The 56,676-nt window shown below is 70.9% G+C and carries 55 protein-coding genes and 1 pseudogene (2 of these 56 running past the window's edge); 41 read left to right on the top strand and 15 right to left on the bottom strand.

Annotated features, from left to right (window positions below; translation table 11 throughout):
• On the top strand, nt 1-570 hold the 3' portion of the coding sequence (locus ACWC2B_RS21370) for an ABC transporter substrate-binding protein (RefSeq protein ID WP_450718931.1). The gene continues 1,023 nt to the left of window position 1, outside the view; 570 of the gene's 1,593 nt are visible here — the last part of the coding sequence; its start codon lies beyond the left edge, outside the window; it ends in the stop codon at nt 568-570.
• A 254-nt stretch (nt 571-824) separates the two neighbouring features.
• On the opposite strand, the gene ACWC2B_RS21365 is transcribed toward ACWC2B_RS21370, so the two are convergent.
• Nucleotides 825-1,496: a response regulator gene (locus tag ACWC2B_RS21365; protein WP_053723497.1), complete on the bottom strand. Its 672-nt coding sequence runs from the start codon at nt 1,494-1,496 to the stop codon at nt 825-827.
• 128 nt (nt 1,497-1,624) lie between these two features.
• A complete protein-coding gene (locus ACWC2B_RS21360) occupies nt 1,625-2,482 on the bottom strand; it encodes a RecB family exonuclease (RefSeq protein ID WP_386041200.1) in 858 nt (285 codons plus the stop codon).
• Between the two features lie 178 nt (nt 2,483-2,660).
• Here ACWC2B_RS21360 and ACWC2B_RS21355 point away from each other — a divergent pair, with 178 nt between their 5' ends.
• From ACWC2B_RS21355 to ACWC2B_RS21345, 3 genes are all read left to right on the top strand, one after another.
• Entirely contained in the window at nt 2,661-3,917 is a 1,257-nt protein-coding gene (locus ACWC2B_RS21355; RefSeq protein WP_450718792.1) for a site-2 protease family protein, read from the top strand.
• Between the two features lie 57 nt (nt 3,918-3,974).
• On the top strand, nt 3,975-4,862 hold the full coding sequence (locus ACWC2B_RS21350) for a tRNA (adenine-N1)-methyltransferase (RefSeq protein ID WP_053723500.1): 888 nt from the start codon (nt 3,975-3,977) through the stop codon (nt 4,860-4,862).
• Between the two features lie 187 nt (nt 4,863-5,049).
• On the top strand, nt 5,050-5,628 hold the full coding sequence (locus ACWC2B_RS21345) for a hypothetical protein (RefSeq protein WP_450718790.1): 579 nt from the start codon (nt 5,050-5,052) through the stop codon (nt 5,626-5,628).
• Nucleotides 5,629-5,693: 65 nt separating this feature from the next.
• Here the strand turns inward: ACWC2B_RS21345 and ACWC2B_RS21340 are convergent, their stop codons facing one another.
• The gene (locus ACWC2B_RS21340) at nt 5,694-5,972 is read right to left on the bottom strand and encodes a ferredoxin (protein WP_450718788.1); all 279 of its coding nucleotides are present in this window, start codon (nt 5,970-5,972) and stop codon (nt 5,694-5,696) included.
• Nucleotides 5,973-6,212: 240 nt separating this feature from the next.
• Between ACWC2B_RS21340 and arc the strand changes: the two genes are divergently transcribed.
• From arc to prcA, 6 genes and pseudogenes are all read left to right on the top strand, one after another.
• On the top strand, nt 6,213-7,979 hold the full coding sequence (arc, locus tag ACWC2B_RS21335) for a proteasome ATPase (RefSeq protein WP_450718786.1): 1,767 nt from the start codon (nt 6,213-6,215) through the stop codon (nt 7,977-7,979).
• 234 nt (nt 7,980-8,213) lie between these two features.
• Nucleotides 8,214-9,725 carry a depupylase/deamidase Dop gene (gene dop, locus ACWC2B_RS21330; protein ID WP_450718784.1) on the top strand — a complete coding sequence of 504 codons (1,512 nt, stop codon included), beginning with the start codon at nt 8,214-8,216 and terminating at the stop codon, nt 9,723-9,725.
• A gap of 120 nt (nt 9,726-9,845) precedes the next feature.
• Nucleotides 9,846-10,064 (top strand): ubiquitin-like protein Pup, encoded by a 219-nt coding sequence (locus ACWC2B_RS21325; RefSeq protein WP_016325855.1) that lies wholly within the window; start codon nt 9,846-9,848, stop codon nt 10,062-10,064.
• Nucleotides 10,065-10,149: 85 nt separating this feature from the next.
• Nucleotides 10,150-10,365 (top strand): annotated as a pseudogene (locus tag ACWC2B_RS21320) (endonuclease domain-containing protein); the annotation flags it as partial.
• Nucleotides 10,317-11,162 carry a proteasome subunit beta gene (gene prcB / locus ACWC2B_RS21315; protein WP_450718782.1) on the top strand — a complete coding sequence of 282 codons (846 nt, stop codon included), beginning with the start codon at nt 10,317-10,319 and terminating at the stop codon, nt 11,160-11,162. The pseudogene ACWC2B_RS21320 and the gene prcB, both read left to right, overlap by 49 nt.
• 55 nt (nt 11,163-11,217) lie before the next feature.
• A complete protein-coding gene (prcA, locus tag ACWC2B_RS21310) occupies nt 11,218-11,976 on the top strand; it encodes a proteasome subunit alpha (RefSeq protein ID WP_450718780.1) in 759 nt (252 codons plus the stop codon).
• Nucleotides 11,977-12,014: 38 nt separating this feature from the next.
• On the opposite strand, the gene ACWC2B_RS21305 is transcribed toward prcA, so the two are convergent.
• A complete protein-coding gene (locus ACWC2B_RS21305) occupies nt 12,015-13,037 on the bottom strand; it encodes a LacI family DNA-binding transcriptional regulator (RefSeq protein WP_450718929.1) in 1,023 nt (340 codons plus the stop codon).
• A gap of 176 nt (nt 13,038-13,213) precedes the next feature.
• On the opposite strand from ACWC2B_RS21305, the gene ACWC2B_RS21300 reads away from it, so the two are divergent.
• The 13 genes from ACWC2B_RS21300 (at nt 13,214) to ACWC2B_RS21240 (ending at nt 26,182) form a co-directional block, all read left to right on the top strand.
• The gene (locus ACWC2B_RS21300) at nt 13,214-14,473 is read left to right on the top strand and encodes an MFS transporter (RefSeq protein WP_450718778.1); all 1,260 of its coding nucleotides are present in this window, start codon (nt 13,214-13,216) and stop codon (nt 14,471-14,473) included.
• 9 nt (nt 14,474-14,482) lie between these two features.
• Entirely contained in the window at nt 14,483-15,844 is a 1,362-nt protein-coding gene (gene pafA, locus ACWC2B_RS21295; protein ID WP_450718776.1) for a Pup--protein ligase, read from the top strand.
• 135 nt (nt 15,845-15,979) lie between these two features.
• Entirely contained in the window at nt 15,980-16,990 is a 1,011-nt protein-coding gene (locus ACWC2B_RS21290) for an FKBP-type peptidyl-prolyl cis-trans isomerase (protein ID WP_450718774.1), read from the top strand.
• 40 nt (nt 16,991-17,030) lie between these two features.
• On the top strand, nt 17,031-17,402 hold the full coding sequence (locus ACWC2B_RS21285; RefSeq protein ID WP_450718772.1) for an FKBP-type peptidyl-prolyl cis-trans isomerase: 372 nt from the start codon (nt 17,031-17,033) through the stop codon (nt 17,400-17,402).
• A gap of 147 nt (nt 17,403-17,549) precedes the next feature.
• Entirely contained in the window at nt 17,550-18,500 is a 951-nt protein-coding gene (locus tag ACWC2B_RS21280; protein WP_450718770.1) for a helix-turn-helix transcriptional regulator, read from the top strand.
• A gap of 16 nt (nt 18,501-18,516) precedes the next feature.
• The gene (locus ACWC2B_RS21275) at nt 18,517-19,491 is read left to right on the top strand and encodes a helix-turn-helix transcriptional regulator (protein WP_450718768.1); all 975 of its coding nucleotides are present in this window, start codon (nt 18,517-18,519) and stop codon (nt 19,489-19,491) included.
• A gap of 15 nt (nt 19,492-19,506) precedes the next feature.
• A complete protein-coding gene (locus ACWC2B_RS21270) occupies nt 19,507-19,761 on the top strand; it encodes a hypothetical protein (protein ID WP_189962092.1) in 255 nt (84 codons plus the stop codon).
• Nucleotides 19,762-19,772: 11 nt separating this feature from the next.
• Nucleotides 19,773-19,970 (top strand): hypothetical protein, encoded by a 198-nt coding sequence (locus tag ACWC2B_RS21265; RefSeq protein WP_450718765.1) that lies wholly within the window; start codon nt 19,773-19,775, stop codon nt 19,968-19,970.
• A gap of 210 nt (nt 19,971-20,180) precedes the next feature.
• A complete protein-coding gene (gene tatA, locus ACWC2B_RS21260) occupies nt 20,181-20,459 on the top strand; it encodes a Sec-independent protein translocase subunit TatA (RefSeq protein WP_053723515.1) in 279 nt (92 codons plus the stop codon).
• A gap of 70 nt (nt 20,460-20,529) precedes the next feature.
• Complete coding sequence (tatC, locus tag ACWC2B_RS21255) at nt 20,530-21,483, top strand: twin-arginine translocase subunit TatC (RefSeq protein ID WP_450718763.1); 954 nt, start codon at nt 20,530-20,532, stop codon at nt 21,481-21,483.
• 38 nt (nt 21,484-21,521) lie between these two features.
• On the top strand, nt 21,522-22,454 hold the full coding sequence (locus tag ACWC2B_RS21250) for a diacylglycerol kinase (RefSeq protein ID WP_450718761.1): 933 nt from the start codon (nt 21,522-21,524) through the stop codon (nt 22,452-22,454).
• A 45-nt stretch (nt 22,455-22,499) separates the two neighbouring features.
• Entirely contained in the window at nt 22,500-25,328 is a 2,829-nt protein-coding gene (locus tag ACWC2B_RS21245; protein WP_450718759.1) for a DEAD/DEAH box helicase, read from the top strand.
• 224 nt (nt 25,329-25,552) lie between these two features.
• Nucleotides 25,553-26,182, top strand: coding sequence for a TetR/AcrR family transcriptional regulator (locus ACWC2B_RS21240; RefSeq protein WP_450718757.1), 630 nt, complete (start codon nt 25,553-25,555; stop codon nt 26,180-26,182).
• 68 nt (nt 26,183-26,250) lie between these two features.
• Here ACWC2B_RS21240 and ACWC2B_RS21235 read toward each other — a convergent pair whose 3' ends face one another.
• Nucleotides 26,251-27,237, bottom strand: a complete 987-nt coding sequence (locus ACWC2B_RS21235; RefSeq protein ID WP_450718755.1) for an ADP-ribosylglycohydrolase family protein — start codon at nt 27,235-27,237, stop codon at nt 26,251-26,253.
• A gap of 150 nt (nt 27,238-27,387) precedes the next feature.
• Between ACWC2B_RS21235 and ACWC2B_RS21230 the strand changes: the two genes are divergently transcribed.
• From ACWC2B_RS21230 to ACWC2B_RS21220, 3 genes are all read left to right on the top strand, one after another.
• Entirely contained in the window at nt 27,388-28,059 is a 672-nt protein-coding gene (locus ACWC2B_RS21230; RefSeq protein WP_450718754.1) for a PadR family transcriptional regulator, read from the top strand.
• Nucleotides 28,060-28,253: 194 nt separating this feature from the next.
• Nucleotides 28,254-29,264 (top strand): ATP-binding cassette domain-containing protein, encoded by a 1,011-nt coding sequence (locus ACWC2B_RS21225; protein WP_450718752.1) that lies wholly within the window; start codon nt 28,254-28,256, stop codon nt 29,262-29,264.
• Complete coding sequence (locus ACWC2B_RS21220; protein ID WP_450718750.1) at nt 29,261-30,070, top strand: ABC transporter permease; 810 nt, start codon at nt 29,261-29,263, stop codon at nt 30,068-30,070. Before ACWC2B_RS21225 ends, ACWC2B_RS21220 begins: the two co-directional genes overlap by 4 nt.
• 101 nt (nt 30,071-30,171) lie before the next feature.
• Here ACWC2B_RS21220 and ACWC2B_RS21215 read toward each other — a convergent pair whose 3' ends face one another.
• Entirely contained in the window at nt 30,172-31,077 is a 906-nt protein-coding gene (locus ACWC2B_RS21215; RefSeq protein WP_450718748.1) for a hypothetical protein, read from the bottom strand.
• Nucleotides 31,078-31,250: 173 nt separating this feature from the next.
• On the opposite strand from ACWC2B_RS21215, the gene ACWC2B_RS21210 reads away from it, so the two are divergent.
• Nucleotides 31,251-31,976 (top strand): MerR family transcriptional regulator, encoded by a 726-nt coding sequence (locus tag ACWC2B_RS21210; RefSeq protein WP_450718746.1) that lies wholly within the window; start codon nt 31,251-31,253, stop codon nt 31,974-31,976.
• A gap of 99 nt (nt 31,977-32,075) precedes the next feature.
• Here the strand turns inward: ACWC2B_RS21210 and ACWC2B_RS21205 are convergent, their stop codons facing one another.
• On the bottom strand, nt 32,076-32,921 hold the full coding sequence (locus tag ACWC2B_RS21205) for a siderophore-interacting protein (protein WP_450718744.1): 846 nt from the start codon (nt 32,919-32,921) through the stop codon (nt 32,076-32,078).
• A gap of 94 nt (nt 32,922-33,015) precedes the next feature.
• On the bottom strand, nt 33,016-33,924 hold the full coding sequence (locus ACWC2B_RS21200; protein WP_450718927.1) for a 5'-3' exonuclease: 909 nt from the start codon (nt 33,922-33,924) through the stop codon (nt 33,016-33,018).
• Nucleotides 33,925-34,289: 365 nt separating this feature from the next.
• Between ACWC2B_RS21200 and ACWC2B_RS21195 the strand changes: the two genes are divergently transcribed.
• From ACWC2B_RS21195 to ACWC2B_RS21180, 4 genes are all read left to right on the top strand, one after another.
• Nucleotides 34,290-35,357, top strand: a complete 1,068-nt coding sequence (locus ACWC2B_RS21195; protein ID WP_450718742.1) for a quaternary amine ABC transporter ATP-binding protein — start codon at nt 34,290-34,292, stop codon at nt 35,355-35,357.
• Complete coding sequence (locus ACWC2B_RS21190; RefSeq protein WP_450718740.1) at nt 35,350-37,152, top strand: ABC transporter permease/substrate binding protein; 1,803 nt, start codon at nt 35,350-35,352, stop codon at nt 37,150-37,152. The genes ACWC2B_RS21195 and ACWC2B_RS21190 overlap by 8 nt, the downstream gene beginning before the upstream one ends.
• 213 nt (nt 37,153-37,365) lie before the next feature.
• Nucleotides 37,366-37,920, top strand: a complete 555-nt coding sequence (locus ACWC2B_RS21185; RefSeq protein WP_450718738.1) for a helix-turn-helix domain-containing protein — start codon at nt 37,366-37,368, stop codon at nt 37,918-37,920.
• Nucleotides 37,920-38,633, top strand: a complete 714-nt coding sequence (locus ACWC2B_RS21180; RefSeq protein ID WP_450718736.1) for a helical backbone metal receptor — start codon at nt 37,920-37,922, stop codon at nt 38,631-38,633. The genes ACWC2B_RS21185 and ACWC2B_RS21180 overlap by 1 nt, the downstream gene beginning before the upstream one ends.
• Nucleotides 38,634-38,639: 6 nt before the next feature.
• Here ACWC2B_RS21180 and ACWC2B_RS21175 read toward each other — a convergent pair whose 3' ends face one another.
• Nucleotides 38,640-39,758 (bottom strand): TDT family transporter, encoded by a 1,119-nt coding sequence (locus ACWC2B_RS21175; protein WP_450718734.1) that lies wholly within the window; start codon nt 39,756-39,758, stop codon nt 38,640-38,642.
• 70 nt (nt 39,759-39,828) lie between these two features.
• Between ACWC2B_RS21175 and ACWC2B_RS21170 the strand changes: the two genes are divergently transcribed.
• Complete coding sequence (locus ACWC2B_RS21170; protein ID WP_450718732.1) at nt 39,829-40,758, top strand: LysR family transcriptional regulator; 930 nt, start codon at nt 39,829-39,831, stop codon at nt 40,756-40,758.
• A gap of 7 nt (nt 40,759-40,765) precedes the next feature.
• On the opposite strand, the gene ACWC2B_RS21165 is transcribed toward ACWC2B_RS21170, so the two are convergent.
• From ACWC2B_RS21165 to ACWC2B_RS21150, 4 genes are all read right to left on the bottom strand, one after another.
• Complete coding sequence (locus ACWC2B_RS21165; RefSeq protein WP_450718730.1) at nt 40,766-41,449, bottom strand: GNAT family N-acetyltransferase; 684 nt, start codon at nt 41,447-41,449, stop codon at nt 40,766-40,768.
• A gap of 312 nt (nt 41,450-41,761) precedes the next feature.
• The gene (locus ACWC2B_RS21160; RefSeq protein ID WP_450718728.1) at nt 41,762-42,448 is read right to left on the bottom strand and encodes a gamma-glutamyl-gamma-aminobutyrate hydrolase family protein; all 687 of its coding nucleotides are present in this window, start codon (nt 42,446-42,448) and stop codon (nt 41,762-41,764) included.
• A gap of 27 nt (nt 42,449-42,475) precedes the next feature.
• Nucleotides 42,476-43,942, bottom strand: coding sequence for an ethanolamine permease (gene eat, locus ACWC2B_RS21155; RefSeq protein ID WP_450718726.1), 1,467 nt, complete (start codon nt 43,940-43,942; stop codon nt 42,476-42,478).
• Between the two features lie 253 nt (nt 43,943-44,195).
• Nucleotides 44,196-44,948, bottom strand: a complete 753-nt coding sequence (locus tag ACWC2B_RS21150) for a FadR/GntR family transcriptional regulator (protein ID WP_450718724.1) — start codon at nt 44,946-44,948, stop codon at nt 44,196-44,198.
• A 77-nt stretch (nt 44,949-45,025) separates the two neighbouring features.
• Between ACWC2B_RS21150 and ACWC2B_RS21145 the strand changes: the two genes are divergently transcribed.
• The 5 genes from ACWC2B_RS21145 (at nt 45,026) to ACWC2B_RS21125 (ending at nt 50,904) form a co-directional block, all read left to right on the top strand.
• Complete coding sequence (locus tag ACWC2B_RS21145; RefSeq protein ID WP_450718722.1) at nt 45,026-46,390, top strand: glutamine synthetase family protein; 1,365 nt, start codon at nt 45,026-45,028, stop codon at nt 46,388-46,390.
• 8 nt (nt 46,391-46,398) lie between these two features.
• The gene (locus tag ACWC2B_RS21140) at nt 46,399-47,769 is read left to right on the top strand and encodes an aldehyde dehydrogenase family protein (RefSeq protein ID WP_450718720.1); all 1,371 of its coding nucleotides are present in this window, start codon (nt 46,399-46,401) and stop codon (nt 47,767-47,769) included.
• Nucleotides 47,770-47,775: 6 nt separating this feature from the next.
• Nucleotides 47,776-48,561 (top strand): 3-oxoacyl-ACP reductase, encoded by a 786-nt coding sequence (locus ACWC2B_RS21135; RefSeq protein ID WP_450718718.1) that lies wholly within the window; start codon nt 47,776-47,778, stop codon nt 48,559-48,561.
• 120 nt (nt 48,562-48,681) lie between these two features.
• Nucleotides 48,682-49,965 (top strand): haloacid dehalogenase-like hydrolase, encoded by a 1,284-nt coding sequence (locus ACWC2B_RS21130; protein WP_450718716.1) that lies wholly within the window; start codon nt 48,682-48,684, stop codon nt 49,963-49,965.
• 21 nt (nt 49,966-49,986) lie between these two features.
• Nucleotides 49,987-50,904, top strand: coding sequence for a DUF2510 domain-containing protein (locus tag ACWC2B_RS21125; RefSeq protein ID WP_450718714.1), 918 nt, complete (start codon nt 49,987-49,989; stop codon nt 50,902-50,904).
• Between the two features lie 45 nt (nt 50,905-50,949).
• Here the strand turns inward: ACWC2B_RS21125 and ACWC2B_RS21120 are convergent, their stop codons facing one another.
• Nucleotides 50,950-52,152 carry an amino acid deaminase/aldolase gene (locus tag ACWC2B_RS21120; protein WP_450718712.1) on the bottom strand — a complete coding sequence of 401 codons (1,203 nt, stop codon included), beginning with the start codon at nt 52,150-52,152 and terminating at the stop codon, nt 50,950-50,952.
• A gap of 373 nt (nt 52,153-52,525) precedes the next feature.
• Between ACWC2B_RS21120 and ACWC2B_RS21115 the strand changes: the two genes are divergently transcribed.
• The 3 genes from ACWC2B_RS21115 to ACWC2B_RS21105 are packed head-to-tail and all read left to right on the top strand — an operon-like array spanning nt 52,526 to nt 55,409.
• The gene (locus ACWC2B_RS21115; RefSeq protein WP_450718925.1) at nt 52,526-53,368 is read left to right on the top strand and encodes a hypothetical protein; all 843 of its coding nucleotides are present in this window, start codon (nt 52,526-52,528) and stop codon (nt 53,366-53,368) included.
• 41 nt (nt 53,369-53,409) lie between these two features.
• On the top strand, nt 53,410-54,630 hold the full coding sequence (gene mycP / locus ACWC2B_RS21110) for a type VII secretion-associated serine protease mycosin (RefSeq protein WP_450718923.1): 1,221 nt from the start codon (nt 53,410-53,412) through the stop codon (nt 54,628-54,630).
• Between the two features lie 50 nt (nt 54,631-54,680).
• Nucleotides 54,681-55,409, top strand: a complete 729-nt coding sequence (locus ACWC2B_RS21105) for an SseB family protein (RefSeq protein ID WP_450718710.1) — start codon at nt 54,681-54,683, stop codon at nt 55,407-55,409.
• Nucleotides 55,410-55,480: 71 nt separating this feature from the next.
• On the opposite strand, the gene ACWC2B_RS21100 is transcribed toward ACWC2B_RS21105, so the two are convergent.
• Complete coding sequence (locus ACWC2B_RS21100) at nt 55,481-55,840, bottom strand: DUF1844 domain-containing protein (protein ID WP_399489534.1); 360 nt, start codon at nt 55,838-55,840, stop codon at nt 55,481-55,483.
• Between the two features lie 347 nt (nt 55,841-56,187).
• Between ACWC2B_RS21100 and infC the strand changes: the two genes are divergently transcribed.
• Nucleotides 56,188-56,676, top strand: the 5' portion of a protein-coding gene (gene infC / locus ACWC2B_RS21095) for a translation initiation factor IF-3 (protein WP_438296929.1). The gene runs 204 nt beyond the window's last position; 489 of the gene's 693 nt are visible here — the first part of the coding sequence; it begins with the start codon at nt 56,188-56,190; its stop codon lies off the right edge, out of view.

Genomic DNA, 56,676 nt, shown 5'->3' with positions numbered 1-56,676 from the left:
GCGCTCTTCGACCTGTACGGCGGCAGCCCCCAGCCGGCCAAGGCGAAGGCGGCCCTGCACTCGGCGGGCATCACCGGCAAGGTGAAGCTGACCCTGTGGTCCACGCCGAGCCGCTACGGCCCGTCCACCGACGACGCGTTGAAGGCGATAGCCGGCCAGCTCAACGCGAGCGGCCTGTTCGACGCCGACGTGAAGTCCGTGGAGTTCAAGCAGTACGAGAAGGACATCCAGGCAGGGAAGTACGGCGTCTACGTGAAGGGCTGGGTCCCCGACTACCCGGACCCGGACAACTTCACCCTTCCGTTCTTCGGCAAGGGCAACGTGCTGGCCAACAACTACGCCAACAAGCAGATCACCGACGAGATCCTCCCGGCGACCGCGGGCACTGCCGACCGCGCGGCCACGGAGGGCGACTTCGCCAAGCTCCAGGACATCGTCGCCGACGAACTCCCCGTCCTCCCGCTGTGGCAGGGCAAGCAGTACGCGGTGGCCCGGACCGGCATCACGGGCCTGGAGTGGACCCTGGACGCGTCAACGGTGTTCCGCTTCTGGGAGATCAAGAAGGGCTAGGGAACCCCCCCGGGGGGCCGCGGGGCCGCGCAATCGCGCGGCCCCGCCAGCGGTACTGGGTGCTTGTAGGGGCGCGAGACCGTGACATTTCGCGGCTCCGCCACGATGGGGGTCCCCCCTGTTCGAGCGAAGCCGAGAACTTGGGGGCGCGACCAGCCACGCACGGCCCGCAGTCGAAGGAGATCGGCCCCTCCGGCGTTTGAGGAGCGGGGGTCCGGGGGCAGAGCCCCCGGTACCTCAGGGAGCCACCCTGCCTACTGGGCCCCGGGCCGCACAAGCCCACTCTCGTACGCGTAGACCGCCGCCTGCACCCGGTCCCGAAGCCCCAGCTTCGTCAGCACATGCCCCACATGCGTCTTCACCGTCGTCTCGCTGACGAACAGATCCGCCGCGATCTCCGCGTTGGACAGCCCCCGGGCAACGAGCTTCAGCACCTCGACCTCGCGGTCGGTCAGCGTGTGCAGCGTGTCCGGCACCGGCTCCTCGCCGGACGGCAGGTGATCGGCGTACTTGTCGAGCAGCCGCCGCGTGATCGACGGCGCCAGCATCGCCTCGCCGGCCGCCACCACCCGGATCGCCTGCACCAGCTCGTTGGCGGGCGCGTCCTTCAGAAGGAAGCCGCTGGCTCCCGCCTTGAGCGCCTCCACCACGTACTCATCCAGGTCGAAGGTGGTCAGGACGAGCACCTTCGCAGGGCCGTCCTTGCCGGGCCCGCTGATCTGCCGGGTCGCCTCGACGCCATCCATCCGCGGCATCCGGATGTCCATGAGGACCACATCGGGCTGCAGCGCCCGGACCTGATCGAGGGCCTGCAGACCGTCACCGGCCTCGCCGACCACCGCGATGTCCTGCTCGGCCTCCAGGATCATCCGGAAGCCGGTGCGCAGCAGCGGCTGGTCGTCGACCAGTAGGACGCGGATCGCCACGGGTACTCCTCATCAGGATTGCTGGACCGGGCCCATTCTGCCCTGCTCACGGGTGGTGGGTGCGGCCGGGCGAGGACCTGGGCGGCAGGCGTCCCGGGAAGCCCCGGGCCACGGACCGCCGCTCGAACTCAGCCTGCCGACTCCGGCGCCGGGGTGATGGACAGCGGATATACCGGGGGAGTCCCACCGAATTCAGGACAGACCGCCTGATGGTCGCACCAGCCGCACAGCTTCGTGGGACGGGGCCGCCAGTCGCCCGTCTCGGTGGCGAGCCGGATCGCCTCCCACAGCGCGAGCAGCTTCCGCTCCACCTGCACGAGGTCCGCCTCGACCGGGTCGTACGTGAGCACATCGCCGCTGCCCAGGTACACCAGCTGAAGCCTGCGCGGCACGACCTGCTTCAGCCGCCACACCACCAGGGCGTAGAACTTCATCTGGAAGAGCGCGCCCTCCGCGTACTCCGGCCGCGGGGCCTTGCCCGTCTTGTAGTCGACGATCCGCACCTCGCCGGTGGGCGCCACGTCGACCCGGTCGATGACCCCGCGAAGCCGCAGCCCCGAATCCAGCTCGGTCTCGACGAAGAACTCCCGCTCCACCGGCTCCAGACGCGTCGGATCCTCCAGCGAGAACCACCGCTCCACCAGACGCTCGGCCTCGCCCAGCCACTTGGCGAGCCGCTCGCCCTCGGCGTCCTCGGCGAACAGCTCGGTCAGCTCCGGCTTCGACTCCAGGAGCCGGTCCCACTGCCCCGGGATCATCGACTTGGCGCGCGGCGCCGTGCGCTCGGCCGCCGGATCGTCGAAGAGCCGCTCAAGGACGGCATGCACCAGCGTGCCGCGCGTGGCCGCCTCACTCGGCTTCTCGGGCAGTCTGTCGATCACCCGGAATCGGTACAGCAAGGGGCACTGCATGAAGTCGTTCGCCCGCGACGGCGACAGCGACGTTGGCTGCTGTGCGGCCGCGGCCCCACCGGTGCTCGTACTCATGACACAGACCCTACGACCCGCCACTGACAGCGAGCGGAATACCATCGACGGCAGGCGCCCTCACCCTGCATGATCGTGGCATCGCACCATGCAGCGAACATTCGGCCGACGAGGCGAGTCCGGCCGGGGCTCCGGGGCAGATTCCCCGGGGCAGGCATCCTACCGACGAAGGGAACCCGTGGAAGACAGCGGCGAGAGCGGCGAGCGCGGACGGCCGCAGTCCGGCGCGGAGGGCAACACCCCCGGCCCGGGACCGGGCAACGGCAAGCAGCCCCGCTCCGGACCCGGCGGCGGACTCCTGATGGGCCGCCCCTTCGGAGTGCCCGTCTACGTCGCCCCCAGCTGGTTCCTGGTCGCCGCCCTCATCACCTGGGTCTTCGGCGGCCAGCTCGACCGGGTCCTGCCCGAACTCGGCGCCGCCCGCTACCTCGTGTCGCTCTTCTTCGCCGTGGCCTTCTACGCCTCCGTACTGGTCCATGAACTCGCCCACACCGTCGCCGCCCTCCGCTTCAAGCTGCCGGTGCGCCGCATCCAGCTCCAGTTCTTCGGCGGTGTCTCCGAGATCGAGAAGGAGACCGAGACGCCGGGCCGCGAGTTCGTCCTCGCCTTCGTCGGCCCGCTGCTCTCGCTGGTCCTGTCCGGCGTGTTCTACCTCGGCATGAAGGCCGTCGAACCCGGCACCGTGCCCGGAGTGCTGCTGGCCGGCCTGATGATCTCCAACCTCATCGTGGCCGGCTTCAACCTGCTGCCCGGCCTGCCCCTGGACGGCGGCCGCATGCTCCGCGCCGTCGTCTGGAAGATCACCGGCAAGCCCATGAGCGGCACGGTCGCCGCCGCCTGGGTCGGCCGCGCACTCGCCGTCACCGTCCTCATCGGCCTGCCGCTGCTCACCCAGACCGGGGTGCTCGGCAACTCGCCCGACGAGGTCAGCGGCATGGACACCGTCACCGACGCGCTGCTCGCCGCCATCCTCGCCGCGATCATCTGGACCGGCGCCGGCAACAGCCTGCGCATGGCCCGGCTGCGCGAACACCTCCCCGAGCTGCGCGCCCGCACCCTCACCCGGCGCGCCGTCCCCGTCGAGTCCACCACCCCGCTCTCCGAGGCGCTGCGCCGCGCGAACGAGGCGGGCGCCCGAGCCCTGGTCGTCGTCGACGGCCACGGCGACCCGACCGCCCTCGTCCGCGAGGCGGCCATCGTCGGCGTCCCCGAACACCGCCGCCCCTGGGTCGCCGTCAGCGGCCTCGCCCAAGACCTCACCGACGGCATGCGCGTCCCGGCCGAACTCGCCGGAGAGCCCCTGCTCGACCTGCTCCGAGCCACCCCCGCGACCGAGTACCTGGTGGTCGAGGAGACCGGCGAGATCTACGGAGTGCTGTCCGCGGCCGACGTGGAAAAGGCCTTCGTGGCGGCCATGGCGCGGCCCGGCTCCTAGGACCGCGGCCCGACTGCCGTGGCGTTCGCGGCCCCGTACGGCCGGTACTCTGGTCGTATGTCCGAACCGACCGGTGCCGCCCGCCGTCGCGGGCCCTTCAAGGTCGGGGACCAGGTCCAGCTCACCGACCCCAAGGGACGCCACTACACGTTCACGCTCGAAGCCGGGAAGAATTTCCACACCCACAAGGGTTCCTTCCCGCACGACGAGCTGATCGGTGCTCCCGAGGGCAGTGTTGTCCGTACCACGGGAAACGTCGCCTACCTCGCGCTGCGCCCCCTGCTCCCCGACTTCGTCCTGTCCATGCCCCGCGGCGCCGCCGTGGTCTACCCCAAGGACGCGGGGCAGATCCTGGCCTTCGCCGACATCTTCGCCGGCGCCCGCGTCGTCGAGGCCGGAGTCGGCTCGGGCTCGCTGAGCGCCTTTCTGCTGCGTGCCATCGGCGACCACGGAATGCTGCACTCCTACGAGCGCCGCGAGGACTTCGCCGAGATCGCCACGCAGAACGTGGAGCGCTACTTCGGCGGCCCGCACCCCGCCTGGCAGCTCACCGTCGGCGACCTCCAGGACAACCTGTCGGACACCGACGTCGACCGCGTGATCCTGGACATGCTCGCTCCCTGGGAGTGCCTGGACGCCGTCTCCAAGGCGCTCGTTCCCGGCGGCATCCTGTGCTGCTACGTGGCCACCACCACCCAGCTCTCGCGCACCGTCGAGTCCATCCGCGAGATCGGCTGCTTCGCCGAGCCGCAGCCCTGGGAATCGATGATCCGCAACTGGCACGTCGAGGGCCTGGCCGTCCGCCCGGACCACCGGATGATCGGCCACACCGGCTTCCTGGTGACCGCCCGCCGCCTCGCGGACGGCGTGGAACCCCCGATGCGCCGCCGCCGCCCCGCCAAGGGCGCGTACGGCGACGACTACGAGGGCCCCAACAAGGACTGACCACGTCCTGAAGCTGGGCCTCGTACAACGAACCGGCGCCGCCGCCGAGTTCCCGGACCGACACGGGAACTCGGCGGCGGCGCCTTTACGTTGAGCCTGTTGCCCCGGTATTCCGCCCACCTGTGACGTGTGGCACGATGCTGGCCACCCCCACCACCCGCACCGCCCTTCACAGGAGACCTCCCGCGTGCAGACTGCCGCCGTCCCTGAGCTCGCGCACACCCACACCCGTCCCGTGCACTGGATCGCCACCGCGACCGCGATGGCCGCCGTGGTCGCGATCGCGGGCTTCCTGCAACCGGACGCGGCCAAGGCCTCCCAGACACCCGGCGAGCGCGGCACCCCCCTCACGACGGCGGCCGCCCCCGACACGGGCGCCGTCACCTTCCCGCTCGACTGCGGGAGCATCGGCTCGCTGGTGGAGAAGAAGGCCTCGGGCGACCTCGACGGCGACGGCGTCCCCGAGACCGTTGCGGTCGTGCACTGCAACGCAGGCGGCGGCACCCCGCCCCGCGGCATCTACGTCCTGACGAAGCCGGTGGTGAAGGGAGCGCCGCCCCGCGTGGTCGCGACACTGGTGGACCCCAAGGAGAAGCAGAACGTCGCCGACTTCGCCGTACGGGACGGAATGGTGGCGGCGACCCTGCTCGGCTACTCGTCGAACGACGTGCCGCGCTTCGAGCCGGACGTGCGCCAGGAGGTCAAGTGGCGCTGGCGGGGCGGGAAGTTCGTCCGCTCGACCGGGCCCGCCGCGATGGGCGTCTGAGCGCCCGCCCGGCGCCGGACCTCCGGTCGATGACCGACCTGACATAGCGCCCGGTCACCCTCCGCTCACTCCGCGTCGGGACCGTACACCTCGACGCTGTCCGAAACCCGACGTACGTGAATGCAGTCGCCCGGGCACTCCTTCGCCGAGTCCACGACGTCCTGGAGCAGCGGCAGCGGCACGGGTGTTGTGGCCCCCGGCGACTGCAGCAACTCGTCCTCGGAACTCTTCACATACGCAAGTCCGTCGATGTCCAGCTCGAAGACCTCGGGGGCGTACTGGACGCAGATGCCGTCGCCCGTGCACAGGTCCTGGTCGATCCAGACTTCGAGAGCCTCGTTCATGTGCCTGCCGTTCCTGCGCGAGTGAATCAATCGGTGCCAGCCCTGACGGGTGTTGACCCCATCGACGATAACAACCGCCCGCTTTCCGATGTTGATGGGTGGGTATTCCCCTGGCGTGAGGGAGAGCGCAAGGGTGAAGATCAGACACACCTCAGAGTCTTTGTGATCTAGGGGTTTCAATCACCACCAGCCCAGGTAGGGTCAGGAAGCGTCCAGCTCCCCTTGGAGGAGGTGAGGACCGTGGCAGCCCACGACGACGACATCAACCGCGGCATCCGGCCCGGGCGGGGGTCTGAGGACCCAGCCGGCCAGGTTGCCTATCTAGAGCAGGAAATCGCCGTCCTGCGACGTAAGCTCGCCGACTCGCCGCGTCATACGAGGATTCTCGAAGAGCGGATCGTCGAGCTGCAGACCAGCCTGGCGGGCGTGTCCGCGCAGAATGAGCGGCTCGCCAACACGCTCCGCGAGGCCCGCGACCAGATCGTGGCCCTCAAGGAGGAAGTCGACCGGCTCGCGCAGCCGCCGGCCGGCTTCGGTGTCTTCCTGCAGTCCAACGAGGACGGCACAGCCGACATCTTCACCGGGGGCCGCAAGCTCCGGGTGAACGTCAGCCCCAGCGTCGAGCTCGACGACCTGAGGCGCGGCCAGGAAGTCATGCTCAACGAAGCGCTCAACGTGGTCGAGGCCATGGAGTTCGAGCGCGCCGGGGACATCGTCACCCTCAAGGAGATCCTTGAGGACGGCGAGCGCGCCCTGGTGATCGGACACACCGACGAGGAACGGGTGGTGAGGCTCGCCGAGCCGCTCCTGGACATCACCATCCGCCCCGGCGATGCGCTCCTGCTGGAACCCAGGTCCGGCTACGTATACGAAGTGGTGCCGAAGAGCGAGGTCGAGGAACTCGTCCTCGAAGAGGTCCCGGACGTCGACTACGACAAGATCGGCGGTCTGGGCAACCAGATCGAGCTGATCCGCGACGCGGTCGAACTCCCCTACCTCTACCCCGACCTCTTCAAGGAGCACGAACTTCGGCCACCGAAGGGCATCCTGCTCTACGGCCCGCCGGGATGCGGCAAGACGCTGATCGCGAAGGCGGTCGCCAACTCCCTTGCCAAGAAGGTCGCCGAGGTGACCGGCCAGCCCGCGGGGAAGAGCTACTTCCTCAACATCAAGGGCCCCGAGCTCCTCAACAAGTACGTCGGCGAGACCGAGCGGCACATTCGCCTCGTCTTCCAGCGGGCCCGGGAGAAGGCGAGCGAGGGCACCCCCGTCATCGTCTTCTTCGACGAGATGGAATCCCTCTTCCGCACCCGCGGATCCGGAGTCAGCTCGGACGTGGAGAACACCATCGTCCCGCAGCTGCTCGCCGAGATCGACGGTGTGGAGGGCCTGGAGAACGTCATCGTCATCGGCGCCTCCAACCGCGAGGACATGATCGACCCCGCCATCCTGCGGCCCGGCCGGCTCGACGTGAAGATCAAGATCGAGCGTCCGGACGCGGAGGCGGCGAAGGACATCTTCGCCAAGTACCTCCGCTCCTCCCTGCCGCTGCACGCCGACGACCTCGCCGAACACGGCGGGGACAAGGACGGCACCACCCACGCGATGATCCAGTCCGTGGTGGAGCAGATGTACGCGGAGACGGAAGAGAACCGCTTCCTGGAAGTCACGTACGCCAACGGCGACAAGGAAGTCCTGTACTTCAAGGACTTCAACTCCGGCGCCATGATCCAGAACATCGTGGACCGGGCCAAGAAGATGGCCATCAAGGCCTTCCTCGACCAGAACCAGAAGGGCCTTCGGATCTCCCACCTCCTCCAGGCTTGCGTGGACGAGTTCAAGGAGAACGAGGACCTGCCGAACACCACCAACCCGGACGACTGGGCCAGGATTTCCGGAAAGAAGGGCGAGCGGATCGTATTCATCCGCACCCTTGTCACCGGAAAGCAGGGCGCGGACACCGGACGCTCCATCGACACGGTGGCCAACACCGGTCAGTACCTGTAAAAGGCAGGCCGGCTGCGGGTGCCCGGGCGGGCATCCGCAGCCGACTGCTTTTCAGGCCACAAACAGGGCAAGAGCAATGACGGAATTGATCTCCCCACCAGCGCAAAGGCGTTCTAGGCTCTTCGGTACCGCCGAGTCGCGCAGTGCGGGGACGGGCACCGCACACGCACCGGAGAACCAGCGGTACTTGAGCGGCGCTCCCGCGGGGGAGCGCCGCCGGGCAAGGAGGGCCGCATGACCGTACGGCGAGTAATGGGCATCGAGACGGAGTACGGGATCTCCGTCCCCGGCCACCCCAACGCCAATGCCATGCTCACCTCGTCCCAGATCGTCAACGCCTACGCGGCGGCGATGCACCGGGCGCGCCGCGCCCGCTGGGACTTCGAGGAGGAGAACCCGCTGCGGGACGCCCGCGGCTTCGACCTCGCCCGCGAGGCCGCGGACTCAAGCCAGTTGACCGACGAGGACATCGGCCTCGCCAACGTCATCCTCACCAACGGGGCGCGGCTCTACGTCGACCACGCGCACCCCGAGTACAGCTCACCCGAGGTCACCAACCCGCGCGACGCCGTCCTGTGGGACAAGGCCGGCGAGCGCATCATGGCCGAGGCGGCCGAGCGCGCGGCCCAACTCCCAGGCGCCCAGCCGATCCACCTGTACAAGAACAACACCGACAACAAGGGCGCCTCGTACGGCACGCACGAGAACTACCTGATGAAGCGGGAGACCGCCTTCTCGGACATCGTGCGCCACCTGACACCGTTCTTCGTCTCGCGCCAGGTCATCACCGGCGCCGGACGCGTGGGCATCGGCCAGGACGGCCACGAGCACGGCTTCCAGATCAGCCAGCGAGCCGACTACTTCGAGGTCGAGGTCGGCCTGGAGACGACCCTCAAGCGCCCGATCATCAACACCCGCGACGAACCCCACGCGGACGCCGAGAAGTACCGCCGCCTGCACGTCATCATCGGCGACGCGAACCTCTCGGAGATCTCGACGTACCTCAAGCTGGGCACGACCTCCCTGGTCCTCTCCATGATCGAGGAAGGGTTCATCAACGTCGACCTGGCCGTGGACCAGCCGGTCCGCACCCTCCACCAGGTCTCGCACGACCCCAGCCTGCAACGCCTGGTCACGCTCCGCAGCGGCCGCACGCTGACGGCCGTCCAGCTCCAGATGGAGTACTTCGAGCTGGCGCGCAAGTACGTCGAGGAGCGGTTCGGGGCGGACGCCGACGAGCAGACCAAGGACGTCCTGATCCGCTGGGAGGACGTCCTGAACCGCCTGGAGAACGACCCGATGAGCCTGTCGGGTGAGCTCGACTGGATCGCCAAGCGCGAGCTGATGGAGGGCTACCGGCGCCGCGACGGCCTCGAATGGGACGCGGCCCGGTTGCACCTGGTGGACCTCCAGTACGCCGACGTGCGGCCCGAGAAGGGCCTCTACAACCGTCTGGTGGCCCGCGGCAAGATGAAGCGGCTCCTGGACGATCCCGGCATTCTGAGGGCGCAGACGAAGCCCCCGGAGGACACCAGGGCGTACTTCCGCGGCCGCTGCCTTGAGCAGTACGCGGACGACGTCGCGGCGGCCTCCTGGGACTCGGTGATCTTCGACCTGCCGGGCCGTGACTCGCTGCAGCGGGTGCCAACCCTGGAACCCCTACGCGGAACGCGTAATCACGTGAAGGCGCTGCTCGACCGGTGCCGCACGGCCGAAGATCTGGTGCGGGTGCTCTCGGGCGGCTGAAAGGCCGCAGGTGTGGGAAACACAGAGGTAGGCCCCGCACGTTCCACGAAGTGCGGGGCCGATGTCAGACCCTGCTTGTAGGGTCTGATCAAGGACATCGAACCGAGCGGGGTGAGGTAGATGGCGACCAAGGACACCGGCGGCGGCCAGCAGAAGGCGACGCGCTCCACCGAGGAGGTCGAGGAGCAGGCGCAGGACGCGCAGGCTTCGGAGGACCTCAAGGAGCGCCAGGAGAAGTTGTCGGACGACGTGGACTCCGTCCTGGACGAGATCGACGACGTCCTCGAAGAGAACGCCGAGGACTTCGTGCGGTCCTTCGTTCAAAAGGGCGGACAGTAGTTCACGGACGTGAATCTCGGGGTGCGTCGTGGGAAGCCCGGACCGGGACGCGGGCTTCCCACGGCAGCACTGCCCGGCCCGCAGGGGCAACCGCGTAATTGGCCTGTCCTGCCCAGCCGTTCATGTGGATCATTGCCGAACGGCGGGTAGGGTCCCAGGCGTACTCTGCTTCAACTGCAATGCGGCCATCGGCAAGTTGGGAGACGATCCCGACACCGTCCGTCGCGCTGCCGCCTACTTGGAAGGAAACTCGTGGAAGCCAACACTCGTGGCACCGGGCGTCTACCAGCTGCCTTCCTGACGCCTGGCTCCTCCTCATTCATGGACTTCCTGTCCGAGCACTCGCCGGAGATGCTCCCCGGCAAGCGCACCCTGCCGCCCGTGCAGGGTCACATCGAAGCGCCGCACGGCACGACGATCGTCGCGGCGACGTTCCCCGGCGGGGTCGTCCTGGCCGGCGACCGGCGGGCCACGATGGGCAACATGATCGCCCAGCGCGACATCGAGAAGGTCTTCCCGGCCGACGAGTACTCGGCGGTCGGCATCGCCGGCACCGCGGGCCTCGCGGTCGAGATGGTCAAGCTCTTCCAGCTGGAGCTTGAGCACTTCGAGAAGGTCGAAGGGGCCACGCTCTCCCTGGAGGGCAAGGCCAACCGGCTCTCCACGATGATCCGCAGCAACCTGAACATGGCCCTGCAGGGCCTCGCCGTGGTCCCGCTCTTCGCGGGCTACGACGTGGACCGCGAGAAGGGGCGGATCTTCTCCTACGACGTCACCGGCGGCCGCTCCGAGGAGCACGGCTTCGCCGCCACCGGCTCCGGCTCCATCTTCGCCCGGGGCTCCATGAAGAAGCTCTACCGCGACGATCTGACGGAGCAGGAGACGACCACGCTCGTCATCCAGGCGCTCTACGACGCCGCCGACGACGACTCGGCGACCGGCGGCCCGGACATGGCGCGCCGGATCTTCCCGATCGTCACGGTCATCACCGAGGACGGATTCCGCAGGCTGACCGAGCCGGAGTCCTCCGAGCTCGCCCGCGCCATCCTGGAACGGCGGCTGGAGCAGCCCGACGGCCCCCGGGCCTCCCTCCTCTGAGGCCCGAGCAGGCCCCGAGATGACTTCGCCACTGACAGAAAGGGACGGTTAGCCGGTGTCGACCCCGTTCTATGTCTCACCCCAGCAGGCCATGGCCGACCGTGCGGAGTACGCCCGCAAGGGCATCGCCCGCGGCCGCAGCCTGGTCGTGATCCAGTACGCCGACGGCATCGTGTTCGTCGGTGAGAACCCGTCCCGCGCGCTGCACAAGTTCAGCGAGATCTACGACCGGATCGGCTTCGCGGCCGCCGGCAAGTACAACGAGTACGAGAACCTCCGCATCGGCGGCGTCCGTTACGCGGATCTGCGGGGATACACCTACGACCGCGACGACGTGACGGCCCGTGGGCTCGCCAACGTCTACGCGCAGACGCTGGGCACCATTTTCTCCAGCGTCGGCGAGAAGCCGTACGAGGTGGAGCTGGTCGTCGCCGAGGTCGGCAGCACCCCCGAAGAGGACCAGATCTACCGGCTGCCGCACGACGGCTCGATCGTGGACGAGCACGGCTCGGTCGCGGTCGGCGGCAACGCCGAGCAGATCAGCACGTTCCTGGACCAGCGCCACCAGGACGGCATGTCGCTCGCCGAGGCGCTGAGGCTGGCCGTGCAGGCGCTGTCGAACCAGGCGAACGGCGCCGACCGGGAAATCCCCGCCGAGCGCCTTGAGGTCGCGGTCCTGGACCGGACGCGGCCCCAGCAGCGGAAGTTCAAGCGGATCGTCGGCCGTCAGCTCTCCCGGCTGCTCCAGGCCGATGTGGCCAAGACCGAGCCCACCGAGGCTCCTTCGGACCTGGAGGAGACGGAGGACGAGTAGTCTCCCGTTTCCTCACGCTCCGGCGCCCCGGTTCCGCCTCAGGCGGGCCGGGGCGCGGCCGTTGATCCCCGCACCGCCAGCGAGACGGGCAGGTCCCCGGTCTCGGGCGGGCGCCCCTCCAGGACGGCGAGCAGCGCCGCCATGCCGCGGGCGCCGACCTGCTCGGCGGGCAGGGTGAGGGTGGTGAGCTCCGGCTCCAGGGCGGTGGCGAGGGTGAGGCCGTCGAAGCCGGTGACCGACACGTCGTCGGGGATGCGAAGGCCGAGCCGGTGGGCCGCCTTGCAGGCGCCCGCGGCCAGGAAGTCGTCGTCGCAGACCAGCGCCGTCGGGCGCGGAGCGGGGGCGCGCAGGACCTGCTCCGCGGCCGCCCGCCCGGAGTCCACGCCGAGCGCCGCGCGTACCGTGCGCAGCTCGGCGCCCGGCACCCCGTCGAGCGCGTCCGCCAGTGCGCGGGCGCGTACGACGAACGTCCAGGAGTCCACATCGGCGGCGACATGTGCGAACCGGCGGTGGCCGAGGCCGAGCAGATGCTCCGTCAGGCGCCGTACGCCGTCGGCGATGTCGAGGTTGACGTGGGCCGCGGGCCCGGGCTCGTCGGGGTCGCTGTCGAGCATGACCAGCGGAAGGTCGCTGCCGCGGATCGAGGCGAGCGCGCCCGCGGCCATCGAGGAGGCGATGACCCCGTCGAGCGCGGTGCGGGCGGAGTCGAAGGGGTCCCGGGCCGGGCCGATGCCCTCGGGGGAGGGGTAGAGCACCACGCCGAAGCCGTGCTCGGCGGCGACCTTGGCCGCGCCCGCGTACACCTGGGCGAAGAACTCGCTGGTCATGGCGGGCACCACGAGCAGCGCCGTCCTGGTGCGGCCCAGCCGCAGGCTGCGGGCGGCGAGGTTGGGGCGGTAGCCGAGCTCCCGCGCGGCCTCCCTGACCAGGTCCGCGGTCCGCTCGGAGACCCGGCCCCGCCACTTGTCGCCCAGGACCAGCGAGACGGTGGCCTGCGAGACGCCCGCCGCGCTCGCCACGTCCCTGCTGGTGGGCCGGGTCCCGGCCGGCCGGGACGACATCGCGGCGCGGGCGGCGCGCACCCCCGTGCGGGCCGCCACCGGTGCGGATTCCGGTCTTTCCGGGCTGGTCACAGGTCCTCCGGGGCGGCTGGTCGGCGGGCGCGGGGGTGGACCCGCGGACTTGCCACATGGTACGTATGACCCCGGAAGTTATACGTAACACTTGAGGAGTGGCCATGGCGGCGGGATACGCGGAGATCCTTCGGACCCGGCATGCCGCGCGGCTGCTCGCGGGCACGCTCACCGGCCGGCTGCCCAACGCGACCGCCGCGATCGCGGTCGTCTTCTTCGTGCGGGCCGAGGGCGGCAGCTACTCGCTCGCGGGCGCGCTGACCGCCGTGTACGGCGTGGCCACGGCCGTCGGCCAGCCGCTGCTCGGGCGGGCCGTCGACCTGTACGGACAGCCGCGCGTGATGCTTCCCGCCTCCGTTCTCGCGGCCCTCGGCATGGTCGTGCTGGCCGTCGTCGGCATCGAGCCGGTGGCAGTCGCGTATGCGGCGGTGCTCGTCGCCGGGCTCGCCACACCGCCCCTGGAGGGCGGTCTCCGCGCCCTGTGGCCCAGCGTCCTGAAGCGCGAGGGCCAGGTGCACACCGCGTACGCCATGGACGCGATAGCCCAGGAGGTGATGTTCACGGTCGGCCCGCTGCTCGTCACCGTCTCCATCGCGCTCTGGTCGCCCGCCACCGCGCTGGTGCTCATCAACGCGCTCGGGGTGCTCGGCGCGCTCAGTGTCGTACTCTCCGAGCCGTCCAGGACCTGGCGTTCGGCGCCCCGCGAGGCGCACTGGCTCGGCGCGCTGCGCTCGCCCGGGCTGCTCGCGCTGCTCAGCTCGTTCTTCTTCGTCGGCCTCGCGCTCGGCGCCATCATCGTCGCCGCGTCCGCCTACGCCGACGACCACGGCAGCGACGCGATCTACGGCTGGCTCATGGCGGCCAACGGACTCGGCGCGCTGCTCGGCGGGCTCGTCTACGGGGCCCGGCAGTGGAGCGGCGCCCCCGAGAAACGGCTGCGGGTCCTCGTGGCGCTGCTCGCCGTCGGCTACCTGCCGCTGACGCTGGTCCCCGGTGTCCCCGCGATGGCCGCGCTCACCGTCGTCTCCGGCCTCTTCCTCGCGCCGTCCATCGCCTGCGCGTTCATCGTCGTCGACCGGCACGCCCCGCGCGGCACGGTCACCGAGGCGTTCTCCTGGCTGGTTACGGCCTTCGGTGTCGGCACCGCGCTCGGCACGGCGGCCGCGGGCCCGGCGGTCGAACTCGGCGGAACGGGCGCCAGTTTCGCGGTCGCGGGTGGCGGCGGCGTCGCGGCTCTTGTCGTACTCCTCGCCACCCAGCGGGTTCTGGCAGCTCCCGGGCGTCGGCTTGATGTCGCGGGTGTTGACGAAAATGATCGAAACCGTGCCGTCGAACCCGGTTTCAGCTCAGGCCATCAGGCGTAATGTTCACTCATGGACCGCCGCATTTTCGGGCTGGAGAACGAGTACGGCGTCACGTGCACGTTCAGGGGACAGCGCCGACTGTCTCCTGACGAAGTGGCGCGCTACCTCTTCCGCCGTGTTGTGTCATGGGGCCGCAGCAGCAACGTCTTTCTGCGGAACGGCGCCCGCCTCTACCTTGACGTGGGATCGCATCCGGAATACGCAACTCCCGAATGCGACAACGTGACCGAACTGGTCACCCACGACAAAGCCGGCGAGCGCATTCTCGAAGGCCTGCTCGTCGACGCCGAACGCCGCCTGCACGAGGAGGGAATCGCGGGCGACGTCTATCTCTTCAAGAACAACACCGACTCGGCGGGAAACTCCTACGGATGCCACGAGAACTATCTCGTCGCCCGGCACGGAGAGTTCTCCCGGCTCGCGGACATCCTCATTCCGTTCCTCGTCACCCGCCAGTTGATCTGCGGCGCCGGCAAGGTGCTGCAGACCCCGCGCGGCGCGGTCTACTGCGTCAGTCAGCGCGCCGAGCACATCTGGGAGGGCGTCAGCTCCGCCACCACCCGCTCGCGTCCCATCATCAACACCCGGGACGAGCCGCACGCGGACGCCGAGCGCTACCGGCGCCTGCACGTCATCGTCGGCGACTCCAACATGTCCGAGACGACCATGCTGTTGAAGGTCGGCGCCACCGACCTCGTCCTGCGCATGATCGAAGCCGGTACGGTCATGCGCGACCTCACCCTGGAGAACCCGATCCGGGCCATCCGCGAGGTCTCTCACGACATCACGGGGCAGCGAAAGGTGCGCCTGGCCAGCGGGCGCGAGGCGTCCGCCCTCGAAGTGCAGCGCGAGTACTACGAGAAGGCCGTGGACTTCGTGGAGCGCCGCGGCATCCGCACCGGCACCGTCGACCAGGTCCTCGAACTGTGGGGCCGCACCCTGGACGCGATCGAGGCCGAGGACCTCGACCGGATCGGCACCGAGATCGACTGGGTCATGAAGTACAAGCTCATCGAGCGGTACCGGGCCAAGAACAACATGACCATGTCGCATCCGCGCGTCGCGCAGATAGACCTCGCCTACCACGACATCCACCGTCGGCGGGGCCTGTACTACCTCCTGGAGCGCAAGGGCCAGGCGGCCAGGATCTGCGACGACCTGAAGATCTTCGAAGGCAAGTCGGTGCCCCCGCAGACCACCAGGGCCCGCCTGCGCGGCGACTTCATCCGCCGCGCCCAGGAACAGCGCCGGGACTTCACCGTCGACTGGGTGCACCTGAAGCTCAACGACCAGGCGCAGCGCACCGTGTTGTGCAAGGACCCGTTCCGGTCGGTGGACGACCGGGTGGAGAAGCTGATCGCCGGTATGTGAGATGGCGTCAGTGATGGTGACCGGGGCCCCGTGCGCTGTTGCGTGCGGGGCCCCCGGGCATGCCGGACCCTTGTGGTACTGGAGTGGGGCCGTAGAGTGGCGGCTCCGACCGTTCCAGCTACCCCGAGGACCACTGTGCGACGCCGACTTGCTGCCGCGCTCATCGTGCCGGCCCTGATGCTCACCGCGGCCTGCGGAGGAGGTGACGACTCGGCGAAGAAGAAGGACGCGTCCGCTTCCCCGTCCGACCAGGCGTCCCAGGCCGCCGCCCCCAAGCCGGTGTCCGACGCCTCGCCGATGCCCACCGTCGCGGGCGACGCGGGCAAGAAGCCCACGATCACCATTCCCAAGGGCGACCCGAGCGGGAAGTTCGTCGTCAAGACGCTGACCGCGGGCACCGGCCCCGAGGTCAAGAAGGACGACCTCGCGGTGACGAAGTACACCGGGAAGATCTGGAAGAGCGGCAAGGACCTCGCCGGTTCCTACGACCAGGGCGGCGTGCCGCAGGTCATTCCGGCCGGCTCGAAGACGTACATCCCGGCGTTCAGTGACGCGGTGCTCGGCCAGAAGGTCGGCGCGCGCGTCCTGGTCGTGGCCCCGCCGGCCGCCGCGTTCGGCGCCGCGGGCAAGCAGGAGCTCGGCGTCTCGGGCACCGACAACCTGGTCTTCGTCCTCGACATCGACAGCGTGATGCCGAAGAAGGTCGAGGGCACCCAGGCCGCCATCCCGTCCGACCTGCCGCAGATCAAGGCGGACAAGGACGAGGCCGCGACGATCACTGTCCCGAAGAACGACCCGCCGAAGAAGCTCGTCGACCAGGTCCTCATCGAGGGCAAGGGCGCCGAGGTCAAGAGCGGCCAGACCGTCTACATGCAGTACAGCGGCGCCACCTGGAAGCCCAATGAGGGCCTGCCGCAGGCGAAGCTGTTCGACACGTCATGGAAGACCGGCGCCCCGTTCTCGACCGCGATCGGTCAGGGCCAGGTCATCGAGGGCTGGGACAAGGGTCTCGTCGGCAAGAAGGTCGGCAGCCGTGTGCTGCTGGTCATCCCGCCGGAGCAGGGCTACAAGGACAAGGCCCAGGGCGCGGACATTCCGGCGAATTCGACCCTGGTCTTCGTCGTGGACATCCTCGGAGCAGTGTAAGACTGTCCCGGTTGCCCATAGCGATTAGTAGGAGCATTACGTGAGCATCGACAAGCCCGAGGTCGACTTCCCCGGTGGCGAGCCGCCGAAGGACCTGGAGATCAAGGAGATCTGGGAGGGCGACGGCGCCGTCGCCAAGGCCGGCGACTTCGTCAAGGTCCACTACGTGGGCGTGGCCTTCTCCACCGGCGAGGAGTTCGACGCCTCGTGGAACCGCGGCAACCCGCTGGAGTTCAAGCTGGGCGCCGGCCAGGTCATCTCCGGCTGGGACCAGGGCATCCAGGGCATGAAGGTCGGCGGCCGTCGTCGGCTGACCATCCCGGCCCACCTCGCCTACGGCGACCGCGGCGCCGGCGGCGCCATCGCCCCGGGCGAGACGCTGATCTTCGTCTGCGACCTGGTCGCCGTCTGAGACGCACCTGGATCAGTCCTGAGCGATCGGACCTGATCAGACCGAGGGTCCATGCCTGCCGGCATGGGCCCTCGGCTTTTGCCCGGGCAGGTGGGAGCGGTACGGTCAACGGTCGTAGCGCACAACGAGAGAGGGCGTAGGGCATCGATGGCGATTGCCAAGGCCGAGCGGCTGATGAACCTGGCGCTGTGTCTGCTCGGGACACGGCGCGCACTCAGCAAGCGGGAGCTGCGCGAGTCCATCGAGGCCTATCTCGAAGCCGGGTCCGACGATTCCTTCAACCGGATGTTCGAGCGGGACAAGGACGACCTGCGGGAACTCGGCCTGGTCATCGAGACCGTCGAGAACCTCGACGGCGAGACCGGCTATCTCGCCCGCCGCGACAGCAACCGCCTGCCGCCGGTCCAGCTCGACGCCGAGGAAGCCGCGGCCCTCGGGCTCGCCGCCCGCGTCTGGCAGCAGGCCCGGCTCGCGGGCGCGGCCAGCGGAGCACTCCAGAAGCTGCGCGCCGCCGGCATGCCGGAAGCCGACAACCCGTACGAACACAGCGCCATCGAGCCACGCATCCCGGTCCATGAGACGGCCTTCGAGCCGTTGATGCTGGCCTGCCGCGACCGGCGCCCGGTCGTCTTCGACTACCGCAAGGTCACCGCCGTACGCCCCGAGGCCCGGCACGTCGAGCCCTGGGGGCTGGAGTGCTGGCGCGGGCACTGGTACCTGGCCGGCTGGGACCGTGACCGGGGTGCCGAGCGGGTGTTCCGGCTCAGCCGCATCTCGGGCCGGGTCCGCTCCCGCGCGGGGGCCTTCACCGCGCCGGTGCCCGACGTCGTCACCGTGCGCGAGACCGTCGAGAGCTGGGCGGGGGAGACCGCGACCCGCTCGGCCCGGATCCGGCTGCGCGCCGGAGCCGGCTACCCGCTGCGCTCGCGGGCCACCTCGGCACGGGAACTCGGCGACGGGTGGGACGAGTTGGAGATTCCGTACGGGCACGGGCTGGATGCCCACCTCGTGGAGTTCGGCCCCGATGTGGTCGTGCTGGAGCCCGCCGACCTGCGGGCCGACGTGATGGACCGGCTGCGCGCCGTGGCCAAGGGCTGAGGGGGACCGTACGACCATGGCTGCAAACGCCATCGACCAGACGCGGCGGATGCTGTCGCTGGTGACCTATCTGCGCGAGCGCCCCGGCGCCCATGTCGCGGACGTCGCCCGCGCCTTCGGCATCACCGAGGACGAACTGATCTCCGACCTCGACGTGCTGCCCATGTGCGGCACGAGCTTCCGCGGCGGCGACCTCCTGGACATCGACACCGACGGTGACCGCATCTGGTGGCACAACCCGGACGATGTCGCGGCCCCGCTCAGGCTCGCCGCCGACGAGGCGACCGCGCTGCTCGTCGCCGCCCGGGCCGTCTCCACGCTGCCCGGCCTGCGCGAGGGCGACCGGCAGGCGCTGCTGCGCGCCACCGCCAAGTTGGAGGCCGCGGCCGGCGAGGCCGCCGGCGCCAGCTCCCGGCTCTCGGTCACCTTCGAGTCCGAGGGCGGCGTCTTCGCCGAGGTCGACCGGGCGATCTCCGAGCGCCGCCGCCTGTGGGTGAAGTACTACTCGCCCGCGCGCGACGAGCTCACCGAGCGCGAAGTCGACCCGATCCGGCTCTTCGCCGTCGGCCACACCTACATGGAGGCGTGGTGTCGGCTCTCCGAGGCCCGGCGCACCTTCCGCCTGGACCGGGTCGCCGAGATCCGGCTGCTCGACGAGGCCTCCGCGCCGCCCGAGCTCGAACTGCGCGACCTGTCCGAAGGGCTCGTCCAGCCGTCCGCCGAGGATCCCGAGGTCGTCGTCGAGGTCGGCCCCGGTGGCCGCTGGGTCGCCGAGTACTACCCGCACGACAGCGCCGAGGAGCTCCCCGACGGCGGCCTGCGGATCACGCTGCGCACGCCCGACCCCGCGTCGCTGCGGCGCCTGGCGCTGCGCCTGGGCCAGGACGGCCGGATCGTCTCGCCGGACGACCTCGCCGAGAGCGCCCGGCGCGTGGCCCGCGAGGCGCTCGCCGGCTACGGGGAACCGCCCGTGCTCGACCACCAGAGCTGAGGAGAATTGCGGAACATGTCGGTATTGCCCGGTATTTCCCGTCCCGTGATCCCGGTCCTCTTCAAGGCGGCCTGCCCGGAGTGCCGCGCCCGCTTCGAACTCGGCGCCGCCGCGCTCCGCCTTGCCATCGGTGCCAGCCGCCGCACCACCTTCTACTCCTTCACCTGCCCCGAGTGCGGCTCGGCCGTCCGCAAGCCCGCCGGGGAGCGCATCATCGAACTCCTCACCGGCGGCGGCGTCCGTACGCTGCGCCTCCACTCCACCGTCTAGGGTTCGCATCCATGTTCTGGCCGATGACCGCCATCGCCCTCGGTTTCCTCGGGATCGCCGTGCTCGGCGTCCTCGCCGTCAAGGTGTTCGTCGAGGCGCAGCGGCTCGGCCGCCAAGTGGCCGACACCACACGGAAGATCAACCGCGCCGCCGAGGACCTGGAGCGCGCCGCCGTCGACCTCGCGGGCGCCGGGGAAACGCTGAGGTGACAGGTGCGCCCTGATGTCGCCCGTTTCGGGGCGGTACGCTGCACAACGCGGCCAGGTAGCGAGGCCCGGTCCGCGAACGGGAGTACGCACGGGGATTGCCCAGCGTTAACCCCTGCGCGTTACGATCGCTGCACGTAGGCGGTCGGACATCAGTCCGGCCGGCCCCGGCAGCCCCCCTACCCTGCAGCCTCGGTGAGAAGGTAAACGCTTATGTTCGGAAGGCTCGGCGCCCCCGAGATCATTCTCATCCTCATCGTCGTCGTCCTGCTGTTCGGCGCGAAGAAGCTCCCGGACATGGCGCGGTCGCTCGGCAAGTCGGCCCGCATCCTCAAGAGCGAGGCCAAGGCCATGAAGTCCGAAGGTCAGCAGCCCGCCCCGGCCGACCCGCCGGCCGAGCAGCCGCCCGCCCAGCGCACCATCCAGTCCGCGCCCGGCGACGTGAGCAGCGCCCGTCCGGTGACCGAGCCGACGGACACGACGCAGCGCTGACACAGGGCCGAAGCAGGCGCTGTTCACCTCTGTGACCAAAGTGACCTGCCGCACGAGATGAGGACGTGGGTTGCTCAAGTCTGCCCGCAAACAACAGAGGGACCCCGAGGGGCGGATGCCGCTCTCGGACCACCTTCGCGAGCTGCGCAACCGGCTCGCGAAGTCGGTGTTGGCGATCCTGGTCTGCGCCGTAGTGGCGGCGTTCTACTACAAGGACATCGCCGGGCTGATCACCAAGCCGATCACGCACTCGGTCGGCTGCCCGTCCGACTTCCACGAGCTCACCAGCAAGAACAAGGAAACCTGCGGCAACATCACGATGTCCGGCCTCATGGGGCCGTTCACGCTGATGATCAAGGTGTCGATGGTGGCGGGCGTCGTCGCGGCCAGCCCGGTGTGGCTCTACCAGCTGTGGGCGTTCGTGGCGCCGGGCCTGCACAAGCACGAGAGGCGCTACTCGCTGAGCTTCGTCGCGGCGGGCGTTCCGCTCTTCGTGGCCGGCGGCTGGTTCTCGTACAACGTGCTGCCCGCCGCGGCCGAGGTGCTGCTGGGCTTCACCCCCTCCGGCGTGACCAACCTTCTGCCGCTCAACGAGATCATCGACCTCGTCACCCGCATGATCATCGTCTTCGGCCTCTCCTTCGAGCTGCCGCTGTTCCTCGTGATGCTCAACTTCAGCGGCATTCTCACCGGCCGCCGGATGCTGGGCTGGTGGCGCGGGATGATCATGGGCGTCACGATCTTCGCGGCCTTCGCGACACCGACCGTCGACCCCGTCTCGATGCTCTCGCTCGCCACCCCGATCGTCGGTCTCTATTTCATCGCTGTCGGCATCTCGCTGATGAACGACAAGCGCCGCAAGGAGCGCGCCGAGGCCGGGCCCGCCGACGACGAGGCCTCCGAACTCGACCTCACGCCCGAGGACGTCGGCGCGGTCGAACCCGTGAGCGCGGCCCCGGCCGTGCCCGAGCAGGCCGATGGCGGCCGCTCCAGCAAGCTCAACGGATACGACGACATCACCTGAACCTTGACGTGATCGCCGGACCTTGTAGGGTCCGGCGGGTGACCAGCGAGATCACCCTCTTCGTCAATCCCACCGCAGGACGCGGCCGGGGCGCGCACGCCGCGCAGCCGGCCGCTTCCGCGTTGCGGGCCGCCGGGTTCTCCGTACGCACCGTGCTCGGCGAGGACGCGGACGACGCGCTGCGCCGCGCCCGTGAGGCCGTCGAGGGCGGCACCGGGGCGCTCATCACCGTCGGCGGCGACGGCATGGTCAACCTCGCCCTCCAGGCGGTCGCCGGGACCACGACCCCGCTCGGCGTCGTCGCCGCGGGCACCGGCAACGACTTCGCCCGCGCGCTCGGCCTGCCGATACGCGACCCGGCCCGCGCCGGAGAGCTCGCGGCACGAGCCCTCAAGGGCGCGCACATCCGGGACATCGACCTCGGCAGGACCGACGACCGATGGTTCGCCACCGTCCTCGCCTCCGGCTTCGACTCCAAGGTCAACGACCGCGGCAACCGCATGCGGTGGCCCGGCGGCCGCTTCAAGTACGACCTCGCGATGCTCGCCGAACTGGCCGCCTTCAAGCCCGTCCCGTACAAGATCACGCTCGACGACGGCGAGACCCGTGAGATCGAGGCGACCCTCATCGCCGTCGGAAACGCCTCCTCCTACGGAGGAGGCATGCGCATCTGCGCCGACGCCGACCTCACCGACGGGCTCTTCGACGTCACCGTCGTCGGCGACTGCTCACGGGCGACCCTCATCAAGGTCTTCCCGCAGGTCTACAGGGGCACCCATCTCGGCCACCCCAAGGTCACCACCCACCGTGTCGCCTCGATCACGCTCGCCGCGGACGGCATCACGGGATACGCCGACGGGGAACGCCTCGGCCCGCTCCCGCTCACCGCGGAGTGTGTACGCGCCGCCGTACGGGTATTGGCACCCGTACCGGCGCCCGGCCGGAAGGCCGTCAGTCCCGGCCTCCAATAAAGATCGCGACCTCTGTCAGAGGCGGCGGGTAGGCTCGAAGACAAGATGACAGAGGACCTCTCACCAGCCGAAGCGTACGCAGCTGCCCGGCTCCGCGCCGTCGAGCAGGCCACCGCGCTCGCACCTTTCCGCGACCTGTACGACTTCGATCTGGACCCCTTCCAGATCGAGGCCTGCCAGGCTCTCGAAGCCGGAAAGGGCGTGCTCGTCGCGGCCCCCACCGGCTCCGGCAAGACCATCGTCGGCGAGTTCGCCGTGCACCTGGCCCTGGAGCAGGGCCGCAAATGCTTCTACACCACGCCCATCAAGGCCCTGTCCAACCAGAAGTACGCCGACCTCGTGCGCCGCTACGGCGCCTCCAAGGTCGGCCTGCTGACCGGCGACAACAGCGTCAACGCCGACGCACCCGTGATCGTCATGACCACCGAAGTGCTCCGCAACATGCTGTACGCGGGCTCCCAGGCGCTGCTCGGGCTCGGATACGTGGTGATGGACGAGGTGCACTACCTCTCCGACCGCTTCCGCGGCGCCGTATGGGAAGAGGTGATCATCCATCTTCCGGAGTCCGTCACCCTGGTCTCGCTGTCGGCGACCGTCTCCAACGCGGAGGAGTTCGGCGACTGGCTGGACACCGTCCGCGGCGACACCGAAGTGATCGTCTCCGAGCACCGCCCCGTGCCGCTGTGGCAGCACGTCATGGCCGGCCGGCGGATGTACGACCTCTTCGAGGAGGAGTCCGACCACGGCGGGCGCGGGGTCGCCAGGCGCGAGGTCAACCCCGACCTGCTGCGCATGGCGCGGATGGAGAACCAGAAGACGTACAACCCGCGCGACCGGCGCCGCGGCAAGATGGTCCGCGAAGCCGACCGCGAGCGCGAGCGCCGCTCGCGCTCGCGGATCTGGACGCCCGGCCGCCCCGAAGTCATCGAACGGCTCGACGCCGAAGGCCTGTTGCCGGCCATCACCTTCATCTTCAGCCGCGCCGCCTGCGAGGCCGCCGTACAGCAGTGCATGTACGCGGGCCTCAGACTCAACGACGAGGAAGCGCGCCAGAAGGTCCGCGAAATCGTCGAGGAGCGCACCGCGTCCATCCCCGGCGAGGACCTGAACGTCCTCGGCTACTACGAATGGCTCGAAGGCCTGGAGCGAGGCATCGCCGCCCACCACGCGGGCATGCTGCCCACCTTCAAGGAGGTCGTGGAAGAGCTGTTCGTACGCGGCCTGGTGAAGGCCGTCTTCGCCACCGAGACCCTCGCCCTGGGCATCAACATGCCCGCGCGCTCCGTGGTGTTGGAGAAGCTCGTCAAGTGGAACGGCGAACAGCACGCCGACATCACCCCCGGCGAGTACACCCAGCTCACCGGCCGGGCCGGGCGGCGCGGCATCGACGTCGAGGGCCACGCCGTCGTCCTGTGGCAGCGCGGCATGGACCCGGGGGCACTCGCGGGCCTCGCCGGCACGCGCACCTACCCGCTGCGCTCCAGCTTCAAGCCCTCGTACAACATGGCCGTCAACCTGGTCCAGCAGTTCGGCAGGCACCGCTCGCGCGAGCTCCTCGAAACGTCCTTCGCGCAGTTCCAGGCCGACAAGTCCGTCGTCGGCATCTCGCGCCAGGTCCAGCGCAACGAGGAGGGCCTGGAGGGCTACCGGGAGGGCATGCACTGCCACCTCGGGGACTTCGAGGAGTACGCGCGGATGCGGCGCGACCTCAAGGACCGCGAGACCGAGCTCGCCAAACACGGCGCGGCCCAGCGGCGGGCGGCCGCCGCGGCCTCCCTGGAGAAGCTCAAGCCGGGCGACATCATCCACGTGCCGACCGGCAAGTTCGCCGGCCTCGCCCTGGTCCTCGACCCCGGGATCCCTGCCGGGCGGACCAACGGCCACCGGGGTTTCGAGCAGCACGACGGGCCCCGCCCGCTCGTGCTGACCGCCGAACGGCAGGTCAAGCGGCTCGCCTCGATGGACTTCCCGGTGCCCGTGGAGGCCCTGGAGCGGATGCGCGTCCCGAAGTCGTTCAACGCGCGCTCGCCCCAGTCCCGCCGGGACCTGGCGTCCGCGCTGCGCACCAAGGCCGGGCACATCGTGCCCGAGCGGCACCGCAAGGCCCGCTCCGAAGCAGCCGACGACCGCGAGATCACCCGGCTGCGCGCCGCCCTGCGCGCCCACCCCTGCCACGGCTGCGACGAGCGCGAGGACCACGCCCGCTGGGCCGAGCGCTACCACCGCCTCCAGCGCGACACGAAGCAGCTGGAGAAGCGCATCGAGGGCCGCACCAACACCATCGCGCGCACCTTCGACCGCATCGTGGCCCTGCTCACCGAGCTCGACTACCTGCGCGACGACGAGGTCACCGAGCACGGCAAGCGCCTGGCCCGCCTGTACGGCGAGCTCGACCTGCTGGCCAGCGAATGCCTGCGCGCGGGAGTCTGGGAAGGCCTGAGTCCGGCCGAACTCGCGGCCTGCGTATCGGCGTTGGTGTACGAAGCCCGCCAGTCGGACGACGCGGTGGCGCCCAAGACGCCCTCCGGCAAGGCCAAGGCCGCGCTCGGCGAGATGGTACGCATCTGGGGCCGGCTCGACGCCCTGGAAGAGGACCACAAGATCAACCAGGCGGAGGGCGTGGGCCAGCGCGAGCCCGACCTCGGCTTCGCCTGGGCCGCCTACCAGTGGGCCTCCGACAAGGGCCTGGACGAGGTGCTCCGCGAGGCAGACATGCCCGCGGGCGACTTCGTCCGCTGGTGCAAGCAGGTCATCGACGTCCTCGGCCAGATCGCGGCGGCGGCGCCGCGCGAGAACAGCACGGTCGCGAAGAACGCCCGCAGGGCGGTCGACGCGCTGCTGCGGGGAGTCGTGGCGTACAGCTCGGTCGGCTGAGTGTCTGGGCGGCACGGGGCTCCGTGCCGCCGGGTTGGAGCGGCCCCCGCCGGGGATGTGGGCGGGGGCCGCTTCATGTCCGTTTCCGTCGGGTTCGGCCACTCGGTGCCTCGCAAGTCGGGTCGTACGCCGTGACCGTGGGCCGGGACAGCGGGCGGCTTCCGGAGCAGCCCGGAAATGTCACCCCGGCCGCCCCCTCGGCCGCGTGTGCGACGATCGGATTTATGAGTGCCACGACGGGTCGAAGGGTCGGGCGGCCGCGGGCTGTGCAGCGGCCGGACAGTGGGCTGGCCGCACGGGATGAACTGCTGTGCGCGGCCGCTGAGTTGTTCACGCTGCACGGATACGCGGCGACCACGACCCGGGCGGTGGCGGACCGGGTGGGGCTTCGGCAGGCCACGATGTACCACTACTTCTCCGGCAAGGAGGACCTGCTCGCCGAGTTGCTGGAGTCGACGGTCACCCCCTCCCTGGAGCTCGCGCGGCGGCTCCTCGAAGATGCCTCGCGCAGCGCCGAGGACCGGCTGCGCGAGCTGTGCCGCTCGGACGTGCAGCTGCTGTGCGGCGGTACGTACAACCTGGGGGCGCTCTATCTGCTCCCCGAGGTACGCGCCGAGCGCTTCGCCGTGTTCCACCGCAACCGCGCCGAACTGAAGGCGGCGTACGGGGAGCTGCTCGCTGGGACCGACGCCTGTGCCGACCTGGACGGGGACGCGCTGGCGCTGCGCACGGACCTGGTCTTCGGCCTGATCGAGGGCGTCATCCTGATCCACCGCTCGGCGCCGGGCCGCGACGTCACGGTCTTCGCGGCGGCCACGGCTGATGCTGCGCTGCGTATTGCGGGTGCGCGCTGATCCCGGGGTGATTTTCTGGGTGCGGCCGGCAGGTGGGCCCCCGGCCGAGGGTCGGCACCCGGAGCCGTTCACGCGCCCGAACCCCCGCCCAACTCCCTTGCCAGGGTGCTCAGTTCGGCTACCCGCAGAACCCGGTCGCCGAAGCCCGGCAGGGGGACGTGCAGGGGGGTCGTCCAGCGCGCCGGAATGGAGGGGAGGCCGTAGCGGGCGCCCGCCAGGCCGCCGGCTACCGCCGCCACCGTGTCCGTGTCGCCGCCCAGGTCGATCGCCGCGCCGAGCGCCCGCTCGAACGAGTCCGTCGTGCGCAGTGCCCAGAGAGCGGAGCCGAGGCAGGGCCAGACCGCGCCGTTGAACTCCGTCGCGTCATCGGGATGCCAGTCGGGTGCCAGGACCGTCGACCAGCGGGCGCGGTGGTCGGGGTGGACGGCGGCCAGCGCGTCCGGCACGGCCGACAGGGGATCGGCGCCGGTCAGCGCGGCCCGTATCAGGTCGTGGTAGATCGCCGTGCCCTCCCAGGCGGCCCGGTCTCCGTGGGTGAGGGCGGCGATGCGGCGGGCCGCGGCCATCGTCGCCTCGCGCCCGGCGTCAGCGAAGTACACCGCTGCGGTGGTGGCCCGCATCAGCGAACCGTTGCCCGCCGCGCGGCGGTTGACCTGGAAGTGGAGTGCGGCCGCGCGGTCCCAGGGCTCGCCGTTCGTCAGGACGTCCTCGGTCTGGAGCCCGATGTCCTTGGGGTCGGAGACCGCCCAGCGCTGGAACCGCCGGAAGATGTCGGCCGGTTCGAGGCCGCCACATGCGAGCAGCGAGTCGGCGACCAGCACGGCCATCTGTGTGTCGTCGGTGGCCTCGCCCGGGTTCCAGCCGCCGCCCCCGCACATCGTGCCGACGCCGTCGGGGAACCGCGCCGAGTACACCCCGGGCAGCCCGAACTCGAAGGGCGCCCCCAGCGCATCGCCCACCGCCGAGCCGACCACGGCCCCCGCCACTCGGTCCGCCCGGCGTGCGGTCCCGCCCCTGCCGAAGGGGGCGAGATTGTGGCGATCTTCGATACCCATGCCGGCCACGCTAGCGAGCTTCCGTACGGCGCTGCGAACGGGTCACCGAACTCGACGACCTCAAGGCCCAATTCGCGATACATCGCGCTTGACACCTCACCCCTATCGCGATATGTTCGGCCACGAGTATTCGGGAACGAGGTGATGGCCATGGCGGCCGGGCGGCGCAAGCTGCGTAATCCCTTGGCGCTGGCCGTCCTGGTGTTGCTTGCCGAGCGGGCTTCGATGCATCCGTATGAGATCGCGTCGACTCTGCGCCAGCGCGGCAAGGAGTACAGCATCAAGATCAATTACGGGTCGCTCTACACCGTCGTCCAGAACCTGCAGAAGTACGGCTTCGTCGAGGTTGCCGATGTTCAGCGGCAGGGCAATCGGCCCGAGCGGACCCTCTACGCCCTCACCCCTGCGGGGCGCGAGGAGATGCTCGACTGGATGGCGGACATCGTCTCGGTGCCCGTGCACGAGTTCCCGATCTTCGAGACGGCGCTCTCCCTCATGGGGGTACTCCCGCCCGACGAGGTCACCGCGCTGCTTGAGCAGCGGGTCAATACGCTGGAAGTGCGGGCCGCGGGGCTCCGTGGAGCGCTGCGGAAGCTGTGCGAGACGCTGCCCCGGGTCTTCCTCGTGGAGAGCGAGTACCAGCTCCACATGATCGACGCCGAGGTGGAGTGGGTGCGCGGCTTCCTCAAAGAGATGGCCGACGGCACCCTCAGCGGCGTCGACGGATGGCGCAGCTGGCATTCCACGGGTGAAGTCCCCGAAGAATGGCGGCAGTTGGAGGATCAGGATCACTCACGCGGCCGGCCGGGGGACACCCTCTAGGCCGGGCCGCACAGAAAAAGAAACCCCGGTACGGGCTGTTGCAGCAGCCCACACCGGGGGTTGCGACCCCGGACCCGACCCGCGCGGAGCAGGCCAGGCGATCGAAGGTGCGGCACGCCAAGGATAGCCCGGTGCTTCTCAGCGGAACGGTCCGTCATACCGACCACCCCAGCTCACCACAGGAGAGCCCCGTCATGAGCACCCGGGCGCCCGCAGTAGAGGCGCGCAACCTGATCAAGACGTACCCCGGTGATGTCACCGCCCTCAACGGCATGGCCGTCACCGTCGAGTCCGGCAAGGTCTTCGGACTGCTCGGCCCCAACGGCGCCGGCAAGTCCACCACCGTCAAGATCCTCACCACCCTCGCCCGCCCCGACAGCGGCACCGCGACCGTCGCCGGGCACGACGTGCTGCGCCACCCCGACCGGGTCCGCCGCACGATCGGCGTGGTGGCGCAGAAGTCCGGCGCCGACCCCGTCGCCACCGGCCGCGAGAACCTCCAGCTCCAGGGGCGCCTGTACGGGCTGACGGGCGCGGCCCTGGGCCGCCGCGTCGACGAGCTGCTCGAACGGTTCGATCTCGGCCATGCCGCCAAGCGCATCGTCAAGGGCTACTCGGGCGGCATGCAGCGCCGCCTCGACGTGGCGCTCGGCCTGGTGCACCGGCCCGAGGTGCTGTTCCTCGACGAGCCGACCACCGGGCTCGACCCCGAGGCCCGCGCCGCGATGTGGGACGAGATCTCCCGCCTCGCCGGCGACGAGGGACTCACCATCGTGCTCACCACCCACTACCTCGAAGAAGCCGACCGGCTCTGCGAGCGGATCGCGATCGTCGACCGTGGCCGGGTCGTCGTCGAAGGCACCCCGGACGAGCTGAAGGGCGAACTCCGCGGCGACGCCGTCCACGTGGAACTGCGCGAGGCCGTCACCGAACGCTCCCTGCTGCGCGACGCGCTCTCCGGGCTGCCCGGCGTGCACGAAGTGCTGCTCGACGGCCGCCGCGTCAGCGCCCGCGCCGACGACGGCGCGGCCGCCGTCCCCGTCCTGCTCGCCGCCCTGGAACGGGCCGGAGCCTTTGTCGCCGCCGCGACCGTGGCCCGCCCCTCCCTCGACGACGTCTACCTCCGCTACGCCGGACGCCGTTACTCCGAGGCCGAGGCGGCAGCCGAAGCCCCCGCCCTCGCCACCGCGGGAGAATCCCGATGAGCACCCGGTCCGCAAACCCCGCGCCCCTGCACTCCAACGCCCTCGCCCAGACCTGGTACATGACGCAGCGTCAGCTGATGGCGATCTTCCGGCAGCCCGCCTATCTCCTGATCACCCTCATCCAGCCGGTGATCTGGCTCTTCCTCTTCGGCAACCTCTTCAAGAAGGTCGTCCAGCTCGGCGGCTTCGGCACCACCTCCTACCTGGACTACCTCGTTCCCGGCATCGTGGTGATGAGCGCGCTCGGCTCCAGCATGTGGGCCGGCATGGGCACCCTGGAGGAGATCGAGCGCGGCACGCTCAACCGGTTCCTCACCACCCCGGTCAGCCGCGGCGCCCTGATGAACGCCAATGTCGTACAGAACGGCATCAGCATCGCCGTCCAGACGGTGATCATCCTGCTGCTCGGCAAGCTCGGCGGCGCCCATTACCCGGGCGGCCTCGGCGGTCTGGTCATCCTCGCCGTCGCCGCGATCCTGCTCGGCACGGTCTTCGGCGCCTTCTCCAACGCGCTCGGCATGCTGGTCCGCCAGCGCGAGTCGATCATCGGCATCAACACCTTCCTGCTGCTGCCGCTGACCTTCCTGTCCTCGGCGTTCATGGCGCCTTCCCAGATGCCTGCCTGGATGCGGCACATCGCCGACTTCAACCCGCTCAACTGGGCCATGGTGGCGGGACGTTCGGCCGTGTCCGCCGACCCCGACTGGGGCATCGTCCTCGGCCGCGGCGGCGCCCTCCTCGCCCTCGCGATCGTCGCGGTCTGGCTGTCGACCCGCACGTTCCGCTCGTACCAGAAGTCCGTGTAGCGACCCGGCCGTGTGCGCCAACTCCCTTTAGATCACAGTCTGTTGTGCGGCCCGGCCCTCCGTCGTCTCGGAGGGCCGGGCCCTTCCGCGCGCGGCGCCGGTCACGCCACGGGCTGCTTCGCCCTCTCCGGCGTACGGGTCCGGCCGTCCCCGACCGGCATGCGCAGGGCGGCGATCGTGCCCAGTGCGGCCGCCGCCGCGATCAGGCCGACGGCGCTCAGCGTCGCCGCGTCGGGGTGGATCAGCGGCTGGCCGCGCAGCGCCTGCCAGGTCAGCAGCGCGAGCACCGCCGCGTACACCGCACCCGCCACCGCGACCAGGCGGGCCCGGACGCGCTCGTCGCGGAGCCGGGGGACCCGGGCGCCCAGCGCGACGAGGCCCATCAGGGCGAGCGGGATCAGCTGGAGGGCGTGCATCCCCACGAAGTGCGGGATCCGCAGGTCGCCGCCGGTCGTGGACCAGCCGGTCAGCGGCATCGAGGGGCCGCCGTCGGGCACCCCCACGCTGTGCGCGCCGACGATGTTCGACGACCCGCGCACCTGGCCGGGCGTCGGTTGCGTCATCAGGGAGCCGAGCCCGGCGCCGACCAGGCCGAGGACCGCGCCGATCCGGATCGCCCGGGCGGACGCGCGGTCGGTGATCGTGCTGCGGAACAGGAGCACGGCGACGACCAGGGTGGCGAACCACAGGACGGCGACCGTCACCGCCATCACGTTGTAGAGCGCCGCGTCGAACGGCGTCTGGTGGTTGAAGTGGCTGCGCCTGCCGCGGATCACCTGGCCGGTGATGATCACCATCTCGATCACCCCGGTCGCCGCGACCACGGTCCCGGCCCACCGGCCCAACTTCCGCCCACGGGTGAGGAATTGGAGCATCCAGGCCAGCGTCAGGCAGTACGCCACGAACGAGACCGAGAACTTCAGCGGCTTCGCCCAGATCGGCGCGCCGACCAGGACCCGGTCGTCCGCGATCAGCCCCACCACCGACATGACGGCCAAGACGGCCATCGCCCCGGAAAAGACCACCAGCGGCCGGTGCCACGAGCGAAGAGGAATCAGAGGGGAGAAGAAGGACATGGAGCACCCCCGAGAGAATGGACAGCGGCACTATCCGCTATCCGATAGTGGGACTATCTATGATGGGGTGATGCGTTGGCAAGGCCGGATGAGGTGAACACGCGATGCGCATCGGTGAGTTGAGCCGCAGGACGGGGGTCGCGATCCCGACGATCAAGTACTACGTCCGGGAGGGGCTGCTCCCGCCCGGCGAGCTGACCAGCCCCAACCAGGCGAGCTACGGGGATTCCCACGAGCGCAGACTGCGCCTGGTGCGCGCGCTGATCGACGTGGGCGGGCTCTCGGTGCAGGCGGTCGGTGAAGTGCTCGGCGCCGTCGACGACCCGGAGCGGCCCGTGCACGAGGTGCTGGGCGCCGCGGCCAAGCGCATCGTGCCCCGGTACGGCGAGCCCGACGATCCCGAATTGGAGGCCGCGCGCGAGGACGTGGCGGCCCTGATCGAGCGCCGGGGCTGGCGCACCCGTCCGGGCGGCCCGGCCGCGGAAGCCCTGGCCGGCGCGCTCGCGGCGATGGAACGGGTCGGCCACGGCGACTTCGCGGCGGAGGTCCTCGACGAGTACGCGCAGGCGGCCGAGCGGGTGGCCGCGGCCGACCTCGGCTACGTCGGCCGCAAGGCGAGCCGAGAGGACCTGGTCGAGACCGTGGTCATCGGGACCGTCCTCGGCGAGGCGGTCTTCTCCGCCGCCCGCCGCATGGCCCACCAGGACGCGTCGGCCCGCATGTACGGCAAGGAGGGCGACGGCGGCCGGCTGCTGGGCGTGGAGGACGACGGCGGCGTACGGGCGTCGAGCGACGGCGAAGCCCCGGCCAACGGGCGGCGCCGGGCCTGAGCGACGGCGAAACCCCTGGCGTTAAAGCGGGCGCCGGGGGTGTCCAGGGGAGCAGGGGAGGGGGAGGGCTTCAGGGGCTGTGACTCACCCCCGTCCGGATCAGGCCGCCGGGGTCTCCTGCTCGCGTTCCACCTGCTCGTTCCAGTCGCGCTTCATCGCGCGCCACGCGTCGTCGTCCTGGCCCAGGCGCCAGTAACCCGAGATGGAGAGCCGCTCGCGCGGTACGTTCCGCTCGACCCGGAGCAGTCGGCGCAGCTCCTTCACGAATCCCGCCTCGCCGTGCACGAAGGCATGCACCTCGCCCGCCGGGAACTCCAAGTCCTTCACCGCGCCGACCAGTTCGGAGCCCACCGGGGCCTCGCCCCGGTGCAGCCAGGTCACCGTGACGCCGTCCGGAGTGCTGATCTTCTGCTCCTCCTCGGGGCCCGTCACCTCGACGAAGGCGTGCACCACCGCGCCCACCGGCATGCGCTCCATGGCCGCCGCGATCGCGGGCAGCGCGCTCTCGTCACCCGCCAGCAGATGCCAGTCGGCCGCCGCGTCCGGGGCGTACCCGCCGCCGGGGCCGAGGAAGCGCACCGTCTCGCCCACCTGGACGCGGGAGGCCCACGGGCCCGCGAGGCCCTCGTCGCCGTGCACCACGAAGTCGACGGTCAGCTCGCCCGCCGCCGCGTCCCAGTTGCGCACCGTGTAGGCGCGGGTGCTCGGCCACTGCTCGCGCGGGAACTCGGCGCGGATCCGCTCCATGTCGAAGGGCTCCGGGTAGCTCACGCCCTCGGCCGGGAACAGGAGCTTGATGTAGTGATCGGTGTGCTCGCCGGCGCCGAACCCGGCCAGCGACTCACCGCCGAACACGAGGCGCACCATGTGCGGGGTGAGCCGCTCGGTACGCACCACCTGCGCCTCGTTGATCTTCGGTGCCTTGCGAGACGGGCGTTCTGCCACTGTGCGCTCCCCTGGTCCAACCTGATCCACTATTAGTTAGGATTACCTAAGTTAGCACCATGGGGGCGAAAGCAGCACCTGATTAAGTGGCGCGTCACCGGCGAAGAGTGGAGAGCAGCCGGCCGGTCGCCCCGGCCAGGCCCCACTGGGCCACCAGCTCCTCCAGGGTGGCTGGATCGAGCGGCTCCGAGGGCAGCACGGGGTCGAACGTCGGCAGTTCCACGTCCATCGCGACCCGCACCACCTTCGGCGCGACGTCCAGGTAGTCGGCCGCCTCCAGGATTCCCCTGCGCTTGGCCGGGGTCAGCTTGGAGAAGCGGTCGGCGGCGGCCGCGCGGACGCCCGCCAGGTCGCCGTACTCGTTGATCAGCTGGGCCGCCGTCTTCTCTCCGATGCCCTTCACGCCGGGCAGCCCGTCGCTGGTGTCGCCGCGCAGCGCCGCGAAGTCGGCGTACTGATCGGGTCGCACTCCGTACTTCGTGCGGATCAGCTCGTCGTCGACCAGATCGCAGTCGCCCACGCCCTTGCGCGGGTAGAGCACCCGCACCCCCCGCTTGTCGTCGACGAGCTGGAACAGGTCGCGGTCGCCGGTGACGATGTCGACCGGGCCCGGCGCGAGGCCGGACAGCGTGCCGATCACGTCGTCGGCCTCGTACCCCGCGACGCCGACACGGGCGATGCCCAGCGCGTCCAGGACATCGTCGATCACCGGCACCTGAGGGGCCAGCGTGTCCGGGGTCTCCTCCTCGTCGGGCTGCCCGGGCGGGGTCTCCTCGGCCACCCGGTGCGCCTTGTAGGAGGGGATCAGATCGACCCGCCACTGCGGCCGCCAGTCCGCGTCCATGCAGGCCACGAGGTCGTCCGGGCGGTGGTCGTGGACCAGCCGGGCGATGAAGTCGAGCAGGCCGCGCACGGCGTTGACCGGCGTGCCGTCCGGAGCCCTGACCGTGTCGGGGACCCCGAAATAGGCGCGGTAATAGAGGGACGAGGTGTCGAGGAGCATCAGGCGTCGCGTCACACCCCGATGATGCCGCACCCCACTGACACCCACCTCTGACACTCACCTTTGGCACCTGCCTCGCGCCGGAAGCGCCCGTCTCGCGCCGGAAGCGCCCGCCTCGCGCCGGGAGCACCCACCTCACGCAGGAACCAGGCATCCACCTCGCGTCAGAACGGAACGCGTCGCTCGTGAACCAGTGAACTGGATCACTGTTGTGTTTGCTCCCGGTAAAGCGGGGCAGGCGCGACGCCGGAGCGGACCCAAGTATGGATTTCAACCATTTCTCGGGCTGCGGACCGAATCCGCGCCGCTCCACGGCCCGCCCGCGGGGGAGTCGGGCCGTTTTGAGTTCTACCCGTGAGGTGTATGTGTCCAGGCTGCAAGCCGAGCAGCTCTACAAGGTGTTCGGCAGACGACCCGACGAAGCCGTCCGCAAGCTCGAAGGCGGCGCGGACCGCGACGAGCTGCGGGCGGACGGGACGACCGCGGCGGTGATCGACGCCTCGTTCACGGTGGACCCCGGCCAGATCTTCGTTGTCATGGGTCTCTCCGGATCCGGTAAATCGACCCTGCTGCGCATGCTCAACGGGCTCCTGGAGCCCACCGCGGGCCGCGTGCTCTTCGACGGCCAGGACCTGACCAGCCTGTCCGCCCGTGAGCTGCGTACCGTCCGCTCCAGCAAGATCAGCATGGTCTTCCAGCACTTCGCGCTGTTCCCGCACCGCAGCGTGCTTGAGAACGCCGCGTACGGCCTCGAAGTCCAGGGCGTCCCCCGTGCCGAGCGGGAGAAGCGCGCCGCCGAGGCCCTGGAGCTGACCGGCCTCGCGGGCTGGGGCGACTCCTGGCCCGACGAGCTCTCCGGCGGTATGCAGCAGCGCGTGGGCCTGGCCCGCGCCCTGGCCACCGACGCCGACCTGCTCCTGATGGACGAGTCGTTCAGCGCCCTCGACCCGCTGATCCGGCGCGACATGCAGGATCAGCTCCTCGAACTGCAGAAGCGCCTCAAGAAGACGATCGTCTTCATCACGCACGACCTCAACGAGGCCATGCGGCTCGGCGACAAGATCGCCGTGATGCGCGACGGGCGGATCGTCCAGCTCGGCACCGCCGAGGACATCCTGCTCACCCCGGCCAATGACTACGTGGCCTCGTTCATCCAGGACGTCGACCGTTCCCGGGTGCTCACCGCGCTGTCCGTGATGACCACGCCGCACCGCCCCGACGCCGGGGACTGCGACTGCGAGACCGTGCTGCCCGACACGCCCGTCGCCGACGTGTGCACCGTCGCGGCCCGGGTCCCGCACCCGGTCGCGGTCAAGGACAGCGACGGCTCGCTGCTCGGCGTCGTGCCGCAGGAGCGGCTCATCGCCTTCCTGGGGGACGACAAGCAGGGCCCGGTCGAATGCTCGATGAAGGAGGTGGCGACGCATGCCTAGGCTGAACCTCGGCGGTTGGGTCGACAGCGCCGTCAACTTCCTCCAGAGCCATCTCTCCTGGCTGTTCGACGCCATCACCCAGGTCGTCAACGGCATGTACGACGGCATCAACGCGGTGCTCGACGCGCCGCAGCCGCTGCTCTTCGCGGGCATCCTCGCCGTCGTCGCCTGGTGGCTGCGCGGCCTGTCCGCGGGTGTCCTGACCTTCGCCGGTTTCGCGCTGATCGACTCGATCCAGCTGTGGGACGACACCATGTCGACGCTCTCGCTGGTGCTCGTCGCGGCGATCGTCACGCTGATCGTCGCGATCCCGCTCGGCATCTGGGCCGCGCGCTCCAAGACGGTCAGCGCCGTCCTGCGGCCGGTCCTCGACTTCATGCAGACCATGCCGGCGATGGTCTACCTCATCCCCGGCATCATCTTCTTCGGCGTCGGCGTCGTCCCCGGCATCATCGCCACCATCGTCTTCTCGCTGCCGCCGGGCGTACGCATGACGGAGCTCGGCATCCGCCAGGTCGACGGCGAACTCGTCGAGGCGGCCGAGGCGTTCGGCACCACGCCGCGCAACACGCTGGTGCGTGTGCAGCTGCCGCTCGCCCTGCCGACGATCATGGCGGGCATCAACCAGGTCATCATGCTCAGCCTCTCCATGGTCGTCATCGCGGGCATGGCGGGCGGCGGCGGCCTCGGCGGCGCCGTCTACCGGGCGATCGGCAACGTCGACATCGGCCTCGGCTTCGAGGCGGGCATCTCCATCGTCGTCCTGGCCATGTACCTGGACCGGATGACCGGGGCGCTGAGCCGTCAGGTCTCGCCGCTCGGCCGGCGCGCGCTCGCCAAGGCGAAGGCCGCCACCGGCGGTCTCAAGATCTGGAACTACCGTCCGCAGCCCGCCGTCGCGGTCGTCGGCGTGGTCGTCCTCGCGCTCGTCGCGGGCGGCATGAACATGTTCGGCTCCTCCGACCAGGCCACGGCCAGTGGCGCCAAGGACGTCGGCAAGGGCAAGAAGATCTCGCTCGGCTACATCCCGTGGGACGAGGGCGTCGCCTCCACCTTCCTGTGGAAGGAGCTCCTGGAGCGCCGCGGCTTCACCGTGGACGCCCGCCAGTACGAGGCCGGCGCGCTCTACACCGGCATGGCCGGCGGTCAGATCGACTTCGAGACCGACTCCTGGCTGCCCACCACCCACGCCCAGTACTGGGCCAAGTACCAGGACAAGCTGGAGGACCTGGGCTCCTGGTACGGGCCCACCTCCCTGGAGCTGTCGGTGCCGTCCTACGTCAAGGACGTCAACTCCCTGGAAGACCTCAAGGGCAAGGGCGCCCTGTTCCAGAACCGCGTCGTCGGCATCGAGCCGAGCGCCGGTGAGACCGGGATCCTGAAGGACAAGATCCTCAAGGAGTACGGCCTGGACGCCGAGTACAAGGTCGTCGACGGCTCCACGCCCGGCATGCTGGCCGAGCTGAAGCGGGCGTACGCCAAGAAGGAGCCGATCGTGGTTCCGCTCTGGTCGCCGCACTGGGCGTACAACACCTACGACCTGAAGAAGCTCAAGGACCCCAAGGGCGTCTGGGGCAAGGGCGACGGGGTGCACACCCTGGCCCGCAAGGGCTTCGCCTCCGACAACGCCGAGGTCGGCAAGTGGCTGAAGAACTTCAAGATGGACGAGAAGCAGCTCACCAGCCTTGAAGCCAAGATCCAGTCCACCGGCAAGGGCAAGGAGCAGGACGCCGTGCGCGACTGGCTGAAGGAGAACCCGGGCCTGGCCGACAAGTGGACTCCGGTCTCGTCGTAGCCGCCCGAGGAGGGGAGCCCCTCCTGTCTCCCGTTTCCGCAGCCGCGGCCGGTCCTCCGGCCGCGGCTGCGGAACGTCGTGATCCGGCCTGATCTCGTACGGAACCCTTGGCGATCTTGGCGGGACGGTCCCCTCGGGGCCCGAAGCTGCGTAGGGTGACGTGAACGCAGCCGGTGCGAACGCGGACCGAGTGACAGGGAGGGAGCCCGGGAGATGGACGACAAGGAAACTCTTCGGGTGGGGGTGGCGGTGCGGCGCCTTCGCCGCAGCCTGGGCCTCACCCTCGCCGTGGTCGCCGAGCGCAGCGGCCTTTCGGTGCCGTTCCTCAGCCAGGTCGAGAACGAGCGCGCCCGCCCCAGCGCCCGCTCCCTCCAGCGCGTGGCGGACGCCCTGAACACCACGGTCGGCGAGCTGTACGACGCCGCCGACTGCACCCGCACCGTCGACGTCGTACGGGCCGAGCCCGAGGGCGAAGAGCCCGGCGTGCGTGCCCTGCTGCGCGGCCACCACCAGCTGCACGCCATGGAGTTCACCGGCGAGCAGGACACCGGGCGCGAATTCCAGCACCGCAACGACGAGTTGATGTACGTGGCCGACGGTGCCGCCGAGGTCGAGGCCGAGGGCCGCGCCTACCGCCTGGAGCGCGGCGACACGCTGTGCCTGTCCGGCGGGGTGCGCCACCGCTGGCGGGCGGCGCTGCCCGGCACCCGCATCCTGGTCGTGGCGGTCGCCGACCACATCGAGGCCATCGAGGAGACCCGCCACTGATGAGGGTGGTCTCCCTCGTCCCGTCCTTGACGGAGGCGGTCGCGGTCAGCGCCCCCGGGCTCCTGGTGGGCGTGACCGACTGGTGCAGCCATCCGGCCGGGCTCGACGCCGTACGCGTCGGAGGCACCAAGAACCCGGATGTCGAGCGGATCGTCGCGCTCGCCCCGGATCTGGTCGTGGCCAACGAGGAGGAGAACCGGGCCGTCGATCTGGCCGCTCTCCGTGCCGCCGGGCTCGATGTCCTGGTCACCGAGGTCCGCTCGCTTCCGCAGGCCTTCGCCGAGCTGGAGCGGGTCCTGGTCGACGGCTGCGGAATCTCCCGGCCGGGCTGGCTGGACGCGGCCGAGCGGGTGTGGGCCGGGGTGCGTCCGGGCCCGGAGCGGACGGCCGTCGTGCCGATCTGGCGGCGCCCCTGGATGGTGCTCGGCCGCGACACCTTCGCGGGCGAGCTGCTCGCCCGACTCGGCGTGCACAACGTCTACGCCGATCACGCCGAGCGTTACCCGCGCATCGGCATCGACGAGCTGAACGCGGCGGGGGCCGACCTGGTGGTCCTGCCCGACGAGCCGTACCGCTTCACCCCCGACGACGGCCCCGAGGCCTTCCCCGGTCTGCCCGCCGCCCTCGTCGACGGCCGCCACCTCACGTGGTACGGCCCGTCATTGGCCGAAGCGCCGGCCGTACTCGGCGCGGCGCTTCGGGGCGGTCTCTGACGCGGGCTACTTCTTCACGGGCGCCGCGAGCAGCTTGCCGTTCATCAGCCCTCGTACGGTGTGGAAACCGGCCACCAGCCAGGCTGTCACCAGGAGGGCGTACAGGGCGACCGACAGCCAGTCGAAGGCGTGCAGGCCGGTGTGGTGGGCGAGGCCCTCGGCGCCGGTGACGCAGGTGCCGACGGGGAAGGTGAAGGCCCACCAGGTCATCGCGAAGCCCATCCCGCGCCGGGCCGCCCGGACGGCCATGGCCACCGCGAGCGCCAGCCACATCAGGGCGAAGCCCATCACGGGCACCCCGTACAGGACGGCGAAGGCGCCCATTCCGTTCGCGTAGGTGGCGTCGATCGCGCCGGGGGCCACATCGGCGAGCTTGTTCACCGCGGTGGTGGACTGGCCGAGGGGGCCCAGCACCAGGAACAGGGTGGGGGTCAGGAAGAGGGGCAGCGCGCCCCGGTGGATCAGGCGCGAGAACACCACGGGCAGGATGACCAGGGTGGCAAGCAGGCTCATGCCGAACATCGCGTACGAGCCGAGCAGCAGCGCCTCGCGGGCCTGGCCTGCGGGCAGGTGGGGGACGAGCAGGGGGCCGAGGGTCGCCGAGACCATGGGCGCGACCACGGGGAGCAGCCAGACCGGGGACGCGCTGCCGGGGGCGACGTCGTGCCGCGCGACCATCAGGTAGGGCACGGCCACGGTGGCGACCAGACCGATCAGCGTGCCCACGCCGTACAGGACCCACGCCAGGGGGACCGCGGCGGCCTCGCCGATCAGGTCGGCGCCCACCGAAAGCGAGCCGATGCCGACGGCCAGGAACGCCATGGCCAGGCAGCCGTAGAAGGGCGCCATGGTGGGGTCGAGGAGGTGCGCGCGGGCCTGGTCGCGATGGTGCAGCCAGTGCCCGGCGCGGGCCACGAGCAGCACCACGAGCATGGCCAGGGCCAGCGCCCAGACGAGCTGGAGGCCGGGGACGTGGAACGGCAGTCCCGCGCCCGCGTTGGCGACGATCGCGGTGCCCATGACCGCGGCGTACCAGTTCGGGCCGAGGTGGCGCAGGGCGGGGCGGCGCCGGGCGGCGGCGACGGGGGGCTGGGTGCGGGGGCGGGATTGCACGATGGTGGCCATGAATCCAGCTTCGTACCGGTGGTGAACCCCCGCCACGCCTGCTGGGGCTATGAGCCCATAAGCTGGCGTTATGAGCATGAACGGACCCGAGGACACCGCCCCCCTGGCCCACCGGGTGCCCGACCTGGGCGCGATGGAGCTGCTGCTCGCCGTCGCCCGGCACGGCAGCCTCGGGCGGGCCGCCCGCGACCTCGGCATCACCCAGCCGGCCGCGAGCAGCCGCGTCCGCTCGATGGAGCGCCTCCTCGGGGTCACCCTCGTCGACCGCTCCCCGCGCGGCTCCCGGCTCACCGCCGAGGGCGTCCTGGTGACGGACTGGGCGCGGCGGGTCGTGGAGGCGGCCGAGGCGTTCGACGCGGGCGCGCAGGCGCTGCGCGGCCGCCGCGACTCGCGCCTCAGGGTCGCCGCGAGCATGACCATCGCCGAGTACCTGCTGCCGGGCTGGCTGATCGCGCTGCGCGCGGAGCGCCCCGGCACCGCGGTCTCCCTCAGCGCCGGGAACTCGATGGTGGTCGCCGAGCGGCTGCTGTCGGACGAGGCCGACCTCGGCTTCGTCGAGGGCCTGGGCGTGCCCACGGGCCTGGACTCGGCGGTCATCGGCCACGACCGGCTCGTCGTGGTCGCGGCCCCCTCGCACCCGTGGGCCCGGCGGCGCCACCCGCTGCTGCCCGCCGAACTGGCCGCGACCCCGCTCATCCTGCGCGAACGCGGCTCGGGCACCCGCCAGGTCCTGGACGCGGCGCTCGCCGCCCACGGCGGACTCGCCGAGCCCCTCATCGAGCTCTCCTCCACCACCGCGGTGAAGTCGTCCGTCCTCAGCGGAGCCGGGCCCTCGGTGCTCAGCGAACTCGCGCTGGGCGAGGAGCTGGCGGCCCGGCGCCTGGTGCAGATCCCGGTCGAGGGCGTACGGCTGCGGCGCGATCTGCGCGCGGTGTGGCGCCAGGGACCGCTGCCCGCGGGGCCGGCCCGCGATCTGCTCTCGCTGACCCGCCCAACCTGACGCTCCGTCAGGCGGGCACCAGGCGGCTGCTGTTGGCGTCCTGGCGGGTCCGGGCCAGGCGCTCCTCGATGGTGTGCCGCACCATGGGCCACTCCTCGTCGAGGACCGAGTAGAACGCCGTCCCGCGTACAAGTCCGTCCAGACCCCGGGTGTGCACCCGGCGCACCCCTTCGCACACCGCGCCGAGCCGCTCGATCGCGGCGCGGGAGCGGGCGTTGCGGGCGTCGGCGCGCAGCGAGATCCGGCGAAGACGCCAGGTGTCGAAGGCGTGCTGGAACATCAGGAGCTTCGCCTCGGTGTTGATGCCGGTGCCCTGGGCGTGCGCGGAGAGCCAGGTGCCGCCGATCTCGGCCGCGTCCGGGACCGCGTCGGCGCCGCCGGTGAGCGGCCCGCGCGGCGCGGGCGGCCACACCACGGGCCCGTCCCAGTAGTCGAGTTCGCAGAACCGGGTCGAGCCCACGACCAGGCCGTCGGCGGCCCGCACGGTCGCGAACGCCAGGCTCCGCCCGGCCTCCTGGTCGGCCAGCGCGCTCTGGATGTAGGCGTGCGCGGCGTCGAGGCCGTGCGGTACGGGCGTGAAGGCGTACGAGGTCCGGTCGGCCGCCGCGGCGGCGGCCAGGGCCGGAGCGTGGGATGCGGTGAGCGGTTCGAGCCGTACGGAACGGCCCGACAGGATGACGGGTGCGGGCACGGGGCCTTCGGTCCTTCGGAGCGCGGCGGAGCTTCCCCACCGGCGGGCGGGGAGAGCGGGGACACGGAGGAACACACTGTCAGGATGTGTCCGTGAAATGGCCAGGGAAGGAACGAGAGCGCGAAGAGGAACGAGCGGCCAGGTGAAGGCGAGGAGTCTCGGGGAATCCGCCCCGCGAGGGGCGGCGAGAGGAAGATACCCGGATGATCGCCCAATCGTCACCCCCTCGGAAGAGTGAGGGTTTCCGGGCGTGTCGTACGGCCCCGGACCGCACCGGGTCCGGGGCCGTCGTGACGGGCCTGAGCTGGGGGTTCAGTGGGTGGACGCGGCCCGTACCAGCCCCTCCATGACGCGGGTGTCCTCGCCCATCTCCGGATGCCACTGGACGCCCAGGACCCAGCAGGGTCCTGGCAGTTCGGCCGCCTCGACCGTGCCGTCCTCCGCGTGGGCCGAGGCGATGAGACCCGTGCCGAGCCGGTCCACGCACTGGTGGTGGTAGGTCGGCACGTCCGCGGCCTCGGGGACCAGCGTCGCGTAGAGCGTGCCCGGCACCGGCTTGACGGTGTGCTCGCCGAACACGCCCCGGCCGCCGGTGTGCCCCTCCAGGTGCTGGACCAGGGTGCCGCCGAGCGCGACGTTGAGGAGCTGGAGGCCACGGCAGATGCCGAGCAGGGGGGTGCCGGCGGCCAGCGCCGCGTCGATCAGGGCCAGCTCCCAGGCGTCCCGCTCGCGGGCGGGGGGCCCGGTACGGGGCGACGGCTCGGCCCCGTACCGGACCGGCTCGACGTCCGCCCCGCCCGCGATGACCAGGCCGTCCAGGCGCGCCACGACTTCGGCCGCGGCCGCCGGGCCGTCGTCGGGCGGCAGCATCGCGGCGAGCCCCCCGGCCGCCCGCACGAGCCGGGGATATCCGGCGGGCAGCAGGGCGGCGGGCAGGTCCCACACGCCCCACTTGGCGGGCTCCAGGTACGTACTGATGCCGATGAGCGGCTTGGACACGGTGGCGGTCTCCGTTCGTTGAGCGGGTCAGTCCCGGGCGAGCTCGGCCTCGGCGGCGGCCAGGGCGGCGAACTCCTCCTCGGGCGCGTGGGCGACCAGACGGTGGCGACTGTAGAAGGCGAAGTAGGCCAGTGCGATCGCGTAGACGCCGAGTGCGATGAAGGCCGCGTCCTTGTCGACCAGGAACGTCGCCACGAGTGCGAACAGGGCGAGCACGAACGCGACGGACGAGGTCAGGACGCCGCCGGGCGTGCGGTAGGGGCGATCGAGGCCCGGCTCGCGGCGGCGTAGGACGATGTGCGAGAGCGCCATCAGGGCGTAGGAGATGGTGGCGCCGAACACCGCGACGTTCAGCATCCGGCCGCCGTTGCCGCTCCAGGCGGCCAGCGCGAAACCGATCGCGCCCGGGATGAGGAGGCCCAGATAGGGGGATTTGCGGCGGCTGGTCAGGGACAGGAAGCGGGGCAGGTAGCCGGCCCTCGACAGGGCGAAGAGCTGGCGCGAACCCGCGAAGATCAGCGAGAAGAACGACGCGACCAGGCCCGCGAGCCCCGCGTAGTTGACGAAGCGGCTCAGGGCGGTGGGGCCGCCGTCGCCCTGCAGAGCCACGACCAGCGGGTTGCCCGCGTCCTTGATGGCGGCCGAGCCGTGCGCCCCGGTCGCGGCGAAGAAGGTCACCACGGCGAGCAGCACGAGGATCGACAGGGAGATGGCGAGCGCCCGCGGCATGGACCGCACCGGGTCCTTGGCCTCTTCGGCCGCCAGCGGCACCCCTTCGACGCCGAGGAAGAACCACATGCCGAACGGGAACGCGGCCCAGATGCCGAGCACGCCGAACGGAAGCCATGAGTTGGACCCGAGCGCGGAGGTGTCCACCGGGATGTCGTTGAGGCGGGACGCGTCGAAGCCGGTGAAGGCGCCGACGGCGAAGACCAGCAGGGCGGCGACCGCGATCGCGGTGACCACGAGGCTGAAGCGCAGCGCCTCGCCGACGCCCCACAGATGGATCCCGATGAAGATCGCGAAGCAGGCGAGGTAGACGGGCCAGCCGGAGGTCAGTCCGAACAGGCCGAGCGACTGGACGTAGTCGCCGATGAAGAGCGAGATCGCGGCGGGCGCCAGGATGTACTCGATGAGGATCGCGGTGCCGGTCAGGAAGCCGCCCCAGGTGCCGAGCGCCCGCCGCGCGAAGCCGTAACCGCCGCCCGCGGTGGGCAGGATGGCCGACAGCTCGGCCAGCGAGAACACCAGACAGGCGTACATGACGCCCATCAGGACGGTGGCCGCGGCCAGGCCGCCGAAGCCGCCCTTGGAGAGGCCGATGTTCCAGCCGGAGAAGTCGCCCGAGACCACATAGGCGACGCCGAGCCCGGTGAGCAGCAGCCAGCCGGCGCTGCCGCGCCGCAGCGTGCGCCGGTGCAGGTAGTCGGCCTGGGCGTCCTCGGCGGACGCAGACGGTGCGGTGCGCAGATCGGTGTCGGTGCCCTCGGCCATGAGCCGCTCCAGGTGATCGTCAAGGAAGATCAGGTCAATGGTTCGGCTGCATACCTTTGCTGGAGGGTGGGGTGGAGTGCAAGAGGTGTACGTAAAACCGCGGTTACGGAAGGGGCGGGTGAAGGCCGGGGGCGGGGAGGGCGGGCGGGCTCAAGTCGGTCCGGCGCGCCTCGGGTTGGCTCAGGCTCGGGCCGGCTCAGGCCCAGGCTCGGCTCGCCCCGGGCTCAAGTGGCTCCGGTCCGCTCGGATCGGCTCAGGTCAGGAAGCCGCGCAGCAGCGCCGCCGTGCCCCCGCAGTGCTCCCGCATCACTTCGCGCGCCCCGTCCGCGTCGCCGTCCAGCACCGCCTCGACCAGCGCGGTGTGCTGGTGCTGGGAGTGCTCCAGGTTGCGGACCAGCAGCGGGATGCAGTCCAGGAGGTCGTTCACGGTGGCCCGGACCGCCGCGTACTGGGCGGTGAGCGTGGGCGATCCGGAGAGCTCGGCGAGCGTGAGGTGGAGCAGGGTGTCCTGGCGGCGGTAGTCGGTGAGCTCGGCGTCGTGGGTGGCGGTGAGCGCGGCCCGCAGCCGCTCGGCGCCCTCCTCGGTCAGCCCGTGCGCCGCGCAGAGCCCGGCCGCGCCGACCTCCAGGACCTCCCGGAAGCGCAGGATGTCCTCGACGTTGACCGAGGCGGTCCGCCGGCGCAGCTCGTCCTCGCCGCCCTCGGCCGCGCGGGGCAGCACGAACGTGCCGCCGTAGCGGCCGCGCCGGCTCTCCACCAGGCCCTGGTCCTGGAGCACCTTGAGGACTTCGCGCAGCGTGACCCGGCTGATCCCCATCCGCTCGGCCAACTCCCGCTCGGAGGGCAGCCGTTCACCGGGCGGGACAAGGCCCAGGCGGAGCAGCTGGAGAATCTGCTCCAGCGCTTCCTCGAAGCCGTTCCCGGCTCGTACGGTCCGCAGTACGGGGACGAGCGTGTCCGGCGTCCGGGCGTCCGGACGGTCCGCCGAGTCGATCTTCTTCGCCACGTCGCGGATCCCCCTTCCCAATCAATGGTCTTACCCCATACCTTATGGCTCTCGGCTGACCCAAGGAGGAGCTTCCCGTGGCAGACCGCACACCCCCGCTCTCGATCGAGGAGCTGCGCACCCTCGTCGCGAGCGGTGAGATCGACACTGTCGTCCTCGCCTTCCCCGATATGCAAGGGCGACTGCAGGGCAAGCGCTTCGCGGCCGGGTTCTTCCTCGACGAAGTCCTGGCGCACGGCACCGAAGGCTGCAACTACCTGCTCGCCGTCGACACCGAGATGAACACCGTCGACGGCTATGCGATGTCGTCCTGGGAGCGCGGCTACGGCGACTTCGCCATGCACGCGGACCCGGCGACGCTGCGCCGCGTCCCGTGGAACGAGGGCACGGCGATGCTCATCGCCGACCTCGGCTGGAACGACGGCTCGCCGGTCGTAGCCGCCCCCCGCCAAATCCTGCGCCGCCAACTGGAGCGGCTCGCCGAGCTCGGCTACACCGCCCAGGTCGGCACCGAGCTGGAGTTCATCGTCTTCAAGGACAGCTATGAGCAGGCCTGGGACGCCGGCTACAAGGGCCTGACCCCGGCCAACCAGTACAACATCGACTACTCGGTGCTCGGCACCGGCCGCATCGAGCCGTTGCTCCGCCGCATCCGCAACGAGATGCAGGCCGCCGGCCTGACCGTCGAGTCCGCCAAGGGGGAGTGCAACCCCGGTCAGCACGAGATCGTCTTCCGTTACGACGAGGCCCTGGTCACCTGCGACCAGCACGCCATCTACAAGACGGGCGCCAAGGAGATCGCGGCCCAGGAGGGCGTCTCGCTCACCTTCATGGCCAAGTACGACCAGCGCGAGGGCAACTCCTGTCACATCCACCTCTCGCTCACCGACGAGAACGGCCGCAATGTGATGGCGGGCGACGGGCCCGACCACATGTCGCCGGTCATGCGCCACTTCCTGGCCGGACAGCTCGCGGCCCTGCGCGACTTCTCCCTGCTGTACGCGCCGAACATCAACTCCTACAAGCGCTTCCAGCCGGGCTCCTTCGCGCCCACCGCGGTCGCCTGGGGCCACGACAACCGCACCTGCGCCCTGCGCGTCGTCGGCCACGGCGCCGGCACCCGCTTCGAGAACCGGCTCCCGGGCGGCGACGTCAACCCGCACCTCGCGGTCGCCGGACTCGTCGCGGCCGGCCTGTACGGCATCGAGAACCAGCTCGAACTGCCCGAGGCCTGCACCTCGAACGCCTACGTCGGCGACTACGCCCACGTCCCCACCACCCTGCGCGAGGCCGCCGAGCTGTGGGAGAACAGCCCCATCGCCAAGGCCGCCTTCGGGGACGAAGTCGTCGCGCACTACCGCAACATGGCGCGGGTCGAACTCGACGCGTTCGACGCCGCGGTGACCGACTGGGAGCTCCGCCGCTCCTTCGAACGCCTGTGAGGAACGACGTGACCAGCGCATACGAGCTTCAGGTGCTCAACCCGGCCACCGAGGAAGTCATCGCGACGGTCCAAGGTGCGACCTCCGCCGATGTCGACGCGGCGGTCGTACGGGCCCGCTCCGCCCAGCGCGGCTGGGCGGCCGCGGCGCCCGCCGACCGGGCCCGCCTCCTTCGCCGCTTCGCGGCCGTCGTCGACGAACACGTCGAGGAACTGGCCCAGTTGGAGGTCCGGGAGGCCGGGCACACCATCGGCAACGCCCGCTGGGAGGCGGGCAACGTCCGCGATCTGCTCGACTTCTCGGCCGGGGGAGTGGAGCGCCTGAGTGGCCGTCAGATCCCGGTCGCGGGCGGCCTCGACATCACGCTCCTCGAACCGCTCGGCGTGATCGGCGTCATCGCCCCCTGGAACTTCCCGATGCCGATCGCCGCCTGGGGCACCGCCCCCGCGCTCGCCGCGGGCAACGCGGTGATCCTCAAGCCCGCCGAGACGACCCCACTCACGGCGCTGCGCCTGGCTGAACTCGCCCTGGAAGCGGGGCTTCCCGAGGGCCTCTTCCAGGTCCTGCCGGGTGCGGGGGCGGTCGCGGGCGACGCGCTCGTCGAGCACCCCGGCGTCGCGAAGATCGTCTTCACCGGGTCGACCCGGGCCGGCAAGCAGATCATGGCCAAGTGCGCCGACCGCGTGAAGCGGGTCACCCTCGAACTCGGCGGGAAGAGCCCCAACATCGTCTTCGCCGACGCCGACATCGAGGCCGCCGCCCTCGCCACCCCGATGTCGTTCCTCGACAACTCCGGCCAGGACTGCTGCGCCCGCACCCGCATCCTGGTCCAGCGCAGCGCGTACGACCGCTTCATGGAGCTGCTCGCCCCCGCCATCGCGGAGATCGTGGTCGGCGACCCGGCCGACGAGAAGACCCGGATGGGCCCGCTGATCTCGCGCGTACAGCTGGACCGTGTCCGCTCGTACGTCCCCGACGACGCACCCGGCCTGCGCGGCAGCGCACCCGACGGGCCCGGGTTCTGGTTCCCGCCGACCGTCCTGATCGGCCTGGACGCGGACGCGCCCGCCGCCGTCGAGGAGGTCTTCGGGCCCGTCGCCGTCGTCCTGCCCTTCGAGGACGAAGAGGACGCGGTGCGGCTCGCCAACGCCACCGAGTACGGGCTGTCCGGCTCGATCTGGACCCGCGACATCGGCCGCGCGCTGCGCGTCTCGCGGGCCGTGGCGGCGGGCAACCTCTCCGTCAACTCCCATTCCAGCGTGCGCTATTCGACCCCGTTCGGCGGCTACAAGCAGTCCGGCCTCGGCCGCGAGCTCGGCCCCGACGCCCTGACCGCTTTCACCGAAACCAAGAACGTCTTCATCAGCACGGAGGCCTGAACCCCTATGTCTTCTGACGACATCATCTGCCGCCGCCTGGTCGGCCGCACCGCCGTCATCACCGGGGCCGGCAGCGGCATCGGCCTCGCCACCGCCAGGCGGCTCGCCGCCGAGGGCGCCAACGTGGTGTGCGGCGACATCGACGAGAGCGCGGGCAAGGCCGCCGCCGAAGCGGTCGGCGGCACCTTCGTGAAGGTCGACGTCACTGACCAGGAGCAGGTCGAGGCGCTCTTCAGGACGGCCTTCGACACCTACGGCAGCGTCGACATCGCGTTCAACAACGCGGGCATCTCGCCGCCCGACGACGACTCCATCCTCACCACCGGGCTGGACGCCTGGCGCCGGGTCCAGGAGGTCAACCTCACCTCCGTCTACCTGTGCTGCAAGGCCGCGCTGCCCTACATGCAGCGCCAGGGCCGGGGCTCCATCATCAACACCGCCTCGTTCGTGGCCATCATGGGCGCGGCGACCTCGCAGATCTCGTACACCGCGTCCAAGGGCGGCGTGCTCGCGATGTCGCGCGAGCTCGGCGTGCAGTTCGCCCGCGAGGGCATCCGCGTCAACGCGCTCTGCCCGGGGCCGGTCAACACCCCGCTGCTGCAAGAGCTGTTCGCCAAGGACCCGGAGCGGGCGGCGCGCCGCCTGGTGCACATCCCGGCGGGCCGGTTCGCCGAGGCCGACGAGATCGCCGCCGCGGTCGCCTTCCTCGCCAGCGACGACTCGTCCTTCATCAACGCCACCGATTTCCTGGTCGACGGCGGCATCTCCGGGGCGTACGTCACGCCCCTCTAAACCCAGCCAACCCCCGTTGTTCACCTGGGGGCCACGCACCCGGCAGCCGGGCGTCGCACGACGCCCGGCTGTGCTGTCTAACGTCCGCGATGATCGTCCCGACGACAGGAGTTCCTCAGCGTGTCCAAGTCCCCCGCCGCCCGCCGACTGCCGGTCCTCGCCGCGGCGCTCTCCATAGCCGCCGGCGGCCTCGTCGCCGCCCAGCCCGCCGAGGCGCGGACGCCCCACTGCCCGCAACTGACCATCTCCGACGGGTGGTACGGGGACAACCAGGACCGGATCCAGGACCTGATCGACACCTACGGAAAGTGCGGAACGGGCGCGGGCCACGGCAAGAAGCCGGTCGCCGTCTTCGACTGGGACAACACCGTCGTGAAGAACGACGTCGGCGACGCCACGATGTACTGGCTCCTTCGCCACTCCAAGATCCGGCGCCCGGCGAGCGACGACTGGCACACCACCAGCCGCTACCTGACCGACGACGCCGCGAAGTCCCTCGCCGCCGCCTGCCCGGCGGGCACCTCCACGACGCTCCCGACCGGCACCGACACCACCTGCACCGACGAGATCCTCGCGGTCTACGGCGACGGAAAGACCGGCAAGGGCGCCGCCGCCTTCACCGGGTACGACCGCCGCACCATCGAGCCCTCGTACGCCTGGCTCGCCCAGCTCCTGCACGGCTGGACCCCGGCCCAGGTCAAGTCCTTCGCGAGCGCGGCCCGCACCGAGAACCTCAACGCCCCCGCCGACGCCGTCCAGACCGTAGGCAGCAACAGCAAGGCGACGGCCTGGGTGCGCTACTACGACCAGCAGCGCGACCTGATCCGTACGCTGAAGAAGGCGGGCTTCGACGTCTGGATCACCTCCGCCTCGCCCGAGCCCGTCGTCGACGTGTGGGCGCGCGGCGCGGGAGTCGACCCGGACCATGCCATCGGCATCCGCTCCACCACCGACCATGGCCGCATCACCTCGCATCTGAAGGGCTGCGGCTCGGCCAAGGACGGCGACGACTCGGTGATCACCTACATCGACGGCAAGCGCTGCTGGATCAACCGGGAGATCTTCGGTGTGCGGGGCGCCGCGGCCGAGAAGGTGCAGCCCGCGGCCGGCCGCCAGGTGTTCGCGGCCGGCGACTCCGACACCGACGTCTCCTTCCTGCGGGACGCCACCGGCCTGCGGCTCGTCCTGAACCGCAACAAGAACGAGCTGATGTGCCGGGCGTACGACGACAGCGACGGCCGCTGGATCGTGAACCCGATGTTCATCGAGCCGAAGGGCCGGAAGGCGGCGGCCTACCCCTGCGCGACCACCGGCTACACCGACCACGACGGCACCCCGGCCCCGGTTCGGCGCGCCGACGGCTCGATCGTCCCGGATCAGAAGGACTCGGTGTACGCGGGCTGAGCCGGGTTCTAGGGTGTGCGCATGACCATGACGACGCCGCCCGGCTGGTACCCGGATCCGGGCGTGCCCGGCACCGAGCGATGGTGGGACGGCACCGCCTGGACCGGCCACACCAGAGCGCCGGGCGGGCAGGCGTTCGGCTCGGCCGAGCCCGTCACCGTGGTGGCCGCGCCCGCCGTCCGGCGGCGCGGCCCGCTGGTGGCGATCGGCGCGGTCGCCGTGGTCCTGGTGGCAGCGATCGCCGCTGGGGTCGCCGTCCTGGGCCAGGGCGACGACGGGCCGCACACGACGAGCGCGAGCAAGAGCGCCACGGCGCCGGTGGCCGTCAACTCACCTTCGGTGAAGCCGAGTTCGGGGCCGTCCGACGATCCGCGCACCCTCGTCGACCAGCTCAACGGCATCACGCTGCCGATCCCGGACGGCTGGGAGAAGAGCGACGACGCGGTGACCAGGCTCGTCACCATGGCGACCAAGGACACCTACAACTGCCCCGGCGACTCCGGATTCTGCCACCACGGCAAGGTCACCACCTCCACAGCCACCATGACCGACCTCAAGACCGCCGAGGCCGTCGCCAAGAACGACATCACCGACGCCGCCAACGACGCCTACGACCACGACCCGATCGGCTCCCGCCCCTACGGCGGCATCACCTCGCACCGCGAGGTGAAATCCGGCTCCGTGGTGGTCGACGGCCGCACCGGATACCTGGTGCGCTGGGAGGTCAAGACCGGCGCGGGGCCCGGCGGCTACGTCGAGTCGCTCGCCTTCCCCTCGACGGTGGGCAGCGAGGCGATGGTCATCGCGCGGTTCGCCTTCGACGCGGGCCCGGACGGCCCACCGCTCGCCCTCATGGACACCATCACCCAGGGCATCGCGCCCATCGGCGGCAGCCAGAACGGCGGGGTCGGCAGCAGCCTGCCCCCGCCGTCGCTGTGAGCGGGCCGTGAGCCGGCGGTGTCCGGCGGGCCAGGGCCGCGACGCCTAGAGGAACGTGCGGCCCTCGCCCCGGTACGTCGGCACGGTCGCCGTCACCCGGTCGCCCTCGACCAGCTGCAACTCCTCGAAGCGCTCGCACAGTTCGCCCGCCTTGGCGTGTCGGAACCACACCTTGTCGCCGATCAGGAGATCGTCCGCGGGGGAGCCGAGCAGCGGCGTCTGCACCTCGCCCGCGCCCTCCTGCGGGTCGTAGCGCAGCCCCTCCGGCAGATACGGCACCGGCAGCCGGTCCGCGCCGGGCGCGCCCGAGGCCGGGTATCCGCCGCCGAGTACCGTGACGACACCGACGCCCGGCCGGCGCACCACCGGCTGGGCGAACAGCGCGGCCGGACGCCCGCTGAACGACGTGTAGTTGTCGAAGAGCCGCGGCACATAGAGACCCGAGCCCGCCGCGATCTCGGTCACCGCCGCCTCGGCCGCCGTGTGCTGCACACTCCCGGTGCCGCCGCCATTGACGAACTCCAGGTCCCCCGCGACCGCCCGTACCGCGCGCACCACCGCGGCCCGCCGCGCCGCGAGCTCCCTGCGTGCCGCGGACTGCATCAGCCGGATCGCACGCGAACGCACCGGACTGCCCGCCACCGCGTCCCCGACCCCGGCCACATGACCCTCGTACGCCATCAGCCCGACCAGGCGGAACCCGGGCCGCCGGGCCACCGACCGGGCCAGTTCCGCGAGTTGGGCGGGGGAGCGCAGCGGGGAGCGGCGGGCGCCGACGCGGACCCGGCCGCCGAACAGCTGGAGCGAGGTGTCCAGTTCCAGGCAGACCCGCACCTCCAGGCCGTCGCGCTCACGCGCCCGGTCCACGAGGTCGAGCTGCGCCGGGTCGTCGACCATCACGGTGATCGCCCCGGCCAGCTTGGGGTCCGAGGTCAGCTCGGCGAACCCAGCCCGGTCCGTGGACGGGTAGGCGAGGAGGACGTCCTCGAACCCGGCCCGCGCCAGCCACACCGACTCGGCGAGCGTGAACGACATCAGCCCCGCGAACCCCGGCCGGGCGAGCGCCCGCTCAAGCAGCGCCCGGCACCGCACCGACTTGCTGGCGACCCGGATCGGCTTCCCGGCCGCCCGGCGGACCAGATCGTCCGCATTGGCGTCGAACGCCTCCAGATCGACGATCGCGACGGGGGCGTCGAGATGAGCGGTCGCCCGGTCGTACCGGGCGCGGTCAGCGGCGCGGGGAGTCATGGCGGAAGCCTGCCAGAACCGGTTACCACAAGGTAGGGGACGACCGGTGCGGATGTGGAAGCCGGGCGGCCGGTCTGCACCCGCACAGGATCAGCCCGTAGAGTGACGCCCGAGCGGCAACGGGCTGAGCTGGACGGCAAGAGGGGCACGAGGGGGGCGGATGACCACCGACGCACGACCCCCGGGCACCCCTCAACTGCCGCCGCCCGCACCGGAATCCGAGCCGTCCGAGGCCTTCGCGCCGACCCCGGCGCCGCCCGAGCCCGAGGGGCCCGCGAGCCGGCTCCGCTCGGCGCTCGACCTGATCGATCCGGGACCGGTCCTCCCGAACACCCCCATACCGCCCAGATCTTCGACCCCCGCGCCCCCCGAGATACCCCCGCTGCCGGCCGCCCCGCCGAAGCCGCTGCTCCCCCCGGAACCCCTGTCCGACGAGCCGGGCCCGCTGCGACCGGTCCCCGAGCGCAGGCCCGGCGTCGTGGCCGCGGCCGCCGTCTGCGTGGTCCTGGGCGCCGGACTGATCGGCGGGGCGGCCGCGGGCACCTGGCTCGGCGACGGCTCGGACGGGCCCGCAGCCCGCAGCAACTACACGGCCGCCCGCGACCTGTGGCACAGCGTGCCCGTCGACACCCTCTTCCCGCGCACCATCCGGGGCACCGGCGCCGGCCCCGGCGGCGCCGACCGCGAATGGACCCGCACCGGGGTCGCCCCGGACGGCGACTGCGCCGGCGCGCTGGACCCCCTGCTCCTCAAGGTCCTCGAACCGGTCGGCTGCGCCCGCATGGTGCGCGCCACCTATACGGACGCCACCGCCACCAGCGTGACCACCGTCGGACTGGTCTTCACCCAGGCCGAGCCCGCCGCGATGACCGCCCTGGCGAACCGGTTCTCCCACGAGAAGCTCGGCGACCGCCCCGACCTGATGCCGCGCACCTACCCCGTCAAGGGCGGCGCGGCCGCCGGGTTCGGCGACAAGCAGCGCGCGAGCTGGACCGTACGGGTCCTCACCGACGCCCCCGTGGTCGTCACCGCCGTCTCCGGCTTCGCCGACGGCCGCGCCATCGCGACCCCCCAGTCCGCCGAACGGGCCACGGCCGACGGCGCGAGCGGCCCCGTGGCCGAGGCGGGCCTGGGCCACGACGCCAAGGGCATAGCCGACAACGTCGAACGCGGCCTGCGCAAGAAGGCCGCCGCAAGCCCGGAGCCCGCCCCGTGACCAAGCCGCCCGAGCCCCTGCCGCCCGAGCGGCTGCCGTCCATGACCAAGCCGCCGGCCGACGAGCCGCCCGTGACCAGGCCGTCCCGCCGGCTGCGCCGCACCGGCGCCCTCGCCTCGGCCGCCGCGCTCACCCTGCTGCTCTCCGCGGCCCCGGCCCACGCCGACGGCATCCGCGACCGCCAGTGGGAGCTCACCGCCATGCACACGCAGCAGGCGTGGCGTACGACCAAGGGCAAGGGCGTCACGGTCGCCGTCCTCGACACCGGCGTCGACGGCAGCCACCCCGACCTGGCCGGTCAGGTCCTGCCCGGCAACGACCTCGTCGGCTTCGGAGCGGGCCAAGGGAGCCGCGACTGGGCCCGGCACGGCACCGCCATGGCCGGCATCATCGCGGGCCACGGGCACGGCGCGGACAACCAGTCCGGGGTGCTCGGCATCGCCCCCGAAGCCAGGATCCTGCCGGTCCGGGTCATCCTGGAGTCCACCGACCCGGCCCGCAAACAGGCCCGCGAGACCAAGGGCGGCGCGCTCGCCGACGGCATCCGCTGGGCCGCCGACAACGGCGCCGACGTCATCAACCTCTCGCTCGGCGACGACAGCGCCTCCGCCCACCCCGAGCCCGCAGAGGACGCCGCGATCCAGTACGCGCTCGGCAAGGGCGCCGTCGTGGTCGCCTCCGCGGGCAACGGCGGAGACCAGGGCGACCACATCTCCTACCCGGCCGCCTACCCCGGTGTCATCGCGGTGGCCGCCGTCGACAAGAACGGCACCCACGCCTCCTTCTCCACCCGCCGCTGGTACGCCACCGTCAGCGCCCCCGGCGTGGACGTCGTCATAGCCGACCCGGACCGCAAGTACTACGAGGGCTGGGGCACCAGCGCCGCCTCCGCGTTCGTGTCCGGCGCGGTCGCGCTCGTACGCTCCACGAACCCCGGCCTCAGCCCCGCGCAGATCAAGAAGCTCCTTGAGGACACCGCCCGCAACGCCCCCGAGGGCGGCCGGGACGACGCCCGGGGCTACGGCATGATCGACCCGGCCGCGGCCCTCACCGCCGCCGCCAAGCTCAAGCCCGCCGGCCTGCGCTCGGAAGCGGCCCACGGCACGACGTACTTCGGCGGCGGCCCCGACGCACCCGTAGCCTCCGACGACCCGGCGAACTGGCTGGCCCCGGTCTCCGCGGGCGCCGGCCTCCTGCTGCTCGTGACCGGCGTGGCGCTCTGGCGCTCGACCCGGGTCCGGACCCCGCGCGAGTGGCTCTGAGCCGGGAGGCCGTGGGCGGGCCCGCGAGAAGCCCCGGTTAGGCTCGTGCCGTGGCGCTCAAGAACATCCCGGATTCCGGCTTCTCCGACGACGACGGCACTGCCGCCCCCGAACTGACCGAGGCGCTGGCCGCCTGGGCCGAGGACAGGTCGGCCGAACCGCGGGTGCTCGCCGCGCTGCGCACGGCCCGGCTTCTCGTCCCCGTCGTCGCGATGCTCGGCGAGAGCGAGATCGACGAGAACGGCCTCAAGCGCGAGAAGACCAGCGACATGGCCGTCCCCACCCTGAAAGCGGGCCACCGCACGGCGCTGCCCGCGTTCACCTCGATCGAGGCCCTGGCCCTGTGGGACCCGGCGGCCCGGCCGGTCGCCGTACCGCTCCACCAGGCCCTCGCCGCCGCCGTGCACGAGAAGGCGGACACCGTGGTCATCGACCTCGCAGGGCCGGTCGCGTACGAGCTGAAGGGCGCGGCCCTGCTCGCCCTCGCGGAGGGCCGGACCAGCGCCGACCCGCTCCAGGACCCGTCGGTGATCGAAGCGGTGCGCTCGGCGGTGGCCGCCGTCCCCACGGTGCTGCGGGCCCACCTCGGCCCCGGCAGCGCCGACGGCACGCTCGCCCTGGTCCTCGCCGACGGCGCGGCGCCCGCCGACGCGGCCCGCCGGGTGGCCGAGCTGATCGCCGCCGACGAGACCCTGCGGGCCCGCCTCGTACACGGCCTCGACCTCGCCCTGCTGCCTTCCGGGGCCCCACAGCCGAACGAGCCGCTCTTCACCCGCTGAGGGGGAGGAGCGGCCCGGTTCCGTTCTCCGAAGAACGCGTAGTTCTCAGAAGAATGCGTAGAAGAAGGGGCTCAGCCGAAGACGGCGCCCGTGTACTTCTCGCCCGGGCCCTTGCCCGGCTCGTCCGGCACGATCGACGCCTCGCGGAACGCCAGCTGGAGCGACTTCAGGCCGTCGCGCAGCGGGGCGGCGTGGAACGACGAGATCTCGGTGGCCCCTGCGTCAAGCAGACCCGCCAGGGCGTGCACCAGCTTGCGGGCCTCGTCGAGGTCCTTGTACTGGTCGCCCTCCTCGGTCAGACCGAGCTTCACGGCGGCGGCGCTCATCAGGTTCACGGCGACCGTCACGATCACCTCGACCGCCGGAACCTCCGCGATGTCGCGGGCCATGGTGTCGAAGTCTGCGGGCTCATTGGGGGGCGTCTCACTCATGCCCACACGATATGCGGTGCGCGGCGCGCCGCTTCCCGCGCACTCGATTAGCCCCTCTGTCCGGATCCTGCTAACCTTGTGTAACGACCGGCCAGGCACGTGTGCCCGGCCCACAAGTGGAGGCTCCGATCTCCCACCCGACCACCCTCTGGGTGGCGGGTCATCCGGTCAGGTGGCCACCATCGTTCCGTACGGACGATGGAGCCGCCCGATGTGCGCCCCGCGGTAGACCGCGGCGGTGTTCCGGTTTTCTTGGAGCCCCGCCTGTGTCCGTCCGGGGCATTTTTTGTGCCTCGGGGCGGTTGGTCACGTCAATACAGACGTACGCGGCTGTCTGCCAGACAGTCGTGTGGTGCTACCGAGGAGGATCCATCAGCGCCGAGCCCCGCATCAACGACCGGATTCGCGTTCCCGAGGTGCGACTTGTCGGCCCCAGTGGCGAGCAGGTCGGAATTGTTCCGCTTGCCAAGGCCCTGGAGCTCGCCCAGGAGTATGACCTCGACCTGGTCGAGGTCGCGGCGACCGCCCGTCCGCCCGTGTGCAAGCTCATGGACTACGGGAAGTTCAAGTACGAGTCGGCCATGAAGGCCCGTGAGGCGCGCAAGAACCAGGCGCACACGGTCATCAAGGAGATGAAGCTCCGGCCGAAGATCGACCCGCACGACTACGACACCAAAAAGGGTCACGTCGTCCGGTTCCTCAAGCAGGGCGACAAGGTCAAGATCACGATCATGTTCCGTGGTCGCGAGCAGTCCCGGCCGGAACTCGGCTACCGACTGCTCCAGCGCCTCGCTTCGGACGTGGAGGAACTCGGCTTCGTCGAGTCCAGCCCGAAG

The sequence above is a fragment of the Streptomyces sp. NPDC001415 genome, assembly GCF_053597395.1.
This window is presented reverse-complemented; position numbering and strand designations above follow the sequence as displayed.

Coding starts and splice junctions, on each gene's coding strand:
- ACWC2B_RS21235 (WP_450718755.1), bottom strand. CDS start 27,237: ATGGGTATCGAAGATCGCCACAATCTCGCCCCCTTCGGCAGGGGCGGG.
- ACWC2B_RS21120 (WP_450718712.1), bottom strand. CDS start 52,152: ATGACTCCCCGCGCCGCTGACCGCGCCCGGTACGACCGGGCGACCGCT.
- ACWC2B_RS21300 (WP_450718778.1), top strand. CDS start 13,214: ATGGCGGCGGGATACGCGGAGATCCTTCGGACCCGGCATGCCGCGCGG.
- pafA (WP_450718776.1), top strand. CDS start 14,483: ATGGACCGCCGCATTTTCGGGCTGGAGAACGAGTACGGCGTCACGTGC.
- tatA (WP_053723515.1), top strand. CDS start 20,181: ATGTTCGGAAGGCTCGGCGCCCCCGAGATCATTCTCATCCTCATCGTC.
- ACWC2B_RS21125 (WP_450718714.1), top strand. CDS start 49,987: ATGACCATGACGACGCCGCCCGGCTGGTACCCGGATCCGGGCGTGCCC.
- ACWC2B_RS21135 (WP_450718718.1), top strand. CDS start 47,776: ATGTCTTCTGACGACATCATCTGCCGCCGCCTGGTCGGCCGCACCGCC.
- ACWC2B_RS21220 (WP_450718750.1), top strand. CDS start 29,261: ATGAGCACCCGGTCCGCAAACCCCGCGCCCCTGCACTCCAACGCCCTC.
- ACWC2B_RS21210 (WP_450718746.1), top strand. CDS start 31,251: ATGCGCATCGGTGAGTTGAGCCGCAGGACGGGGGTCGCGATCCCGACG.
- ACWC2B_RS21100 (WP_399489534.1), bottom strand. CDS start 55,840: ATGAGTGAGACGCCCCCCAATGAGCCCGCAGACTTCGACACCATGGCC.
- dop (WP_450718784.1), top strand. CDS start 8,214: ATGACCGTACGGCGAGTAATGGGCATCGAGACGGAGTACGGGATCTCC.
- ACWC2B_RS21280 (WP_450718770.1), top strand. CDS start 17,550: ATGGCGATTGCCAAGGCCGAGCGGCTGATGAACCTGGCGCTGTGTCTG.
- ACWC2B_RS21305 (WP_450718929.1), bottom strand. CDS start 13,037: ATGTCGTCCCGGCCGGCCGGGACCCGGCCCACCAGCAGGGACGTGGCG.
- ACWC2B_RS21200 (WP_450718927.1), bottom strand. CDS start 33,924: ATGCTCCTCGACACCTCGTCCCTCTATTACCGCGCCTATTTCGGGGTC.
- mycP (WP_450718923.1), top strand. CDS start 53,410: ATGACCAAGCCGCCGGCCGACGAGCCGCCCGTGACCAGGCCGTCCCGC.
- ACWC2B_RS21325 (WP_016325855.1), top strand. CDS start 9,846: ATGGCGACCAAGGACACCGGCGGCGGCCAGCAGAAGGCGACGCGCTCC.
- ACWC2B_RS21230 (WP_450718754.1), top strand. CDS start 27,388: ATGGCGGCCGGGCGGCGCAAGCTGCGTAATCCCTTGGCGCTGGCCGTC.
- ACWC2B_RS21350 (WP_053723500.1), top strand. CDS start 3,975: ATGTCCGAACCGACCGGTGCCGCCCGCCGTCGCGGGCCCTTCAAGGTC.
- ACWC2B_RS21360 (WP_386041200.1), bottom strand. CDS start 2,482: ATGAGTACGAGCACCGGTGGGGCCGCGGCCGCACAGCAGCCAACGTCG.
- ACWC2B_RS21340 (WP_450718788.1), bottom strand. CDS start 5,972: ATGAACGAGGCTCTCGAAGTCTGGATCGACCAGGACCTGTGCACGGGC.
- ACWC2B_RS21270 (WP_189962092.1), top strand. CDS start 19,507: ATGTCGGTATTGCCCGGTATTTCCCGTCCCGTGATCCCGGTCCTCTTC.
- eat (WP_450718726.1), bottom strand. CDS start 43,942: ATGGCCGAGGGCACCGACACCGATCTGCGCACCGCACCGTCTGCGTCC.
- ACWC2B_RS21170 (WP_450718732.1), top strand. CDS start 39,829: ATGAGCATGAACGGACCCGAGGACACCGCCCCCCTGGCCCACCGGGTG.
- ACWC2B_RS21245 (WP_450718759.1), top strand. CDS start 22,500: ATGACAGAGGACCTCTCACCAGCCGAAGCGTACGCAGCTGCCCGGCTC.
- ACWC2B_RS21240 (WP_450718757.1), top strand. CDS start 25,553: ATGAGTGCCACGACGGGTCGAAGGGTCGGGCGGCCGCGGGCTGTGCAG.
- ACWC2B_RS21265 (WP_450718765.1), top strand. CDS start 19,773: ATGTTCTGGCCGATGACCGCCATCGCCCTCGGTTTCCTCGGGATCGCC.
- ACWC2B_RS21180 (WP_450718736.1), top strand. CDS start 37,920: ATGAGGGTGGTCTCCCTCGTCCCGTCCTTGACGGAGGCGGTCGCGGTC.
- ACWC2B_RS21185 (WP_450718738.1), top strand. CDS start 37,366: ATGGACGACAAGGAAACTCTTCGGGTGGGGGTGGCGGTGCGGCGCCTT.
- ACWC2B_RS21215 (WP_450718748.1), bottom strand. CDS start 31,077: ATGGCCGTCTTGGCCGTCATGTCGGTGGTGGGGCTGATCGCGGACGAC.
- ACWC2B_RS21225 (WP_450718752.1), top strand. CDS start 28,254: ATGAGCACCCGGGCGCCCGCAGTAGAGGCGCGCAACCTGATCAAGACG.
- ACWC2B_RS21175 (WP_450718734.1), bottom strand. CDS start 39,758: ATGGCCACCATCGTGCAATCCCGCCCCCGCACCCAGCCCCCCGTCGCC.
- ACWC2B_RS21275 (WP_450718768.1), top strand. CDS start 18,517: ATGGCTGCAAACGCCATCGACCAGACGCGGCGGATGCTGTCGCTGGTG.
- ACWC2B_RS21190 (WP_450718740.1), top strand. CDS start 35,350: ATGCCTAGGCTGAACCTCGGCGGTTGGGTCGACAGCGCCGTCAACTTC.